This is a genomic window from Streptomyces sp. SID12501, assembly GCF_010550245.1.
Classification (GTDB): domain Bacteria; phylum Actinomycetota; class Actinomycetes; order Streptomycetales; family Streptomycetaceae; genus Streptomyces.
Window position 1 is genome coordinate 1 of the sequence record NZ_JAAGLU010000035.1, and the last position, 57,024, is coordinate 57,024.

53 protein-coding genes and 1 riboswitch (1 of these 54 only partly in view) are annotated in these 57,024 nt (G+C 70.0%); of the genes, 41 read left to right on the top strand and 12 right to left on the bottom strand.

The window, feature by feature from the left end:
* Positions 1-2,375: AAA family ATPase (locus tag G3I71_RS34080; protein ID WP_164320806.1), on the top strand; the 2,375-nt coding region annotated here is incomplete at its 5' end.
* A 240-nt stretch (positions 2,376-2,615) separates the two neighbouring features.
* Positions 2,616-4,034, top strand: coding sequence for a sugar porter family MFS transporter (locus tag G3I71_RS34085; RefSeq protein WP_164320808.1), 1,419 nt, complete (start codon positions 2,616-2,618; stop codon positions 4,032-4,034).
* A gap of 121 nt (positions 4,035-4,155) precedes the next feature.
* Here the strand turns inward: G3I71_RS34085 and G3I71_RS34090 are convergent, their stop codons facing one another.
* Complete coding sequence (locus tag G3I71_RS34090) at positions 4,156-5,127, bottom strand: LLM class flavin-dependent oxidoreductase (protein ID WP_164320810.1); 972 nt, start codon at positions 5,125-5,127, stop codon at positions 4,156-4,158.
* Positions 5,128-5,261: 134 nt separating this feature from the next.
* Here G3I71_RS34090 and ftsY point away from each other — a divergent pair, with 134 nt between their 5' ends.
* Positions 5,262-6,461 carry a signal recognition particle-docking protein FtsY gene (gene ftsY, locus G3I71_RS34095; protein ID WP_164320812.1) on the top strand — a complete coding sequence of 400 codons (1,200 nt, stop codon included), beginning with the start codon at positions 5,262-5,264 and terminating at the stop codon, positions 6,459-6,461.
* 128 nt (positions 6,462-6,589) lie between these two features.
* Here the strand turns inward: ftsY and G3I71_RS34100 are convergent, their stop codons facing one another.
* Positions 6,590-7,252, bottom strand: coding sequence for a bifunctional DNA primase/polymerase (locus G3I71_RS34100; protein WP_164320814.1), 663 nt, complete (start codon positions 7,250-7,252; stop codon positions 6,590-6,592).
* Positions 7,253-7,710: 458 nt separating this feature from the next.
* On the opposite strand from G3I71_RS34100, the gene G3I71_RS34105 reads away from it, so the two are divergent.
* The 5 genes from G3I71_RS34105 (at position 7,711) to ffh (ending at position 15,360) form a co-directional block, all read left to right on the top strand.
* A complete protein-coding gene (locus G3I71_RS34105; RefSeq protein WP_164320816.1) occupies positions 7,711-9,195 on the top strand; it encodes a hypothetical protein in 1,485 nt (494 codons plus the stop codon).
* Between the two features lie 309 nt (positions 9,196-9,504).
* Positions 9,505-10,845, top strand: a complete 1,341-nt coding sequence (locus tag G3I71_RS34110; RefSeq protein ID WP_164320818.1) for an ammonium transporter — start codon at positions 9,505-9,507, stop codon at positions 10,843-10,845.
* Positions 10,842-11,180, top strand: coding sequence for a P-II family nitrogen regulator (locus tag G3I71_RS34115; protein WP_053739772.1), 339 nt, complete (start codon positions 10,842-10,844; stop codon positions 11,178-11,180). The genes G3I71_RS34110 and G3I71_RS34115 overlap by 4 nt, the downstream gene beginning before the upstream one ends.
* A gap of 28 nt (positions 11,181-11,208) precedes the next feature.
* Complete coding sequence (locus tag G3I71_RS34120) at positions 11,209-13,680, top strand: [protein-PII] uridylyltransferase (protein ID WP_164320820.1); 2,472 nt, start codon at positions 11,209-11,211, stop codon at positions 13,678-13,680.
* Between the two features lie 120 nt (positions 13,681-13,800).
* Positions 13,801-15,360, top strand: coding sequence for a signal recognition particle protein (gene ffh, locus G3I71_RS34125; protein WP_164320822.1), 1,560 nt, complete (start codon positions 13,801-13,803; stop codon positions 15,358-15,360).
* Positions 15,361-15,477: 117 nt separating this feature from the next.
* On the opposite strand, the gene G3I71_RS34130 is transcribed toward ffh, so the two are convergent.
* Positions 15,478-16,326, bottom strand: coding sequence for a class I SAM-dependent methyltransferase (locus G3I71_RS34130; protein ID WP_164320824.1), 849 nt, complete (start codon positions 16,324-16,326; stop codon positions 15,478-15,480).
* Positions 16,327-16,526: 200 nt separating this feature from the next.
* On the opposite strand from G3I71_RS34130, the gene proS reads away from it, so the two are divergent.
* From proS to G3I71_RS34220, 18 genes are all read left to right on the top strand, one after another.
* Positions 16,527-17,942, top strand: a complete 1,416-nt coding sequence (proS, locus tag G3I71_RS34135) for a proline--tRNA ligase (RefSeq protein WP_164320825.1) — start codon at positions 16,527-16,529, stop codon at positions 17,940-17,942.
* Between the two features lie 251 nt (positions 17,943-18,193).
* Positions 18,194-18,796, top strand: a complete 603-nt coding sequence (locus G3I71_RS34140) for a hypothetical protein (RefSeq protein ID WP_164320827.1) — start codon at positions 18,194-18,196, stop codon at positions 18,794-18,796.
* Between the two features lie 309 nt (positions 18,797-19,105).
* On the top strand, positions 19,106-19,534 hold the full coding sequence (gene rpsP, locus G3I71_RS34145) for a 30S ribosomal protein S16 (protein WP_164320829.1): 429 nt from the start codon (positions 19,106-19,108) through the stop codon (positions 19,532-19,534).
* Positions 19,535-19,536: 2 nt separating this feature from the next.
* Complete coding sequence (locus tag G3I71_RS34150) at positions 19,537-19,776, top strand: RNA-binding protein (RefSeq protein ID WP_055524122.1); 240 nt, start codon at positions 19,537-19,539, stop codon at positions 19,774-19,776.
* Between the two features lie 106 nt (positions 19,777-19,882).
* Complete coding sequence (gene rimM, locus G3I71_RS34155) at positions 19,883-20,446, top strand: ribosome maturation factor RimM (protein WP_164320831.1); 564 nt, start codon at positions 19,883-19,885, stop codon at positions 20,444-20,446.
* A complete protein-coding gene (trmD, locus tag G3I71_RS34160; protein WP_164320833.1) occupies positions 20,446-21,267 on the top strand; it encodes a tRNA (guanosine(37)-N1)-methyltransferase TrmD in 822 nt (273 codons plus the stop codon). The genes rimM and trmD overlap by 1 nt, the downstream gene beginning before the upstream one ends.
* Before the next feature lie 133 nt (positions 21,268-21,400).
* The gene (gene rplS, locus G3I71_RS34165; RefSeq protein ID WP_164320835.1) at positions 21,401-21,751 is read left to right on the top strand and encodes a 50S ribosomal protein L19; all 351 of its coding nucleotides are present in this window, start codon (positions 21,401-21,403) and stop codon (positions 21,749-21,751) included.
* A 60-nt stretch (positions 21,752-21,811) separates the two neighbouring features.
* The gene (gene lepB, locus G3I71_RS34170) at positions 21,812-22,528 is read left to right on the top strand and encodes a signal peptidase I (RefSeq protein ID WP_164320837.1); all 717 of its coding nucleotides are present in this window, start codon (positions 21,812-21,814) and stop codon (positions 22,526-22,528) included.
* Entirely contained in the window at positions 22,521-23,603 is a 1,083-nt protein-coding gene (gene lepB / locus G3I71_RS34175; protein ID WP_164320839.1) for a signal peptidase I, read from the top strand. Before lepB (G3I71_RS34170) ends, lepB (G3I71_RS34175) begins: the two co-directional genes overlap by 8 nt.
* On the top strand, positions 23,494-24,522 hold the full coding sequence (lepB, locus tag G3I71_RS34180) for a signal peptidase I (RefSeq protein WP_164320841.1): 1,029 nt from the start codon (positions 23,494-23,496) through the stop codon (positions 24,520-24,522). Before lepB (G3I71_RS34175) ends, lepB (G3I71_RS34180) begins: the two co-directional genes overlap by 110 nt.
* A gap of 90 nt (positions 24,523-24,612) precedes the next feature.
* Positions 24,613-25,362: a signal peptidase I gene (lepB, locus tag G3I71_RS34185; RefSeq protein ID WP_164320843.1), complete on the top strand. Its 750-nt coding sequence runs from the start codon at positions 24,613-24,615 to the stop codon at positions 25,360-25,362.
* 37 nt (positions 25,363-25,399) lie between these two features.
* Positions 25,400-25,876, top strand: a complete 477-nt coding sequence (locus G3I71_RS34190; protein WP_164320984.1) for an NUDIX hydrolase — start codon at positions 25,400-25,402, stop codon at positions 25,874-25,876.
* Between the two features lie 55 nt (positions 25,877-25,931).
* Entirely contained in the window at positions 25,932-26,240 is a 309-nt protein-coding gene (locus tag G3I71_RS34195) for a DUF2469 domain-containing protein (RefSeq protein ID WP_003965949.1), read from the top strand.
* 107 nt (positions 26,241-26,347) lie between these two features.
* Positions 26,348-26,770: a YraN family protein gene (locus G3I71_RS34200; protein WP_164320845.1), complete on the top strand. Its 423-nt coding sequence runs from the start codon at positions 26,348-26,350 to the stop codon at positions 26,768-26,770.
* On the top strand, positions 26,770-28,395 hold the full coding sequence (locus G3I71_RS34205) for a YifB family Mg chelatase-like AAA ATPase (protein WP_164320847.1): 1,626 nt from the start codon (positions 26,770-26,772) through the stop codon (positions 28,393-28,395). Before G3I71_RS34200 ends, G3I71_RS34205 begins: the two co-directional genes overlap by 1 nt.
* Complete coding sequence (gene dprA / locus G3I71_RS34210) at positions 28,392-29,594, top strand: DNA-processing protein DprA (RefSeq protein WP_164320849.1); 1,203 nt, start codon at positions 28,392-28,394, stop codon at positions 29,592-29,594. Before G3I71_RS34205 ends, dprA begins: the two co-directional genes overlap by 4 nt.
* A 322-nt stretch (positions 29,595-29,916) precedes the next feature.
* A complete protein-coding gene (gene whiG / locus G3I71_RS34215) occupies positions 29,917-30,759 on the top strand; it encodes an RNA polymerase sigma factor WhiG (RefSeq protein WP_164320850.1) in 843 nt (280 codons plus the stop codon).
* A 96-nt stretch (positions 30,760-30,855) separates the two neighbouring features.
* Positions 30,856-31,413 carry a TetR/AcrR family transcriptional regulator gene (locus G3I71_RS34220; RefSeq protein ID WP_164320986.1) on the top strand — a complete coding sequence of 186 codons (558 nt, stop codon included), beginning with the start codon at positions 30,856-30,858 and terminating at the stop codon, positions 31,411-31,413.
* A 149-nt stretch (positions 31,414-31,562) separates the two neighbouring features.
* Here G3I71_RS34220 and G3I71_RS34225 read toward each other — a convergent pair whose 3' ends face one another.
* The gene (locus G3I71_RS34225; protein ID WP_164320852.1) at positions 31,563-32,168 is read right to left on the bottom strand and encodes a M23 family metallopeptidase; all 606 of its coding nucleotides are present in this window, start codon (positions 32,166-32,168) and stop codon (positions 31,563-31,565) included.
* A 270-nt stretch (positions 32,169-32,438) separates the two neighbouring features.
* Between G3I71_RS34225 and rpsB the strand changes: the two genes are divergently transcribed.
* The 11 genes from rpsB to G3I71_RS34280 all read left to right on the top strand — a co-directional run bounded on the left by rpsB (position 32,439) and on the right by G3I71_RS34280 (position 44,082).
* Positions 32,439-33,404, top strand: coding sequence for a 30S ribosomal protein S2 (gene rpsB / locus G3I71_RS34230; protein ID WP_164320854.1), 966 nt, complete (start codon positions 32,439-32,441; stop codon positions 33,402-33,404).
* A gap of 99 nt (positions 33,405-33,503) precedes the next feature.
* Positions 33,504-34,349: a translation elongation factor Ts gene (gene tsf, locus G3I71_RS34235; protein ID WP_164320856.1), complete on the top strand. Its 846-nt coding sequence runs from the start codon at positions 33,504-33,506 to the stop codon at positions 34,347-34,349.
* A gap of 203 nt (positions 34,350-34,552) precedes the next feature.
* Complete coding sequence (pyrH, locus tag G3I71_RS34240) at positions 34,553-35,311, top strand: UMP kinase (protein ID WP_164320859.1); 759 nt, start codon at positions 34,553-34,555, stop codon at positions 35,309-35,311.
* A gap of 149 nt (positions 35,312-35,460) precedes the next feature.
* Positions 35,461-36,018, top strand: a complete 558-nt coding sequence (gene frr, locus G3I71_RS34245; protein ID WP_164320861.1) for a ribosome recycling factor — start codon at positions 35,461-35,463, stop codon at positions 36,016-36,018.
* A complete protein-coding gene (locus tag G3I71_RS34250; protein WP_164320862.1) occupies positions 36,018-37,145 on the top strand; it encodes a phosphatidate cytidylyltransferase in 1,128 nt (375 codons plus the stop codon). The genes frr and G3I71_RS34250 overlap by 1 nt, the downstream gene beginning before the upstream one ends.
* Positions 37,146-37,270: 125 nt before the next feature.
* Entirely contained in the window at positions 37,271-37,942 is a 672-nt protein-coding gene (locus G3I71_RS34255) for a hypothetical protein (RefSeq protein WP_164320864.1), read from the top strand.
* 100 nt (positions 37,943-38,042) lie between these two features.
* Complete coding sequence (gene rlmN, locus G3I71_RS34260; RefSeq protein ID WP_164320866.1) at positions 38,043-39,149, top strand: 23S rRNA (adenine(2503)-C(2))-methyltransferase RlmN; 1,107 nt, start codon at positions 38,043-38,045, stop codon at positions 39,147-39,149.
* A 25-nt stretch (positions 39,150-39,174) separates the two neighbouring features.
* A riboswitch (TPP riboswitch) is annotated at positions 39,175-39,280 on the top strand.
* A gap of 117 nt (positions 39,281-39,397) precedes the next feature.
* On the top strand, positions 39,398-40,480 hold the full coding sequence (locus G3I71_RS34265) for a thiamine ABC transporter substrate binding subunit (RefSeq protein WP_164320988.1): 1,083 nt from the start codon (positions 39,398-39,400) through the stop codon (positions 40,478-40,480).
* Positions 40,481-40,575: 95 nt separating this feature from the next.
* Positions 40,576-42,201, top strand: coding sequence for an iron ABC transporter permease (locus G3I71_RS34270; RefSeq protein WP_164320990.1), 1,626 nt, complete (start codon positions 40,576-40,578; stop codon positions 42,199-42,201).
* Between the two features lie 2 nt (positions 42,202-42,203).
* Positions 42,204-43,220 (top strand): ABC transporter ATP-binding protein, encoded by a 1,017-nt coding sequence (locus tag G3I71_RS34275; protein ID WP_164320868.1) that lies wholly within the window; start codon positions 42,204-42,206, stop codon positions 43,218-43,220.
* A 25-nt stretch (positions 43,221-43,245) separates the two neighbouring features.
* Entirely contained in the window at positions 43,246-44,082 is an 837-nt protein-coding gene (locus tag G3I71_RS34280) for a maleylpyruvate isomerase N-terminal domain-containing protein (protein WP_164320870.1), read from the top strand.
* A gap of 118 nt (positions 44,083-44,200) precedes the next feature.
* Here G3I71_RS34280 and G3I71_RS34285 read toward each other — a convergent pair whose 3' ends face one another.
* The 7 genes from G3I71_RS34285 to G3I71_RS34315 all read right to left on the bottom strand — a co-directional run bounded on the left by G3I71_RS34285 (position 44,201) and on the right by G3I71_RS34315 (position 50,839).
* Entirely contained in the window at positions 44,201-44,887 is a 687-nt protein-coding gene (locus G3I71_RS34285; RefSeq protein WP_164320872.1) for an LAETG motif-containing sortase-dependent surface protein, read from the bottom strand.
* Between the two features lie 152 nt (positions 44,888-45,039).
* Complete coding sequence (locus G3I71_RS34290) at positions 45,040-46,161, bottom strand: LOG family protein (RefSeq protein WP_164320874.1); 1,122 nt, start codon at positions 46,159-46,161, stop codon at positions 45,040-45,042.
* Between the two features lie 24 nt (positions 46,162-46,185).
* Complete coding sequence (locus G3I71_RS34295; protein ID WP_164320876.1) at positions 46,186-46,599, bottom strand: VOC family protein; 414 nt, start codon at positions 46,597-46,599, stop codon at positions 46,186-46,188.
* A gap of 143 nt (positions 46,600-46,742) precedes the next feature.
* Positions 46,743-47,981 carry a hypothetical protein gene (locus tag G3I71_RS34300; protein WP_164320878.1) on the bottom strand — a complete coding sequence of 413 codons (1,239 nt, stop codon included), beginning with the start codon at positions 47,979-47,981 and terminating at the stop codon, positions 46,743-46,745.
* Positions 47,963-48,733, bottom strand: a complete 771-nt coding sequence (locus G3I71_RS34305; protein WP_164320880.1) for an ABC transporter ATP-binding protein — start codon at positions 48,731-48,733, stop codon at positions 47,963-47,965. The genes G3I71_RS34300 and G3I71_RS34305 overlap by 19 nt, the downstream gene beginning before the upstream one ends.
* A 199-nt stretch (positions 48,734-48,932) precedes the next feature.
* Positions 48,933-50,339, bottom strand: coding sequence for an aspartate aminotransferase family protein (locus tag G3I71_RS34310; RefSeq protein WP_164320882.1), 1,407 nt, complete (start codon positions 50,337-50,339; stop codon positions 48,933-48,935).
* Entirely contained in the window at positions 50,324-50,839 is a 516-nt protein-coding gene (locus tag G3I71_RS34315; protein WP_164320883.1) for an Lrp/AsnC family transcriptional regulator, read from the bottom strand. The genes G3I71_RS34310 and G3I71_RS34315 overlap by 16 nt, the downstream gene beginning before the upstream one ends.
* 204 nt (positions 50,840-51,043) lie before the next feature.
* On the opposite strand from G3I71_RS34315, the gene G3I71_RS34320 reads away from it, so the two are divergent.
* The 3 genes from G3I71_RS34320 to G3I71_RS34330 all read left to right on the top strand — a co-directional run bounded on the left by G3I71_RS34320 (position 51,044) and on the right by G3I71_RS34330 (position 54,442).
* On the top strand, positions 51,044-52,492 hold the full coding sequence (locus G3I71_RS34320) for a gamma-aminobutyraldehyde dehydrogenase (protein WP_164320885.1): 1,449 nt from the start codon (positions 51,044-51,046) through the stop codon (positions 52,490-52,492).
* A 179-nt stretch (positions 52,493-52,671) separates the two neighbouring features.
* Positions 52,672-53,862: a spermidine/putrescine ABC transporter substrate-binding protein gene (locus G3I71_RS34325; RefSeq protein WP_164320888.1), complete on the top strand. Its 1,191-nt coding sequence runs from the start codon at positions 52,672-52,674 to the stop codon at positions 53,860-53,862.
* Between the two features lie 52 nt (positions 53,863-53,914).
* Entirely contained in the window at positions 53,915-54,442 is a 528-nt protein-coding gene (locus tag G3I71_RS34330) for a hypothetical protein (protein ID WP_164320890.1), read from the top strand.
* On the opposite strand, the gene G3I71_RS34335 is transcribed toward G3I71_RS34330, so the two are convergent.
* On the bottom strand, positions 54,432-55,598 hold the full coding sequence (locus tag G3I71_RS34335) for a serine hydrolase (protein ID WP_164320892.1): 1,167 nt from the start codon (positions 55,596-55,598) through the stop codon (positions 54,432-54,434). The two genes, G3I71_RS34330 and G3I71_RS34335, sit on opposite strands and share 11 nt — an antisense overlap.
* A gap of 294 nt (positions 55,599-55,892) precedes the next feature.
* Between G3I71_RS34335 and G3I71_RS34340 the strand changes: the two genes are divergently transcribed.
* Positions 55,893-57,024, top strand: partial view of a sigma-70 family RNA polymerase sigma factor gene (locus G3I71_RS34340; RefSeq protein WP_164320894.1) — the 5' portion only. It continues 563 nt past the right edge of the window; the window shows 1,132 of its 1,695 coding nt (coding positions 1-1,132); the start codon lies at positions 55,893-55,895; the stop codon falls past the right edge of the window.

Below are 57,024 nucleotides of genomic sequence, written 5' to 3' on the forward strand. Positions count from 1 at the left end.
ACCGCCTCACCGGCCTGCTCGGGCCGGCGGCGGAACTGCTGACGGTCACCCCGGGTCACGAGGTCGCCGTGGCCGCCGCCTTCGGCGCGGCGGCGGACGCGATCGCGGTGACGACCCCGGCCGCCGCGGCAGCAGCGATCCGACTGCTGCGCAAGCAGGACGCGGGGCGCGCTTCACTGTTGCTGGCGGGGGCGCCGGAGGACGCGCAGACACCGGCAGCGCCGGGGGGCGGGCCGCAGCCGGATGGCCCGGTGGGGGAGTGGGACGAGGACGTGCGTGGCTCGGTGGGTTCCGGCTCGGGGGAGCAGGGCGGTCCCGCGAGCGACGGCCGGGCGGGCGCTTCCGGTGCGGGGCAGTGGCCGTCAGCGCCCGCGCACCCCGGTGCTGTGGGCGTGCCCGGTGCCGATGCGCTGGAGGAAGCGGGCCCGGGGCCCGGCGGTCCGGGCGGGGGAGCGGCTCGGGGCGACGGATCCGGCCCGGCAGAGGGTTCCGCCTCCGGCGGTGCCGGTGCTGTCGACGGGCAGGGCTCCGCGCCCGGCGATCGTCCGGGAGCCCGGGGTCGCGGGCCGAGCGGGCCGTCCCCTGTCGCCGACCTGGTCCGGGGACCCGCCGAACTCATGCCCGCCGTACGTCGGTTGCTGCGCGGGATCGTGCTCGTCGGGACGCTCGAAGACGCCGAGGAACTGGTGTATTCGCGGCCGGAGTTGACCGCCGTGACCGCCGAAGGGGATCTGCTGGGCGCTCACTTCGCGCACGGTGGGTCCGCCGGGGCGCCGAGCCTGCTGGAGGTGCAGGCCTCCGTCGACGAGGCCGCCGCCGAGCTGGAGGAACTGGCCGTGCGGTGCGAGGAGTTGGCCGGGGCCCAGCGGTTCGCCGGGGAGCGGCGCAAGGAGAGTGCGGCGTTCGTCGAGGAGCTGGGGGAGCGGCGCCGGGCCGCCGACCGGGAGAAGTCGGCCGTCGCCCAGCAGCTCGGGCGGCTCGCCGGGCAGGCCAGGGGTGCCGCCGGAGAGGCCGAGAGGTCCACCGCGGCTGCGGCGCGTGCGCAGGAAGCGCTCGACAGGGCCGTACAGGATGCCGAGGAGCTCGCCGAGCGGCTGGCCGTCGCCGAGGAGATGCCCGTCGAGGAGGAGCCCGACACAGGAGTACGGGATCGGCTCGCCGCCGACGGCGCCAACGCGCGGCAGACCGAGATGGAGGCCCGGCTCCAGGTCCGTACCCACGAGGAGCGGGTCAAGGGGCTGGCCGGACGGGCCGACTCGCTCGACCGGGCCGCGCGTGCCGAACGGGAGGCACGCGCGCGTGCCGAGGAGCGGCGGGCGCGGCTCAGACACGAGGCGGCCGTCGCCGAAGCCGTCGCCTCCGGGGCGCGGCAGCTGCTCGCGCACGTCGAGGTCTCCCTGTCCCGGGCCGACGAGGAACGCACCGCGGCCGACGCTGCCAAGGCCCGGCGCGAGCAGGAGCTGACCGCCGCTCGGGCAGCAGGCCGTGATCTCAAGGCCGAACTCGACAAGTTGACGGATTCAATGCACCGCGGTGAGGTACTCGGCGCCGAGAAGCGGCTGCGGATCGAGCAGCTGGAGACCAAGGCGCTGGAGGAACTCGGTGTGGAACCAGAGGGGTTGGTGTCCGAGTACGGCCCGCACCAGCTGGTGCCGGCCTCGCCCCCCGCCGACGGCGAGGAACTGCCCGAGGACCCGGAGCACCCGCGCAACCAGCCGAAGCAGTTCCACCGAGCCGAGCAGGAGAAGCGGCTCAGGGCGACCGAGCGGGCCTACCAGCAGCTCGGCAAGGTCAATCCGCTGGCCCTGGAGGAGTTCGCGGCACTGGAGGAACGCCACAAGTTCCTCAGCGAGCAACTCGAGGACCTGAAGAAGACGCGGATCGATCTGCTTCAGGTGGTGAAGGAGGTCGACGAGCGCGTCGAGCAGGTCTTCACCGAGGCGTTCCGGGACACGGCGGTGCAGTTCGAGGGTGTCTTTAGCCGACTGTTCCCCGGTGGCGAGGGACGGCTGATCCTGACCGACCCCGACAACATGCTCACCACAGGTGTGGATGTGGAGGCCCGGCCGCCGGGCAAGAAGGTCAAGCGACTGTCGCTACTCTCCGGTGGCGAGCGCTCGCTCACCGCCGTAGCGTTGCTGGTGTCGATCTTCAAGGCCAGGCCGAGTCCCTTCTACGTGATGGACGAAGTGGAGGCGGCCCTCGACGACACCAACCTGCAGCGGCTGATCCGCCTCATGCAGGAGCTCCAGGAAGCCTCGCAGCTCATCGTGATCACGCACCAGAAGCGGACGATGGAGGTCGCCGACGCGCTGTACGGCGTCTCCATGCAGGGTGACGGCGTGTCGAAGGTGATTTCACAGCGGCTCCGTTAGTCCCCCTCTGGTCCCCCCTCGGCTCCGCCGACCGTCCTCCAGCCTTCCCTCCTTCCCCCTTTTCCTTGTTCAATACTTGAACGCAAGTTGGCCGTTCATGCCTTCTGTCTCACATCAATCACGCTCTTGACTTGGAAACTTGAAGGCATAGTCTCGGCAATGTCGTTTTTACCTTCAGGTACCACCTACCTGGGAGGGTCCCCCACCCGGCGGCGTTGCCGGTGGCCCGAGGAGTTGTACGTGACCAGCGCTGAGCAGACACTCAAGTCAGGAGCCGGAGCGGCTCATCCCGAGCATCTCGGGCATGTCATCTTCATCGCGGCGGCGGCCGCGATGGGTGGTTTCCTCTTCGGTTACGACAGTGCCGTGATCAACGGCGCCGTCGAGGCGATCCGGACCCGCTACGACGTCGGCTCAGCCGCTCTGGCGCAGGTCATCGCCATCGCGCTGATCGGCTGCGCCATCGGTGCGGCCACCGCGGGGCGCATGGCCGACCGTATCGGCCGTATCCGCTGCATGCAGATCTCCGCCGTGCTCTTCACGATCAGCGCCGTCGGCTCCGCGCTGCCCTTCGCGCTGTACGACCTCGCCTTCTGGCGGATCATCGGTGGCTTCGCCATCGGTATGGCCTCCGTCATCGGGCCCGCCTACATCGCCGAGGTCGCTCCGGCCGCTTACCGGGGACGGCTCGGTTCGTTCCAGCAGGCCGCGATCGTCATCGGCATCGCCATCTCGCAGCTGGTCAACTGGGGCATCCTGAACGCGGCGGGCGGCGACCAGCGCGGCAAGCTGCTGGGCGTCGAGGCCTGGCAGGTCATGCTCGGTGTGATGGTCGTACCGGCGATGCTGTACGGGCTGCTGTCCTTCGCGATCCCCGAGTCACCGCGCTTCCTGATCTCCGTCGGCCGGGACGAGCGCGCCCGTGAGGTGCTGCGCGAGGTCGAGGGCGACGGGATCGACATGGACGCCCGGGTCGCCGAGATCGAGGGCGCCATGAAGAGCGAGCACAAGTCGACCTTCCGGGACCTGCTCGGCGGCACCTTCTTCTTCAAGCCGATCGTCTGGATCGGTATCGGCCTCTCGGTCTTCCAGCAGTTCGTCGGCATCAACGTCGCGTTCTACTACTCCTCGACGCTGTGGCAGTCGGTCGGCGTCGACCCGACGGAGTCGTTCCTCTACTCGTTCACCACGTCGATCATCAACATCATCGGCACCGTGATCGCCATGATCTTCGTCGACCGGATCGGCCGCCGGCCGCTGGCGCTCATCGGCTCCGTCGGCATGGTCGTCGGGCTCGCCCTGGAGGCCTGGGCCTTCTCCTACGACCTCGTCGACGGCAAGCTGCCCGCCACCCAGGGCTGGGTCGCCCTGGTCGCCGCCCATGTGTTCGTCCTCTTCTTCGCGCTCTCCTGGGGTGTCGTCGTCTGGGTCTTCCTCGGGGAGATGTTCCCGAACAGGATCCGCGCCGCCGCCCTGGGCGTGGCCGCCGCCGCCCAGTGGATCGCCAACTGGGCCATCACCGCGAGCTTCCCGTCGCTGGCCGACTGGAACCTCTCCGCGACCTATGTGATCTACACGATCTTCGCCGCGCTCTCGATCCCGTTCGTGCTCAGGTTCGTCAAGGAGACGAAGGGCAAGACGCTGGAGGAGATGGGCTAGCCCCATCACCTTCCCCACGACTCGGGGAGGAGGGCCAGGTCCCCGCCGCCCTTCTCCCCGTATCCACCGCCGCTTCCGGCTCGGCCACTGCCCGAGCCGGGAGCGGCTTTCGGCAGGTGCGTCAGGCCGCCAGTGCCGGCACCACGCGCTCCCCGAACAGCCGCAGACTCCGCCAGCCCTCCTCCACGGGCATCCCGCCCGACAGTGGATGCAGCACGTGGTTGTCCAGCCCCTGCGCGACGCACTCCTCGGGCGTCAGCATCCGGTAGACACCCTCGGTACGCAGTTCCTCGACCGTCGTGGCCGCCGACTTCACGGCGGACCGGATGTCGCCGGACTGCCAGGAGGCGTACGTCCGTGCCTCGTGCAGGAAGTGGTGGCCGTACTCGGCCCACGCCCGGTCCGGGTCCTCGGTGATGTGCAGCAGCGGGGTCTCGGCGGCCGGCATCATCGTCCAGCCCTCCGTGCCGTACTCGACGAGCCGTTCCTTGTAGTAGGCCTCCAGCTCGGGCAGGTGCGCGCTGGGAAAGAGGGGGAGCCCCAGGCGGGCCGCCCGTCTGGCCGCCGCCTTCGACGAGCCGCCGACGAGGAGGAGGGGATGCGGGTCGGTGCACGGGCGCGGAGTGACCCGTACCGTACGGCCCTGGTACGTGAACTCCTCCCCGGTCCAGGCCTTCAGGAGCGTCTCCAGCAACTCGTCCTGGAGCTTGCCTCGCCGCTTCCAGTCGGCGCCGAAATGGGCGTACTCCTCGGGCCGGTATCCGATCCCGGCGACCGTGACCAACCGTCCGCCGCTCAGCAGGTCGAGTACGGCGATGTCCTCGGCGAGCCTCAAAGGGTCGTGCAACGGGCCGATCACCGCCGACACGGTCACCGCGATCCGCCGCGTCGCCCCGAACACGGCTCCCGCGAAGGTGAAAGGCGAGGGCAGCCAGTTGTTGGCGACGCCGTGGTGCTCCTCGGTCTGGACGGTGGTGATTCCGTGGGTGTCGGCGTACGTGGCCATCTCGATCGCGGCCTGGTAGCGGGCGCGGAGATCGGCGGGGGTGGCATCGGGGGCGACCAGATTGAAACGTACGACGGTGACGGGCATGGGGGTCCCTTCCGGCGGGTGTGCCGGGGGAGATTAGCTGACGGAGTGTCAGATCGCTAGAGGCGCGGAGAGGGGGCCGGGCGGCCTACCGGGACCGGACAGGCCGGAGGGAGGTCACGCATACTGGTGCGGCTATGGAAACCATCATCCTTGCTGTAGTCATCGCCGTGGTCGTGCTCGGTGTGCTCGGTGGGCTCGTCGTCGGCAGCCGCAGGAAGAAGCCGCTGCCCCCGGCGCCCCCGACGGCACCCGACCTCACCGCCCCTCCGGCCGAGCCGCACATCGGCGACGAGGCCGAGACGCCGCGCGACGAACCGCGCCGCACGATAGAGGAAGTGGATCTCCCGAAGGGTGCGGACGGCTCGTCCGTCGCCGTCGAGGAACCTCCCGTCCCCGTCATCGAGGTGCCGGAGCCCACCGCCGGGCGGCTGGTCCGGCTGCGTGCCCGGCTCTCCCGGTCGCAGAACGCGCTCGGCAAGGGGCTGCTCACGCTCCTCGCGCGCGAGCATCTCGACGACGACACCTGGGAGGAGGTCGAGGACACCCTCCTCACCGCCGACGTGGGCGTCCGGCCCACCCAGGAACTGGTCGAACGGCTGCGCGAGCGCGTGAAGGTGCTCGGTACCCGTACGCCCGCCGACCTGCGCGCGCTGCTGCGCGAGGAACTGCTCCAGATCCTCGAACCCGGGTTCGATAGGACCGTGAAGACCGACTCGAACCTCGACACCCCGGGCATCGTGATGGTCGTCGGCGTCAACGGCACCGGCAAGACCACCACCACGGGCAAGCTCGCGCGTGTGCTCGTCGCCGACGGGAAAAACGTTGTTCTCGGCGCCGCCGACACCTTCCGGGCCGCCGCGGCCGACCAGCTCCAGACCTGGGGTGACCGCGTCGGGGCCCGTACCGTGCGCGGTCCCGAGGGCGGTGACCCCGCGTCGGTCGCCTTCGACGCCGTCAAGGAGGGCATCGAGGCCGGTGCCGATGTCGTACTGATCGACACCGCCGGGCGGTTGCACACCAAGACCGGGCTCATGGACGAGCTCGGCAAGGTCAAGCGCGTCGTCGAGAAGCACGCCCCGCTGGACGAGGTGCTGCTCGTGCTGGACGCCACGACCGGGCAGAACGGGCTCGTCCAGGCCCGCGTCTTCGCCGAGGTCGTCGAGGTCACCGGCATCGTGCTCACCAAGCTCGACGGCACCGCCAAGGGCGGCATCGTCATCGCCGTACAGCGCGAGCTGGGTGTGCCGGTGAAGCTGATCGGGCTCGGCGAAGGGGCCGACGATCTGGCGCCGTTCGAGCCGGAGGCGTTCGTTGACGCTCTTATCGGAGAGTGATCACCGTCTTGATCACCGCCTCCGGAAATCCGTAGGCCCGACAAGGGGCCCACGGAGAGGCGCCCGCCCCCAAGGTGCAGTTGGGGACGGGCGCCTTGCTGTGTGGCCCCGCGCCGTGAACCCGGGCGCTACGCCCGCGACCGGTGCGCCACGTACGCCAGCGTCCCCAGCAGCAGCCTGGCCGCCGGAGGCCTGGTCGCCGTGTCCAGGGCGGGTGGGCGCAGCCAGGTGACCGGGCCGAGGCCGCCCCGGTCGGAGGGGGGCGCCGTGAGATACGTACCGGCGCCCAGGCCGTGCAGGTCGAGCGTCGCGTCGTCCCAGCCCGTGCGGTAGAGGAGTTCGGGGAGTTCGGCGGCGGCGCCGGGGGCGACGAAGAACTGGGCGCGGCCCTCGGGGGTGGCGGTGACCGGGCCGAGGGGGAGGCCCATCCGTTCCAGCCGGACCAGGGCGCGGCGGCCGGCCGGTTCGGCGACCTCGATCACGTCGAACGCGCGGCCCACGGGGAGCATGACCGCGGCGCCGGGGAACTGGCCCCAGGTGTCCGTGACTTCGTCGAGCGTGGCGCCGGCCGCGACCCGGGGCGCGAAGCCCAGCGGGTGGGCGCCCGGCGTGGGGCAGCCGGTCAGGCCGCAGGAGCAGGCACCGCCCGCCGCGCGGGCACCGGCGACCACGTCCCAGCCCCAGAGGCCGGTGTACTCGGCCACGGCGGTGCACTCGGACGACCGGCCGCGGCGGCGCGTGCCTGGCCGGATCTCGCGGATACCCCGGCTGCTGCCGATCGTGAAGCCCATGCCCCCTCCAACGGGTCCGACGCACCGGTGGTTACGAGCTGCGACCAGAACGTAACCCTGCGTTTCCGACTGCCCGTCACTCCCGCCCGCCCTCACCCGCTCCGGTCGGCGCCCGGAAGTGCCTCGGGTAGTGCGCTCGGCGGTGTGCGCCCTCGAGTGCATCGCTCCGCTCACTCCCGGCCGTCCACTGTCAAGTGAATCCTGTGTAGTCGCCCGTGAGTTCATTCGAAGGGGTGGCGAATGGTGGCGTTTCCTGGATCCCCATGGCCGGAGCCGTGATCGTAGGATTACTTTGAGTGCACGAGGCCTGGGGGCACATGCGCTTGTGGGTATGCCGGAGGCAAGTCGGCTTCCCGTTCGAAGGGTGAGAACTGTCGGACACGGAGCCTATTTACCGGCATTCTGATAGGGCTTGGCGCACTCGGCGACAAGTGGTCTCAGGGAATGGGGGCGTTCCAGTGGGCGGCAACGGCGGAAGCGCGATGACCTCGGCTAGCGCTGACAAGCGCCCGAACGAGCTGCTCGGCTCGTGGTTCGTGCGCAGCGGCTGGTCCAAGGGCGAGCTGGCGCGCCAAGTAAACCGCCGGGCACGTCAGTTGGGTGCCAACCACATCTCGACGGACACCTCGCGGGTCCGGCGCTGGCTCGACGGCGAGAACCCGCGCGAGCCGATCCCGCGCATCCTGTCCGAGCTGTTCTCCGAGCGGTTCGGGTGTGTCGTCTCCGTCGAGGACCTGGGGCTGCGTGCCGCCCGCCAGTCGCCGTCCGCATCCGGTGTCGACCTGCCGTGGACGGCCCCGCAGACCGTGGCCCTGCTCAGTGAGTTCTCCCGCAGCGACCTGATGCTGGCGCGGCGCGGCTTCCTCGGGACCGCGCTGTCCCTCGCGGCCGGCCCCACCCTCATCGAGCCCATGCAGCGCTGGCTCGTCCCGGTGCCCCCCGCCCCGCCGGAGGAGCCGGAGCACCCGTCCGCCGCGCGCCGGGCCGGCCGCCTCTCCAAGCCCGAGCTGGAGCTGCTGGAGTCCACCACCGCGATGTTCCGGCAGTGGGACGCGCAGTGCGGCGGCGGCCTGCGCCGCAAGGCGGTGGTCGGACAACTGCACGAGGTGACGGACCTCCTCCAGGAGCCCCAGCCCGAGTCCACCAGCCGCAAGCTGTTCAAGGTCGCCGCCGAGCTGGCCGAACTCGCCGGCTGGATGTCGTACGACGTGGGACTCCAGCCGACCGCCCAGAAGTACTTCGTCCTGGCCCTGCACGCGGCCAAGGAGGCCGGGGACAAGCCCCTGGGCTCGTACGTCCTGTCGTCCATGAGCCGCCAGATGATCCACCTCGGGCGGCCCGACGACGCTCTCGAACTGATCCATCTCGCGCAGTACGGCAGCCGCGACTGCGCGAGCCCCCGCACCCAGGCCATGCTGTATGCGATGGAGGCGCGCGCATACGCCAATATGGGACAGCCCGGAAAGTGCAAGCGGGCCGTGCGGATGGCCGAGGACACGTTCGCGGACGTACACGATTGGGACGAGCCCGATCCCGACTGGATCCGCTTCTTCTCCCAGGCCGAGCTGTACGGCGAGAACTCCCACTCGTTCCGTGACCTGGCCTACGTCGCGGGCCGCAGCCCCACCTACGCCTCCCTGGCCGAGCCCCTGATGCGGAATGCCGTCGACCTGTTCGCGAAGGACACCGATCACCAGCGGTCGTACGCACTGAATCTGATCGGCATGGCCACGGTCCACCTCCTCCAGCGGGAGCCCGAGCGGGCCACGGTGCCGGCCATGGAAGCCATGGAAATCGCCAAGAAGGTGCGCTCGGAGCGCGTCAACACTCGTATCCGAAAAACGGTCGACACGGCTGTACGCGATTTCGGGGATCTCGCCGAGGTCGTGGACCTGACCGACCAGCTCGCGATCGATCTGCCAGAGACCGCCGAGGCGGTCTGAACCCCCGGAACCCCGGCCGCGGCAGGCCTTCCCGACAGCCCGACTCGGCTCCCCCGCCAGGTCATCGGAAGGTCAGCCGCGGTCGGTCCACCGCCACGGACGAAGGTTGCGCCACGATAACGATCGGCGCGTCCAACATCCGGCAGTTCATCGATCCGTAACACACAAGGCACCTTCGTCACTGCGGCGAAACATCGAGGGGCGTCGACCGAAACGGCGCTGCGTCAATGTCTGGCGCATAACCGGCCCACCCCTCAATCCGCTCAGGCTTCGCCCGCATGGGGCCGTACCAATGACGAGGAGACGCCGATGGCATCAGCCGCCATCACGCTGGCCGCAGAGGCTCCCAAGCTTTCTGCCGCGAACACCGGGTTCATGCTGATCTGTTCGGCCCTGGTGTTGCTCATGACCCCCGGACTCGCCTTCTTCTACGGAGGCATGGTCCGCGTCAAGAGCACCCTGAACATGTTGATGATGAGCTTTATCAGCATCGGCATCGTCACCCTCCTGTGGGTGCTGTACGGCTTCTCCCTCGCGTTCGGCACCGACAAGGGCGGCCTCATCGGCTGGACCTCGGGTTGGGTCGGTCTCAGTGACATCGGCACGACCGATCTGTGGGACGGCTACAACATCCCGATCCTGACCTTCATGGTCTTCCAGATGATGTTCGCGGTCATCACCCCCGCCCTGATCAGCGGTGCCCTCGCGGACCGCGTCAAGTTCTCGGCATGGGCGCTGTTCGTCGCCCTGTGGGCCACCGTCGTGTACTTCCCCGTCGCCCACTGGGTATGGGGCGCGGGCGGCTGGGCCTTCGAGCTCGGTGTCATCGACTTCGCCGGTGGTACGGCGGTCCACATCAACGCGGGTGCCGCGGCGCTCGGCGTGATCCTGGTCATCGGCAAGCGCGTCGGATTCAAGAAGGACCCGATGCGCCCGCACAGCCTCCCGCTGGTCATGCTCGGTGCCGGTCTCCTGTGGTTCGGCTGGTTCGGCTTCAACGCCGGCTCGTGGCTGGGCAACGACGACGGCGTCGGCACGCTGATGTTCGTCAACACGCAGGTCGCCACCGCCGCCGCCATGCTCGCCTGGCTGGTCTACGAGAAGATCCGCCACGGAGCGTTCACCACGCTGGGCGCCGCCTCCGGCGCGGTCGCCGGTCTGGTCGCCATCACCCCCTCGGGCGGTGCGGTCTCCCCGATCGGCGCCATCGCGGTCGGCGCCATCGCCGGTCTGCTGTGCGCCATGGCTGTCGGCCTCAAGTACAAGTTCGGTTACGACGACTCGCTCGACGTCGTCGGTGTCCACCTCGTCGGCGGTGTCGTCGGCTCCCTGCTCATCGGCCTCTTCGCCAGCGGCAAGGGCCAGTCGGAGGTCGAGGGCCTCTTCTACGGCGGCGGCCTCGACCAGTTCTGGAAGCAGTGCGCCGGCGTCTTCGCCGTCCTCGGCTACTCCCTGGTCGCCTCCGCGGTCCTCGCCTTCCTCATCGACAAGACGATCGGTATGCGCGTCTCCGAGGACGACGAGATCGCCGGCATCGACCAGGCCGAGCACGCCGAGACCGCATACGACTTCAGTGGCGCCGGCGGCGGCGCGGCCCGTACGTCCGTCACCGCGGCCGTCGGTGGCGAGAGCAAGAAGGTGGACGCATGAAGCTCATCACCGCCGTTGTGAAGCCCCACCGGCTCGACGAGATCAAGGAGGCCCTCCAGGCCTTCGGGGTCCACGGTCTGACGGTCACCGAGGCGAGCGGCTACGGTCGTCAGCGGGGCCACACCGAGGTCTACCGCGGTGCCGAGTACACGGTCGACCTGGTTCCCAAGATCCGTATCGAGGTCCTCGCCGAGGACGACGACGCCGAGGGTCTCATCGACGTCATCGTCAAGGCGGCCCGGACCGGCAAGATCGGTGACGGCAAGGTCTGGTCCGTCCCGGTCGAGACCGCCGTCCGGGTCCGGACCGGCGAGCGCGGTCCGGACGCGCTCTGAGGCAGTAAAGACGAACAGGAGTCGCTGGGTGACGAGTACGGACGTGCGTAAGGATGCAGAGGACTCGGGACCCAGCGGCTATGCGGCGGCCCGGCTGCGCCTCCTCACCGAGGGGGCGCGGTCCGGGCCGCCGCGCCGTGCGGCCCTGGCAGAACTGACCGACGAGTGGCTGACCGGCCTGTTCACTGCGGCGACCGAAGGACCGCAAGGACTGCGCGGAGTCTCCCTGGTCGCCGTCGGCGGCTACGGCAGAGGTGAACTCTCCCCACGCAGCGACCTGGACCTGCTCCTCCTGCACGACGGCAGCGACTCCGCCGGTGTCGCGGCCCTCGCCGACCGCCTCTGGTACCCCGTCTGGGACCTGGGCCTCGCCCTGGACCACTCCGTCCGGACACAGTCCGAGGCCCGGAAGGTGTCGGGCGAGGACCTCAAGGTGCAGCTGGGCCTGCTGGACGCCCGCCACCTGGCCGGTGACCTCGGCCTCACCGCCGGCCTGCGCACCGCCGTTCTCGCCGACTGGCGCAACCAGGCCCCCAAGCGCCTCCCCGAACTCCAGGAACTCTGCGCCGAACGCGCCGAGCGCCAGGGCGAGCTGCAGTACCTCCTCGAACCCGACCTCAAGGAGGCCCGCGGCGGCCTGCGCGACGCCACCGCCCTGCGCGCGGTCGCGGCCTCCTGGCTGGCCGACGCCCCCCGCGAGGGCCTCACGGATGCGCGCCGCCGCCTGCTGGACGTCCGCGACGCCCTCCACCTCACCACCGGCCGCGCCACCGACCGCCTCGCCCTCCAGGAACAGGACCAGGTCGCCGGCGAACTCGGCCTCCTCGACGCCGACACCCTCCTGCGACAGGTCTACGAGGCGGCACGCGTCGTGTCGTACGCGAGTGACGTGACCTGGCGCGAGGTGGGGCGCGTGCTCCGATCGCGCGCCGTACGCCCGCGCCTGCGCGCCATGCTGGGCGGCGGTAAACCGGCGCCGGAACGTTCCCCCTTGGCCGAGGGCGTCGTGGAGCAGGACGGCGAGGTGGGCCTTGCCCGTGCCGCGCGCCCCGACCGCGACCCCGTACTCCTGCTGCGCGCCGCCGCGGCAGCCGCCCAGGCGGGCCTTCCGCTGTCCCTGCACGCGGTCCGCCGCATGGCGGCGGCGGCACGGCCGCTGCCGACCCCGTGGCCGGCCGAGGCGAGAGAGCAACTGGTGACGTTGCTGGGCTCGGGCCGCCCGACCATCGAGGTCTGGGAAGCCCTGGAGGCCGAGGGCCTGATCACCCACTTCCTCCCCGACTGGGAGCGGGTCCGCTGCCGCCCGCAGCGCAACGCCGTCCACATCTGGACGGTCGACCGCCACCTGATCGAAACCGCCGTCCGGGCCTCGGAGTTCACCCGCCGGGTCAGCCGCCCCGACCTCCTCCTCGTCTCCGCGCTGCTCCACGACATCGGCAAGGGCTGGCCCGGCGACCACTCCGTCGCGGGCGAGATCATCGCCAAGGACGTAGCCGCCCGCATCGGCTTCGACCGCGCGGACGTGGCGGTACTGGCCACTCTCGTACGTCACCATCTGCTGCTCGTCGACACCGCCACCCGGCGTGACCTGGAGGACCCGGCCACCGTGCGCTCGGTCGCCGAGGCGGTCGGCACCCAGAGCACGCTGGAACTCCTCCACGCGCTCACCGAGTCCGACGCGCAGGCGACGGGCCCGGCCGCCTGGTCGACCTGGCGCGGTTCGCTCGTCGCCGACCTGGTGAAACGGGTCGCCGCCGTCCTCGCCGGGGACGCCCCCGAGGAGCCCGAGGCCGTCGCGCCCACCGCCGAACAGGAACGGCTCGCCATCGAGGCGTTCCGCACGGGCGGCCCGGTGCTGTCGCTGCGCGCCCAGACGGAGTCCCCGGCGGAGGCGTCGGTGGAGGAGGAGCCCTCCGGGGATCCCGAGCCGCTGGGCGTCGAGCTGCTGATCGCCGTACCCGACCAGCCGGGCGTCCTGCCCGCCGTGGCCGGTGTCCTCGCCATGCACCGTCTGACGGTCCGCACGGCGGAACTGCGCTCACTGGACCTCCCCGACGGCGTCGAGGGCGCGGTCCTGCTCCTCGACTGGCGCGTCGCCGCCGAGTACGGCTCCCTGCCCCAGGCGGCCCGCCTGCGCGCCGACCTCGTACGGGCGCTCGACGGCTCCCTGGACATCGCGGGCCGCCTGGCCGAGCGCGACGCGGCGTACCCGCGCCGACGGGGTGTCGTGGCGCCGCCGGCCCGGGTGACCGTCCATCCGGCCGCGTCCCGGCTGGCCACGGTGATCGAGGTGCGCGCGCAGGACGCCCCGGGGCTGCTGCACCGGATCGGGCGGGCCCTGGAGGACGCGGGGGTGCGGGTGCGGAGCATGCACGTCAGCACACTGGGGTCCAACGCGGTGGACGCCTTCTACGTGACCAGCCGCAAGGGCGCGCCGCTGCCGGTGGACGAGGCGTCGACGGTGGCACGGAAGCTGGAGGAGATGATGCGGGCGTCCTGACCGCCCGCGCGAGATCGCGTCCCCGTCTGCCGAATTCGCAGGCGGGGACGAATTGCTTGCGAGGCCGGATACCCTGGAGGGCAACCCACTGCCCCCGACCCCTGAGGACCGACGAGCGCCGTGTTCGATACTCTCTCCGATCGCCTCTCAGCGACTTTCAAGAACCTGCGCGGCAAGGGGCGGCTTTCCGAAGCCGATATCGACGCCACGGCCCGCGAGATCCGTATCGCGCTCCTCGAAGCCGACGTGGCCCTGCCGGTCGTGCGGACGTTCATCAAGAACGTCAAGGAGCGCGCCCTCGGGTCCGACGTCTCCAAGGCCCTGAACCCCGCCCAGCAGGTCCTCAAGATCGTCAACGACGAGCTCGTCACGATCCTGGGCGGCGAGACCCGGCGCCTGCGCTTCGCCAAGCAGCCGCCGACCGTCATCATGCTGGCCGGTCTCCAGGGTGCCGGTAAGACCACCCTCGCGGGCAAGCTGGGCAAGTGGCTCAAGGACCAGGGGCACTCGCCCCTCCTCGTCGCCGCCGACCTCCAGCGCCCCAACGCCGTCAACCAGCTCAGCGTCGTCGCCGAGCGCGCCGGGGTCGCGGTCTACGCGCCCGAGCCGGGCAACGGGGTCGGTGACCCGGTCAAGGTCGCCAGGGACTCCATGGAGTTCGCGAAGACCAAGGTCCACGACATCGTGATCGTGGACACCGCAGGCCGCCTAGGCATCGACGCCGAGTTGATGCAGCAGGCCGCGGACATCCGCGACGCGGTCTCGCCCGACGAGATCCTCTTCGTCGTCGACGCGATGATCGGCCAGGACGCCGTCAACACGGCCGAGGCCTTCCGGGACGGCGTCGGCTTCGACGGTGTCGTCCTGTCGAAGCTCGACGGTGACGCGCGTGGTGGTGCCGCGCTCTCCATCGCGTCGGTGACCGGCAAGCCGATCATGTTCGCGTCGAACGGCGAGAAGCTCGACGACTTCGACGCGTTCCACCCTGACCGGATGGCCTCCCGCATCCTCGACATGGGTGACCTGCTCACCCTGATCGAGCAGGCGGAGAAGACGTTCAGCCAGGAAGAAGCCGAGGCGATGGCCTCGAAGCTGGCGTCCAAGAAGGGCCAGGACTTCACCCTGGACGACTTCCTGGCCCAGATGGAGCAGGTCAGGAAGATGGGCAGCATCTCCAAGCTGCTCGGCTTGCTGCCCGGCATGGGTCAGATCAAGGACCAGATCAACAACCTCGACGAACGCGATGTGGACCGTACGGCGGCCATCATCAAGTCGATGACCCCGGCCGAGCGCCAGGACGCGACGATCATCAACGGCTCGCGCCGCGCCCGTATCGCCAAGGGCTCCGGTGTCGAGGTCAGCGCCGTGAAGGGCCTGGTCGAGCGGTTCTTCGAGGCTCGCAAGATGATGTCCCGCATGGCCCAGGGCGGCGGCATGCCGGGGATGCCCGGGATGCCGGGCATGGGTGGCGGCCCCGGCCGCTCCAAGAAGCAGCCCAAGCAGGCCAAGGGCAAGCAGCGCTCCGGCAACCCGATGAAGCGCAGGCAGCAGGAGCAGGAGGACGCCGCCCGCAAGGCCGCCGGCGCCCAGGGTGCTCCGGGCGGCGCGTTCGGTCTGCCGGGCCAGCAGGGCGCGCAGGACTTCGAGCTGCCGGACGAGTTCAAGAAGTTCATGGGCTGAGAAGCCGATCGGCCGGGAAGTCGATCAGCCGACTCCAGACGTCGGTACGGCGTGCAGGGCGCCTCTCCCCGGAGGGGCGCCCTCACGCGTTCCGCGCAACGGCTGCCGCAGGTCACCTCAAGCGGTACGGGCGATGAGGTAACGGAAGACGTTCGGCATCCAGATCGTCCCGTCCCGCCGCTGATGCGGATGCAGTGCCTCCGCCAGCTCCTTGTCCACCTGCTCCTGGCCGGCCGCCGCGATCGCCGCGTCGAACACTCCCGTCGACAGCAGCCCTCGTACGGCGCTTCGCATGTTCGCGTACCCGAACGGGCATGCCACCCGCCCGGAGCCGTCCGGGCGCAGGCCCGCCCACTGGGCCACCTCCTCCAGGTCGTCGCGGAGCGCGGGGCGCCAACTGCCCGTGACGCGCGGCGGATCGGCGAGCCGGGCCGCGACCCGCAGTACCGCCGACGTGGCGCAGCGCTCCGGCGGGCCCCAGCCCACCAGCACCACCGGCGAGCCCCGACGGACCGACGGCACCGCCGCCGCGAGCGTCCGGCTGAGCCCCTCGGAGTCGCCCGCGAGACAGCCGATCGGCTCGAACGCGGTCACCAGGGTGTACGCGGGAGAGTCCGCCTCCTCAGGGAGTCTCGTCATGAGCCGGGTGTCGCCGCGCGCGCGTGTGAGCGCCGGTTCGGGCAGTAAACGCTCCCTCGCGAGGCTCAGCCGCTGCGCTGAGGATGCCTCGACGCCGGTGACGGCGGCGCCTCTTGAGGCCGCCATCAACAGAGCCAGGCCCGAGCCGCAGCCGAGGCCGAGCAGTCGGGTGCCGGTGCCCACTTCCAGCCGCTCGTAGACGGACTCGTAGAGCGGTACGAACATCCGCTCCTGGATCTCCGACCAGTCACGCGCGCGTGCGCACAGGTCCACGCGGGTCGCCGGACCCGCGTGAGGCAGGTGCTGCCGCACGAGTGTAGGTGTCATCGAAAGCGCCCCAATCCGCCGAGAGTTGCCCTTGTTTCCGATGTGGTGGCCCCCGTGCAGTGCGCGCTCGCACTTCCCCCGTATGCCAGGTAACTCCGCACCCGAGCCGCCGTCCAGGGGTTGTGGGGCCGAGGTTGTGTGCTCGCTGTGCTCACGAAAAGAATTCACATGCCGGCAACGTGAGCCCGTAGCATCCCGTCATGGCAAAGGCACCCGTACTCACGCCGCAGGCAATTGACTTCCCCCGCTGGTACCAGGATCTGGTCGCCAAGGCGGAGTTGGCCGACAACGGTCCGGTGCGGGGCACCATGGTCATCCGGCCGTACGGGTACGGGCTGTGGGAGCGGATGCAGGCAGAGATGGACGCACGGATCAAGGAGACGGGCGCGCAGAACGCCTACTTCCCCCTGCTGATCCCGGAGTCGTACTTCGCCAAGGAAGCCGAGCACGTCGAGGGGTTCGCGCCGGAGCTGGCCGTGGTCACGCACGGCGGAGGCAAGGAACTCGAAGAGCCCGCGGTGGTGCGCCCCACCTCCGAGATGATCATCAACGACTACTTCTCGAAGTGGGTGCAGAGCTACCGGGACCTGCCCCTGCTGATCAACCAGTGGGCGAACGTGGTGCGTTGGGAACTGCGCCCCAGGATCTTCCTCCGCACGTCGGAGTTCCTGTGGCAGGAGGGCCACACCGCGCACGCAACCTACGAGGACGCCCGCGACTTCGCCGCGCACATCCACCGTGACGTCTATGAGGACTTCATGGTGAACGTCCTGGCGATGGACACCGTTCCCGGCCGCAAGACGGTCAAGGAGCGCTTCGCGGGCGCGATCAACACCCTCACCCTCGAAGGGATGATGGGCGACGGCAAGGCCATCCAGATGGCCACCAGCCATGAGCTGGGCCAGAACTTCGCCAAGGCGTTCAACACCCGCTACCTGTCGAAGGAAGGCAGGCAGGAACTCGTCTGGCAGACGTCATGGGGCTCGACGACCCGCATGATCGGCGCCCTGGTGATGGCACACGGCGACGACAACGGCCTGCGGGTCCCGCCGCGTCTCGCCGCGATCCAGGCCGTGGTCCTCGCGATCAAGGGCGACGAGGCGGTTCTGGCCAAGGTCCGCGAGATCGGCGACCGGCTGAAGGCGGCGGGCGTACGCGTGCGCGTGGACGACCGCACGGACGTGCCCTTCGGCCGCCGCGCCGTCGACTGGGAGCTCAAGGGCGTACCCGTACGCATCGAGGTCGGCCCCCGTGACCTGGAGAGCGGTACGGCGATGCTCGTCCGCCGTATCCCGGGCGGCAAGGAACCGGTGGCCTTCGACGCGCTCGTACGGCTGCTGCCCACCATCCTCGAAGAGGACCAGGCGCTGCTGCTGGCCCAGTCGCGCGAGCGCCGGGAGTCCCGTACGTCGGACGTGTCGACGTTCGAGGAGGCCGTCGAGGCAGCGACCGCCGGCGGCTGGGCGCGCGTCCCCTGGGTGGTGCTCGGCGAAAAGGGCGAGGCCAGGCTCGGTGAGCACGCGGTGACCGTACGGTGTCTGGTCGCCGCGGACGGGTCGGTTCCCGACGCCGACGACGCACCCGGTAACGTCGCCATCGTCGCCCGCGCCTACTGAGGTACGGCCGAGAGCGACCGAAATGCCTCTTGCGCACCGGACGACCACAGGTGCCCCGGCGTGCGGACAGCGTCTACGCGCCGGGTCGTACGTGGGACTACGCACCGGCTTGCTATGAGCTGTGAGGCTTCTCCGCAGATCAGCGCACCCGCCCTCGTCCGGACGCATCAGCGGCAACTGACGGGTACGTGCAAATTATTTGGGATGGCCCGGAATCGGAACACAGCGGCACTCAGGCTCGTTGTCATTACGTGAGCACGACACAGACACCACCTGTACTCGCCGCAGAACTGGCGCAGGCGTGGGCCGACATTCAGCGGTACCACCCCGAGCTGCCCGATCTTGCCGCGCCCGAGTCCCTGATCGGAGAGTCGTCGTCCGCCTGCGGGCACGCGCTCTCCTTCGAGCGACTGCTTCATGAGGCAGTCCATGGCATCGCCGCCGCCCGAGGAGTCCGCGACACCTCCCGGGCCGGCCGCTACCACAACCGCAGATTCCTCGCGATCGCCGAGGAGCTGGGCCTGGACCACCCCGAGGAACCGCACCCCAGCAGCGGCTTCTCGCTGGTCACGCTCAATCCCGAGGCCAAGCGGCGCTACCGCCCCACCATGGAGCGGCTGCAGCGGGCCCTGAAGGCGCACACGGTGGCCACCACCTCCGACACGACCCGCACCTTCCGCGGTCCGGCCGCCCGCCACGGCTCCTCCGGGGGAGGGGTGCGCGTGAAGGCCGTCTGCGACTGCGGTCGCAACGTGCGCGTCGTCCCGTCGGTGCTGGCGCAGGCCCCGATCGTGTGCGGCGGCTGCGGCAAGCCGTTCCGCATCCCCGAGATCGTCGGCGCGGGCGTCGCCTGACCCTCTGCTCCGATGCGTGATCGAGCCCGGCATCTCGTGGGTGCCGGATGAACACGTGGGGGAGTGCGCGGTCCGCGGGCGGTCGCCTGTATGGGCACCCGGAGCGCCGGGTGCCCATACAGGCTTGACCAAGTGATGCCCGGGTTCGGTGCGACCCGCCGGGTATGGCAGAATGGCCAGCTGTACTCGACAGCCGCACAGGAACCCTCTCGCCTCCGGCTGACGCGTCCATCGGGCACTCGGGTACCGCAACCCCACGCGGCAATCTCGCCGTGCCCAACCACGTCAATTCCAGGAGAATCCACTCCCGTGGCAGTCAAGATCAAGCTGAAGCGTCTGGGCAAGATCCGTTCGCCTCACTACCGCATCGTCGTCGCCGACTCCCGTACCCGCCGTGATGGCCGGGCCATCGAGGAGATCGGCCTGTACCACCCGGTGCAGAACCCCTCGCGCATCGAGGTCGACACCGACCGCGCGCAGTACTGGCTGGGTGTCGGCGCGCAGCCGACCGAGCCGGTTCTCGCCATCCTCAAGCTGACCGGCGACTGGCAGAAGTTCAAGGGCCTGCCCGCCCCGGCTCCGCTGCTCGTGGCCGCTCCGAAGCCCCCGCGTCCGTTGTTCGAGGCCCTGGGCGGCGACAACGAGGGCAAGGGTGAGGCCATCACCCAGAAGAAGAAGGCCGAGAAGAAGGACGAGGCTCCGGCTGAGTCCTCTGCGGCTGCGCCGACCGAGGCCTGAGCATGCTCGAGGAGGCTCTCGAGCACCTCGTGAAGGGCATCGTCGACAACCCCGACGAAGTGCAGGTCGCCTCGCGCGAGCTGCGCCGCGGGCGCGTTCTGGAGGTCAGGGTTCACCCCGACGACCTCGGTAAGGTGATCGGCCGTAACGGCCGCACCGCACGTGCCCTGCGAACCGTCGTGGGTGCCATCGGCGGACGCGGAGTCCGTGTCGACCTCGTCGACGTGGACCAGGTTCGCTGATCACCACGTAGCACCGGCTCGGGCCGGGGAGGGCCACTTGGGCCGTCCCCGGCCCGTAGTCGTCTACGGAGTAATGCCGTAGGCACACGACAGGAGATTCCAGACAGTGCAGCTCGTAGTCGCGCGTGTGGGCCGCGCCCACGGCATCAAGGGCGAGGTAACCGTCGAGGTACGTACCGACGAGCCGGAACTCCGGCTCCCGCCCGGTGCCGTCCTGGCCACCGACCCCGCCTCGGCGGGACCGCTGACCATCGAGACCGGCCGTGTCCACAGCGGCCGGCTCCTGCTGCGCTTCGAGGGCGTACACGACCGGACCGGTGCCGAGGCCCTGCGCAACATCCTGCTGATCGCCGACATCGACCCCGAGGAACTGCCCGAGGGCGAGGACGAGTACTACGACCACCAGCTGATGGACCTGGACGTGGTCCTGGTCGACGGCACCGAGGTCGGGCGCATCACCGAGATCTCGCACCTGCCCTCCCAGGACCTGTTCGTCGTGGAGCGCCCCGACGGCAGCGAGGTGTACGTCCCGTTCGTCCAGGAGATCGTCGTGGAGATCGACCTGGAGGAGCAGCGGGCGGTCATCGATCCGCCGCCGGGTCTGATCGACGACCAGGCCGAGGCCGCCTCTTCCAGGGACGGCGAAGACTCCCCGGGAGCCGGCGTCTGATGCGTCTCGACGTCGTCACGATCTTCCCCGAGTACCTCGAACCCCTGAACGTCTCGCTCGTCGGCAAGGCACGCGCGCGTGGACAGCTGAACGTGCACGTGCACGATCTTCGGGACTGGACGTACGACCGCCACAACAAGGTCGACGACACTCCCTACGGCGGCGGCCCGGGAATGGTCATGAAGACCGACCCCTGGGGCGACGCGCTGGACGACGTACTGGCCGACGGCTACGAGACCGGCTCCCGGACACCCGCGCTCGTCGTGCCCACGCCCAGTGGCCGCCCCTTCACCCAGGCGCTCGCCGTCGAGCTGTCCGAGCGGCCGTGGCTGGTCTTCACACCCGCCCGTTACGAGGGCATCGACCGGCGTGTCATCGACGAGTACGCCACGCGGATGCCCGTGTACGAGGTGTCCATCGGCGACTACGTGCTCGCCGGCGGCGAGGCGGCCGTACTGGTGATCACGGAGGCCGTGGCGCGGCTGCTGCCCGGGGTCCTCGGCAACGCCGAGTCGCACCAGGACGACTCCTTCGCACCGGGTGCCATGGCCAACCTCCTGGAGGGGCCCGTCTACACCAAGCCGCCCCAGTGGCGCGGCCGGGGGATCCCGGACGTGCTGCTCAGCGGCCACCACGGAAAGATCGCGCGCTGGCGCCGGGACGAGGCGCTGGGTCGTACGGCGGTCAACCGGCCCGACCTGATCGAACAGACCGACGCGTCCGTCTTCGACAAGAAGGACCGCGAGACGCTCTCCATCATGGGGTGGCGGCCTTCCACCGACGGCCGATTTTGGCGCAGGCCAGAGGGCGTGGAAGAATAGGTCGCTGTTGTGCGTCGTCCGGCGTGCGCCCCTGCCACGGGGGGACACGACGCCCGCCCCGGCACGGACAGCATCCTTCCGAGATTCAAGCTCCCGTTGATGACCTGTGGCATCAGCGAAGAAAGCAGACAAAATGTCCAACCTGCTCGACTCCGTCGACTCGGCGTCGCTGCGCGACGACATCCCGGCCTTCCGCCCGGGTGACACCGTCAACGTCCACGTCCGCGTCATCGAGGGCAACCGCTCCCGTGTGCAGCAGTTCAAGGGCGTAGTCATCCGCCGCCAGGGCGCCGGTGTCCGCGAGACCTTCACGGTCCGCAAGATCTCGTTCTCCGTCGGCGTGGAGCGCACCTTCCCGGTGCACACCCCGATCGTCGAGAAGATCGAGCTGGTCATGCGTGGTGACGTGCGTCGCGCGAAGCTGTACTACCTCCGTGACCTGCGCGGCAAGGCCGCGAAGATCAAGGAGAAGCGCGACAGGTGAGCTTTCGGTGAGCCCGATATAAAGGAGGCTCACATCGGGGCCGGATAACATCCTGCCCCGATGAACACCGAAGCACAGCCGACGGAGCGCGACCGCTCCTCCCGCCCTGTTCGATCCGAGGAGAACTCGGACACCGAGGGGCCGGAGGACCGGTCGCGTTTTGCGTTGGTGTCCCGGGCGGCCGAGTGGCTCCCGGGCGGACGGATCACCCTGACCGTGCTGGTCTTCCTGGTATTTCTGCTCCTCTTCAGCAGGTTTGTCATCCAGCCGTTCGAAATTCCCAGCAGCTCGATGGAGCGCGGATTGAGGATCGGGGACCGCGTTCTCGTAAATAAGTTCGCGTACCGTTTCGGTGCCGAGCCGCAGCGCGGTGACGTCGTCGTCTTCGACGGAACCGGCTACTTCGGGCACGCCGACTACATCAAGCGCGTTGTGGGTGTGGGGAGAGACCACGTGCTCTGCTGCGACAAGGAGGGGAGAATCGAGGTGAACGGCCGGTCGGTCGACGAGTCGACGTTCCTTTACCCCGGTGACAGCCCGTCCACGGTGTCCTTCGACGTCGTGGTGCCCGAGGACGGACTCTTCGTCCTGGGGGACCACCGCAGTGACTCCAGCGACTCCCGGGACCATCTGGGTTCGCCCGGCGGCGGCATGGTCCCTGTGGGCAGGGTGATCGGCCGGGCCGACTGGATCGGCTGGCCCAGTGGGCACTGGACCCGTCTGGACCGACCCGGCGCGTACGCGCGTGTGCCCGCCGCGGACGGTGTCCATGGGTAACCGCGGCAAGCCGCGCGGGGCGCCCAGCACCGTCGCCGACCAGCTGCTGCCCACCGGCTCGCGCCGGGCCTCCGGTGCCGCCGCCAGGCCGGGGCGGGCCGAGCGCCGCAAGCTCCAGCGCAAGGTCAAGCGGCGCAGAAGGCGTTCGGCCGTCAAGGAGATACCCCTTCTGGTGGGCGTCGCGGTCCTCATCGCACTGGTCCTGAAGACGTTCCTCGTGCAGGCGTTCGTTATCCCGTCGGGCTCGATGGAGAACACGATCCAGATCGGCGACCGGGTCCTCGTGGACAAGTTCACCCCCTGGTTCGGCTCCGAGCCCCAGCGCGGTGACGTGGTCGTCTTCAAGGACCCCGGCGGCTGGCTCGACGACGAGCCGACCACTGCGAAGGGCGAGGACCCCATCGTCGTCAAGCAGGTCAAGCAGGGGCTCACCTTCATCGGCCTGCTGCCCTCGGACAACGAGAAGGACCTCATCAAGCGGGTCGTCGCGGTCGGCGGCGACACCGTCAAGTGCTGCGACTCCGAGGGCCGCGTGACCGTCAACGGCATGCCGCTCAACGAGACGACCTACATCCACCCCGGCAACAAGCCGTCGTCGTTCACATTCGAGGTGAAGGTTCCCGAGGGACGCCTGTTCGTGATGGGCGACCACCGGGCCAACTCCGCCGACTCCCGCTACCACCGCACCGAGGCGTACAGCGGCACCGTGTCCGAGAGCTCCATCGTGGGCCGGGCCATGGTCATCGCCTGGCCGTTCGGCCACTGGACCCAGCTGGAGGAGCCGGACACGTTCTCCTCGGTGCCGGGTGGGTCGGCCACCGCCCTCGGCGCGTCGCATAGGGTGGCTTCCGCGGATCGGTATGGATCGATCCCGCTCCCGACCCCTGCGGAACTCCCGCTCGTTATGGGAGTGGTGGGCCTGCGTCGCATCCGGCGCAGGCGGCGGTTCGGAGTGAGGAGTGGACGTGGGGGATTTGGCGGTCGGCGCACGGTCCGGACAGGACGGTCCCGAGGAACAGCGCCCCGCGGAGCCGGTTTCACCGGCCGCAGAGGACGCGGTCCCCGCCGAGAGTGACCCCGGGGCCCAGGGGCTCGCCGGGAGTGGCCCAGGGTTCTCAGGGACGGGCGGGGGGGACTCCGGGAACTCCGGGGACGACACCGCTCAGGACCTCGACGAGTCCGGCCACAAGCCCAGGAAGCAGCGCTCCTTCTGGAAGGAGTTGCCGCTGCTCATCGGCATCGCGCTGGTGCTCGCGCTGCTGATCAAGACCTTCCTGGTCCAGGCGTTCTCCATCCCTTCGGACTCCATGCAGCACACGCTGGAGCAGGGCGACCGGGTCCTCGTCGACAAACTGACCCCCTGGTTCGGCTCCGAGCCCGAGCGCGGTGAGGTCGTCGTCTTCCATGACCCCGCCGACTGGCTGGCCGGCGAGCCGACCGTCGAACCGAACCCCGCGCAGCGGGTCCTCGGCTGGATCGGCCTGATGCCGTCCGCCAATGAGAAGGACCTCATCAAGCGCGTCATCGGAGTCGGCGGCGACACCATCGAGTGCAACGGCACCGGCCCGCTGAAGGTCAACGGCCAGCCGCTCAACGAGCCGTACGTGTACTCGGGGAACACCCCGTGCAGCGTCGACGACCAGGGCGGCCAGTTCAAGGTCACGGTACCCAAGGGCAAAATCTGGGTCATGGGTGACCACCGTCAGAACTCGCTGGACTCCCGGTACCACCAGGAGGACAAGAACCAGGGCTTCGTCCCCGTGGACAACGTCGTCGGCCGCGCGATCGTGGTCGCCTGGCCGCCCACCCGCTGGGACACGCTGCCGATTCCCGACACGTTCGACCAGAACCTGAGCGCCGCAGCTCCGGGCGCGCTGGGCCTCGCGGGCGCCGTCCCGCTGGTCCTGTGGCGCAGGCGCCGCGCGGTCGGTCGTACGACTGCTCCCGTTACCGTCGGAAACTCCGGTGTTCCCGGGCCGGGTACCGCCGGGTAGGGTGCCGTCCCAGGCAGCCGATCTTCCGTGGCCCGGCCAGTTGGCGCAGGGGCCACGGGGATCGCCTCTCCGAGCTGGGAGAACACTGGGATGAGCGGCACGACGACACGTACGGACGAGGGCCACGGGCGGCTCGGCAGCAAGCTGTCGGGACTGGTCATGGCCCTCGGCTGTGTGCTCTTCCTGGGCGGCTTCGTCTGGGGCGCGATCCTCTACCGGCCGTACACCGTGCCGACCGACTCCATGTCGCCCACCATCGTGGCCGGTGACCATGTGCTGGCCCAGCGCGTCGACGGCGGCGAGATCGAGCGCGGTGACGTCGTGGTCTTCAGGCAGGAGAGCTGGGGCGACATGCCCCTGGTCAAACGGGTCGTGGCCGTGGGCGGCGACACGGTCTCCTGCTGCACGGACGGCAAGCTGGTCGTCAACGGCAAGCAGATCCAGGAGTCCTACCTGCGCAAGGGCCAGCTCGCCGAACTGACCAGCATCCCGTCGATCACGGTCCCCGAGGGGCGCCTGTTCCTGCTCGGTGACGAGCGCACCGGCTCCCTGGACTCCACGGCCCACCTCACGGAGGCCTTCAACGGCACTGTGCCGCGGAGTTCGGTGGACGCCCGCGTCGACGCCGTGGTGTGGCCCATGAACGGCATGCTGGCCCGTCCCACGGGCTTCGAACCCCTGGGGGGCCTCTCCACGCCGGGCCCGCTGCGGCTGCTCACCGTCGCGATCGTGGTGGGCGGGGTGCTCGTCCTGGGCGGCGGCGCCTACGGGCCGATCGCCGCGCGGGCGGCGAAGCGGCGCGGTGCCGCCGCGGTGGCGGAGCCGGCCGGTGCCCGCTGAGGTGGTGGGCGCTGCGGACGACTCGTACGACGGCGGTATGCGCAAGGTGTCCCGGCTGGTGCTCCTCGATCCCCGGGAACGGATCCTGCTCCTGCACGGGCACGAGCCGGACGATCCGGCCGACGCCTGGTGGTTCACTCCCGGCGGCGGTCTCGAGGGCGACGAGACCCACGAGGAGGCGGCGTTGCGGGAACTCGCGGAGGAGACCGGCATCACCGAGGTCGAACTCGGTCCGGTGCTGTGGCGGCGCAGGTGTTCCTTCCCGTTCGCGGGGCGCCGCTGGGACCAGGACGAGTGGTACTACCTGGCCCGTACGGAGCGAACGGAGACCCGGGCCACGGGTCTCACGGAGCTGGAACGGCGCAGTGTCGCCGGAGCGCGCTGGTGGACGTGCCAGGAACTGACCCAGGCACATGAGACGGTGTATCCGACCAGACTCGCCGAGCTCCTGCGCAAGGTGCTCGACGAAGGTCCCCCGGCCATGCCCGAGGTCCTCGAGACGGAAATCGTCTAGGGGCTCGCGGCACTGGCGCACAATGGGGGGACGCACGGCTGAAGGGGAACATGCCATGAGCGCCGAGGACCTCGAGAAGTACGAGACCGAGATGGAGCTGAAGCTCTACCGGGAGTACCGCGACGTCGTCGGTCTGTTCAAATATGTGATCGAGACCGAACGGCGCTTCTACCTCACCAACGACTACGAGATGCAGGTGCACTCGGTCCAGGGCGAGGTGTTCTTCGAGGTGTCCATGGCGGACGCCTGGGTGTGGGACATGTACCGGCCGGCCCGGTTCGTGAAGCAGGTGCGAGTACTCACGTTCAAGGACGTGAACATCGAGGAGCTGAACAAGAGCGATCTGGAGCTCCCCGGCGGCTGACCGTCACCCGTGAGGGTGGCGGAGTTATCCACAATGCCGAGGTTGTCCACCAAGATCCAATAGCTCGCTGAACTGACCGCATTGTTGGCGCCGGAGGTGGTGCCGACATGAACACACGCCATGCACAAGGCGGCGGACAGAGCAGCGCGCGGGGCAACGCACAGCGCGGAGCACTGGGCAGGTACGGCGAGGAACTGGCCGCGCGGCGGCTGACCGAGGCCGGGATGACGATCCTGGACCGCAACTGGCGCGCCGGCCGGACCGGCGAGATCGACATCGTGGCCCGGGACGGCGACGCGCTCGTCGTCTGCGAGGTCAAGACCCGCCGCGCGGCCGGACCGGCGGGGGCCTTCCAGCACCCGATGGCGGCCGTCACGCCGGTCAAGGCCGAGCGGCTGAGGGGCCTCGCCGAGCGCTGGGTCCAGGAACACGGGGGAGCGCCACCCGGCGGCGTCCGCATCGACCTGGTCGGTGTGCTGCTGCCAGAGCGCGGTGCGCCCGTGGTGGAACACGCGCGGGGGGTGGCGTGATGGGATTCGCCCGTACGTGTTCGGTGGCCCTGGTGGGTGTCGAGGGCGTGGTCGTCGAGGTCCAGGCGGATCTCGAACCCGGCGTCGCCGCGTTCACCCTGGTGGGCCTGCCCGACAAGAGCCTGACGGAGAGCCGGGACCGGGTCCGGGCCGCGGTCGTCAACTCGGGAGCCGCCTGGCCGCAGAAGAAACTCACGGTGGGGCTCAGCCCGGCGTCCGTGCCCAAGAGCGGCAGCGGGTTCGATCTCGCCGTCGCGGCGGCCGTCCTCGGGGCCGCCGAGCGGATCGATCCCCGGGTCCTCGCCGACATCGTGATGATCGGAGAACTGGGCCTCGACGGCAGGGTGCGACCGGTCCGGGGCATTCTGCCGGCGGTGCTGGCGGCGGCCGACTCGGGATACGAACAGGTGGTCGTACCGGAGTGCTCCGCCGCCGAGGCCGCGCTGGTCCCCGGGGTGTCGGTGCTCGGCGTGCGCAGCCTGCGCCAGCTGATCGCCGTCCTCACGGACGAGCCCGTACCCGAGGAGGAACCGGACGAGCACGGCCGCCCCGACCCGCTCATGGCGGGCCTGCGGATGCCGGGCACCGGGGCGGCCACGGGCATGCACAGCATGGGCGCCGCGCAGTACGACAACGGCCACGACCTGGCCGACGTCGTGGGCCAGCACTCGGCGCGCACGGCGATGGAGGTGGCCGCGGCCGGCGGCCACCACCTGTTCCTGGAAGGGCCACCGGGGGCCGGCAAGACGATGCTCGCCGAGCGGATGCCCGCAGTCCTGCCCCGGCTCACCCGGGAGGAGTCGCTGGAGGTCACCGCCGTGCACTCGGTCGCGGGCCTGCTGCCGCCGGGCAAACCCCTGATCGACACGGCGCCCTACTGCGCCCCGCACCACTCGGCCACCATGCAGGCGCTCGTCGGCGGCGGACAGGGCGTGGCGCGGCCCGGAGCCGTCTCGCTGGCTCACCGCGGAATTCTCTTTCTGGACGAGACCCCGGAGTTCGGCAGCCAGACGCTGGACGCCCTGCGCCAGCCCCTGGAGGCCGGGCATGTGGTGATCGCGCGGAGCGCGGGGGTCGTGCGGTTCCCGGCCAGGTTCCTGATGGTCCTGGCGGCCAATCCGTGCCCGTGCGGCCGTTTCTCGCAGCGGGACACCCTCTGCGAGTGCCCGCCCTCCGTGATCCGGCGCTATCAGGCCCGGCTGTCGGGGCCACTGCTCGACCGGGTCGACCTGCGGGTCGAGGTGGACCGGGTCACGCGCTCCCAACTCATCGAGCGCGGGGCGCGGGGCGAGTCCACGGCGACGGTCGCCGAGCGGGTGCGGGCGGCCCGGGAGCGGGCGGCGGCGCGGCTGGTGGGAACCCCGTGGCGGACCAACAGCGAGGTGCCGGGACGGGAGCTGCGCAGCCGGTGGCATGCCGTGCCCGGCGCGATGGAGGAGGCCGAGCGCAATCTGGAACGGGGCGTGCTCACCGCGCGCGGGATCGACCGCGTCCTGCGGGTCGCCTGGACGGTAGCGGACCTGGTCGGCCACGACCGGCCCGACGCGGTGGACGTCGCCCTGGCGCTGCAACTGCGTACGGGGGTGCCGCGAGGGGTGCCGATGGCCATCGGGGCGCTGACATGACGGGGGATGCGGCCGGGGACGCCGACGGCGCGGTGAGTGGAGAGTCGGCCGGCCAGTTGGGCGTGGAAGGGCTTGCCCGGGTCTTCCTCACCCGGGTCGTCGAGCCGGGGGACGAGGTCGCCGGGCGGTGGGTCCGGGAGTACGGGGCCGCGGAGGTGGTACGGCGGCTGCGGGACGGCGGGCCGATGCCGACCGGGGTCACCGCGACCCGGTGGGCGGGGCTGTGCGCGCGGGCGGCACAGGCCGAGCCCGAGCGGGATCTCGCCGTCGCGCGGGCGGCGGGGGTGCGGTTCGTGTGGCCGGGCCGACCGGAATGGCCGGCCCAGCTCGACGACCTCGGGGACGCGCGGCCCACGGGACTGTGGGTGCGTGGGCGGCCCAGCCTGCGGATGTGGGCGCTGCGGTCCGTCGCCGTGGTGGGCGCCCCCGCCTGCACCGAGTACGGCGCCCACATGGCTGCCACGCTCGCCGCCGGGCTCGCGGAGCGCGGGTGGGTGGTGGTGTCGGGTGGCGCCTACGGGGTCGACGGGGCCGCGCACCGGGGTGCGCTCGGTGCGGGCGGGGCCACCGTCGCCGTACTCGCCTGCGGGGTCGACCGGCCCTACCCGCGCGGACACACCCAGTTGATCACCAGAATCGCCGAACAGGGCCTGGTGGTGGGTGAGTTGCCGCCCGGTGACCATCCGACGCAGAGCCGGTTCGTGATGCGGAACCGGGTGATCGCGGCCCTCACTCGTGGGACCGTCGTCGTCGAGGCCGCGTACCGCAGCGGTTCGCTCGTCACGGCGCGGGCGGCGCAGCGGCTGGGGCGGTTCACGATGGGGGTGCCGGGACCTGCGACCAGTGGACTCTCCGCCGGTGTGCACGAACTCCTGCGTGGCGAGGCGATGCTGGTCACCGACGCCGCGGAAGTCACCGAGCTGGTCGGGGACATGGGTGACCTGGCGCCGGACCGGCGGGGGCCGGTGCTCCCGCGTGATCTGCTGGAACCGGCGGCGGTACGAGTCCTGGCCGCGCTGCCCGCGCGCGGGACGGCGACGGTGGACGACATCGCTCGGGGCGCGTCGACGGTGAAGGACGACGCGGTCGCCAGACTGTACGAGCTCCGATCACTTGGTTACGTCGAACGACACGACGACGGCTGGAAGTTGACACGCCAGGCGATGATCTCCGTCCGGTCCGGCCGGGACCGGTGCTGACCGAGCGTGTTCGGCCGTCCGGGGGATGCCCGACGCCCTTGGTAATTCCCGCAGTTGGTCCGCACCGATGGTCACACAGGGCAACGGGCATGACCCTGGAGGGCGTCAAGCGGAACGTATCTGCGTACGCCCTGTCCCCCAGACCTCGCACACTGCGACACCCCAGTCACGCTACGCTCACGTGGATTCCGGCGCAGACCGCCAGTCGGGCAGGCAATTCGGCCAGACGGGTAATTCGACATCAGACCGCAACAGACCGACTGCCCACCCGGGCACTCCTCCAGACACCACCGGTTCACGGCAGAACGGCACAAGGCGACGTATGCCCCAGCACACCTCCGGGTCCGACCGGGCGGCGGCCCCACCGGCAGCCCGCGACGGCGGTAACGGGCGCCCGCCCGCTCCCTCGACGCTCGACGAGCTGTGGCGTTCGTACAAGACGACGGGCGACGAGCATCTGCGCGAGCAGCTGATCCTGCACTACTCGCCGCTCGTGAAGTACGTCGCCGGCCGGGTGAGCGTCGGGCTGCCGCCCAACGTCGAACAGGCGGACTTCGTCTCCTCCGGAGTGTTCGGGCTGATCGACGCGATCGAGAAGTTCGACATCGAGCGGGAGATCAAGTTCGAGACGTACGCGATCACTCGCATCCGGGGCGCGATGATCGACGAACTGCGGGCGCTGGACTGGATTCCGCGGTCGGTGCGGCAGAAGGCGCGGAACGTGGAGCGGGCGTACACGACGCTGGAGGCGCGGCTGCGGCGCACGCCGACGGAGGGCGAGGTGGCCGCCGAGATGGGCATCGCGGTCGACGACCTCCACGCGGTGTTCAGCCAGTTGTCGCTGGCGAACGTGGTGGCGCTGGAGGAACTGCTGCACGCGGGGGGCGAGGGCGGGGACCGGCTGAGCCTCATGGACACGCTGGAGGACACCGCCGCCGACAACCCGGTCGAGGTGGCCGAGGGCCGGGAGCTGCGGCGGTTTCTGGCGCGGGCGATCAACACGCTGCCCGACCGGGAGAAGACCGTGGTGACGCTGTACTACTACGAGGGCCTCACCCTCGCGGAGATCGGCAACGTGCTGGGCGTGACCGAGAGCCGGGTCAGCCAGATCCACACCAAGTCGGTCCTGCAACTGCGCGCGAAGCTGGCGAGCTTCGGTCGCTGACCTGGACGGTCGGGCGACCCGGGTGAGCGGAGTCTCTCCCCTCCGGGGCGCTCCGTCCGTACAGTGGTTGACGTGCCAAGGATTCGAGCGGCCTCCGTGGCCGAGCACCGGTCGATGCAGCGAGCCGCCCTGCTGGACGCGGCGAGATCCCTGTTGTCCGAGGGCGGGACGGAGGCGCTGACGTTCCCGGCCCTGGCCGAGCGGACCGGGCTCGCGCGGTCGTCCGTCTATGAGTACTTCCGGTCGCGGGCGTCCGTCGTCGAGGAACTGTGCGAGGTCGACTTCCCGGTCTGGGCGGCCGAGGTCGAGGCGGCGATGGCCGCGGCGGACGAGCCCGAGGGCAAGGTCGAGGCATATGTGCGCCGACAACTCGCCCTGGTGGGCGACCGGCGGCACCGGGCCGTCGTGGCGATCTCGGCGAGTGAGCTGGACGCGGGCGCCCGGGAGAAGATCCGGGCGGCGCACGGCGGGCTCGTCGCGATGGTGGTCGAGGCGCTGCGGGACATCGGGCATGCGCAGCCCCGGATGGCCGCGATGCTGTTGCAGGGGATCGTCGATGCGGCTGTGCGGCGGATCGAGTTCGGGGTTGCCGAGGATCCCGCGGTGATCACGGATGCGGCTGTGGGGATGGCTCTGCGGGGTGTACAGGGCTGAGTCGGCCCCGTGATCCGGGGCTGGCGTCGGGGGCTTTCGCTTGCCCGCGCTCGCGGGGTGCCGCCCTCTGCGGGACGGGCGCCGCCCCGCGCCGCCCCTGTCGGCATGTATGCCCGGAGGCCGCACGGGTGGGCGCACGCCGACGGCGGCTAGGTGGGCAGGGGCACGCCCAATACCGGTAGTAGGCGGGACGGGCCCCGGTGCAGCAGCCAGGGGGGCAGTAGCGTCAGGGGGTCCAGGTACGTGTCGCCTCTGAGCAGGCCCCAGTGGACGCATGTCGTTGTGCAGTGCCCGGCACCGATCTCCACCGCGCCCACAACCTCGCCCGCCGTCACCTCCGCGCCCTTCTCGACCGCGGCCGTCACCGGTTCGTACGTCGTTCGCAGGGGCGGGGTGCCCGTGCCCGAGAGTTCCACGGAGACGACTCCCCGTCCCGCCACCCTGCCCGCGAAGTGCACCCGGCCGGCGGCCACCGCGCGAACCGGGGCGCCGGGAGCCGCCGCCAGGTCCACGCCCCGGTGGCCCCTGGCGTAGGGCGTCGGGGGCGGTTCCCAGGCGCGCAGGGCCAGGGGGCGGGTTCCCACCGGCCAGTTACGGGCGATCGTGGGGGTGGGAGAGGCGTCCGTGGTCGGTGATGGCTCTGTCGGCGGGGCCGCACCGGTACCGGTTCCCCGTGCCGTCGATGACGTCGTCAGTGACAGCGTCAGGGTCAGCAACAGGCCCAGGCCCGCACGCACTCCTCGTTTCGCTCGCATGGGCGGAGCCTGGCGTGATTCGGGACGGTCCGGGTGGGCCTGTGGAGTACTGACCGGTTGTGGATATCGGCGTCACCCGAGGCCTCGCGGGTCCCGTACACTTCCTTTGGCGATCCGGGTGACCGGGTCGACTTCGCACGCCCCGACATCCGGCCCCTACACGGTGGGTGTCAACGCCTCTCGGTCCCTCGCGGCAAGGCGTATGTGGGCGTCAGGCGCGGGTGCCGTCCGGTACCCGCGGCACAACCGAGAAACACAAGGAGAACGGCCATGGCCGTCGTCACGATGCGGGAGCTGCTGGAAAGCGGCGTCCACTTCGGTCACCAGACCCGTCGTTGGAACCCGAAGATGAAGCGCTTCATCTTCACGGAGCGCAACGGCATCTACATCATCGACCTGCTCCAGTCGCTGTCGTACATCGACCGCGCCTACGAGTTCGTCAAGGAGACCGTCGCCCACGGCGGCACGGTCATGTTCGTCGGCACGAAGAAGCAGGCGCAGGAGGCGATCGCCGAGCAGGCGACCCGCGTCGGCATGCCCTACGTCAACCAGCGCTGGCTGGGCGGCATGCTCACCAACTTCTCGACCGTCTACAAGCGTCTGCAGCGCCTCAAGGAGCTTGAGCAGATCGACTTCGAGGACGTCGCCGCGTCCGGTCTCACCAAGAAGGAGCTTCTCGTGCTCTCGCGCGAGAAGGCCAAGCTGGAGAAGACCCTCGGTGGTATCCGCGAGATGTCCAAGGTGCCCAGCGCCGTCTGGATCGTGGACACCAAGAAGGAGCACATCGCGGTCGGTGAGGCCCGGAAGCTCCACATTCCGGTCGTCGCCATCCTCGACACCAACTGCGACCCCGACGAGGTCGACTACAAGATCCCGGGCAACGACGACGCGATCCGCTCCGTCACCCTGCTCACCCGCGTGATCGCCGACGCTGTCGCCGAGGGCCTCATCTCCCGTTCCGGCGTCAACACCGGTGACAAGGGCGAGAAGGCTGTCGTCGAGCCCCTCGCGGCCTGGGAGCGCGACCTCCTCGAGGGCGAGAAGAAGGCCGACGACGCCGAGGCGCCCGCCGCCGAGACCGCTGCTGCTGAGGCCCCCGCCGCTGAGGCCGCTGCCGAGGAGGCTCCGGTCGAGGAGGCTCCCGTCGAGGCCGCCGCCGAGGCCGAGGTTGCCGCTGAGGCCCCCGTCGAGGCTCCCGTCGCCGAGGCTCCGGCCGCGGACGACGAGCAGGCCTGACCCTCACCCCTTCGGGTTGTCGACGGCGGGGGCACCTCCATCGGGCCCCCGCCGTTCGATCCGCAGATCTTTCAGACTTCGAGAGAGACTCCCAGAATCATGGCGAACTACACCGCCGCCGACGTCAAGAAGCTCCGTGAGCTCACCGGCGCCGGCATGATGGACTGTAAGAAGGCGCTGGACGAGGCCGAGGGCGATGTCGACAAGGCCGTAGAGGCCCTGCGCATCAAGGGCCAGAAGGGCGTCGCCAAGCGCGAGGGCCGTTCCGCCGAGAACGGCGCTGTCGTCTCGATCATCGCCGACGACAACACCTCCGGTGTCCTCGTCGAGCTGAAGTGCGAGACGGACTTCGTCGCCAAGGGCGAGAAGTTCCAGGCCGCCGCCAACGCGCTCGCCGAGCACGTCGCCAAGACCTCCCCGGCCGACCTGGAGGCGCTGCTCGCCTCCGAGATCGAAGCCGGCAAGACGGTTCAGGCGTACGTCGACGAGGCCAACGCCAACCTGGGCGAGAAGATCGTCCTGGACCGCTTCGCGCAGTTCGCGGACGGTTTCGTGCTGGCGTACATGCACCGCACGATGCCCGACCTGCCCCCGCAGATCGGTGTCCTCGTCGAGCTGGACAAGCAGACCGACGAGGCCGCTGCCGTGGCCAAGGGCATCGCCCAGCACATCGCCGCCTTCGCGCCGAAGTACCTCTCCAAGGAGGACGTGCCGGCCGAGGTCGTCGAGACCGAGCGCCGTGTCGCCGAGGAGACCACCCGCGCCGAGGGCAAGCCCGAGGCCGCCCTGCCGAAGATCGTCGAGGGTCGCCTCAACGGCTTCTTCAAGGACGCCACGCTGCTCGGCCAGCCGTACGCGCTGGACAACAAGAAGTCCGTCCAGAAGGTCCTGGACGAGGCCGGTGTCAGCCTGAAGCGCTTCACGCGCATCAAGGTCGGCATCTGAGTCCGTACCGCGATCGACGCGCGGCCCACGTAGGGATACCTATAGGGTCGACGGCAGTCGCGCGCGTACGCCGTCACGCACGCGCGCGTGGCGGACGACAGCAGATCTGACGAGGAGGCCATTGCCGAGCATGGGATGCGATCGACACCCCATCGGCAGTGGCCTTCTTCGTATGTGTGACACGTGAAGAGGCGAGATTCTCCATGACCACCAAGGCCCAGAAGAGCGACGACGGCAAAGTGCGCGGGCGGTACATGCTGAAGCTGTCCGGAGAGGCCTTCTCCGGTGGCGGGGGCCTGGGCGTCGACCCCGACGTGGTGCACAAGATTGCCCGTGAGATCGCGGCCGTCGTGCGCGACGGCTCCCAGATCGCCGTCGTCCTCGGCGGCGGCAACTTCTTTCGCGGAGCGGAACTCCAGCAGCGCGGCATGGACCGGGCCCGCTCGGACTACATGGGCATGCTCGGCACCGTCATGAACTGCCTCGCGCTCCAGGACTTCCTGGAGAAGGAGGGCATCGACAGCAGGGTCCAGACCGCCATCACCATGGGCCAGGTCGCCGAACCGTACATCCCGCTGCGTGCCGTACGACACCTGGAGAAGGGCCGTGTGGTCATCTTCGGTGCCGGTATGGGCATGCCGTACTTCTCCACCGACACGACCGCCGCACAGCGCGCCCTGGAGATCGACGCCGAGGCGCTGCTGATGGGCAAGAACGGCGTGGACGGGGTCTACGACTCCGACCCGAAGACCAACCCCGAGGCCGTCAAGTTCGACTCGCTCGGCTACGGCGAGGTCATCACCCGGGACCTCAAGGTCGCCGACATGACCGCGATCACGCTGTGCCGTGACAACAAGCTCCCGATCCTCGTCTTCGAGCTTCTGACCGAGGGCAATATCGCGCGGGCCGTCAGGGGTGAGAAGATCGGCACACTCGTCGGTGAACAGGGCAGCCGGGACTGACCGGGGATCAGCCCTGCCCGGGGACGGACCCTGAGCGGGGGATGGACAATGTCCTGCCGGTCGGGAACCGTGCAGGAAGAAGACGCGACGCAGCCGGCCGCGGACCGCGAAGAGCAGCCGGGCCTACTCAAGACACGCAGGAGCAAGTGGTGATCGAAGAGACCCTCCTCGAGGCCGAGGAGAAGATGGAGAAGGCCGTCGTGGTCGCCAAGGAGGACTTCGCCGCGATCCGAACAGGTCGTGCGCACCCGGCGATGTTCAACAAGATCGTGGCCGACTACTACGGCGCGCTGACGCCGATCAACCAGCTGGCCTCGTTCTCCGTACCCGAACCGCGGATGGCCGTGGTGACCCCGTTCGACAAGAGCGCGCTGCGCAACATCGAGCAGGCGATCCGCGACTCCGACCTCGGCGTCAACCCGAGCAACGACGGAAACATCATCCGCGTGGTGTTCCCCGAGCTCACCCAGGAACGCCGCAAGGACTACATCAAGGTGGCCCGGACCAAGGCCGAGGACTCCAAGATCTCGATCAGGGCCATCCGCCGCAAGGCCAAGGACTCCATCGACAAGTTCGTCAAGGACGGCGATGTCGGCGAGGACGAGGGCCGTCGCGCGGAGAAGGAGCTCGACGACACCACCGCGAAGTACGTCGCGCAGGTGGACGAGCTTCTCAAGCACAAGGAAGCGGAGCTTCTCGAAGTCTGATGAACGACTCTTCCTGGGGGTCGCCGCCCCACGCCGGGTACTGGGGGCCGTCCGACGGAGGGCCTGTCCAGGGGGCTGCCCCGGCGGGTCCCGCGTACGATGCGCACCGCGCGCAGCAGACTCGCCCCATGCCCATCGTGCCCGACGTACCCGCACATGGCGGACACCAGGATGACGACCGGGGGGCCGCTCGGCCGGGCGGCCCCTTGTTCCGCGACGAGATGCCGCAGGCGCAGCCCTACGGGACGGTGCCGCAGAAGCCGGATTCCATGCCCACGCCCGACGACGCCCAACAGCCCGCCCCCGTCCCGCAGAAGAAGACCGCGGGCCGGGATCTCGGCGCGGCCATAGGGGTCGGTGTCGGGCTCGGTGCGGTGATCATCGCGTCGTTGTTCGTCGTCAAGGCCGCCTTCGTCGGCGTGATAGCGGTCGCCGTCGTGGTCGGCCTGTGGGAACTGACGTCCCGGCTCCAGGAACGCAAGGGCATCAGGGCACCGCTGGTGCCGCTCGCGCTCGGCGGGGCCGCGATGGTCGTCTCCGGATACGTCCGGGGTCCCGAGGGCGCGTGGGTCGCGATGGCGCTCACCGCGCTGGCGGTCCTGGTCTGGCGTATGACGGAACCCCCGGAGGGTTACCTCAAGGACGTCACGGCAGGCGTCTTCGCGGCCTTCTACGTCCCGTTCCTGGCCACGTTCGTCGCGATGATGCTCACCGCCGACGACGGTGCGCAGCGCGTCATGACGTTCCTGCTCCTGACCGTCGTCAGCGACACCGGCGCGTACGCGATCGGCTGGCGCTTCGGCAAGCACAAGCTCGCCCCGCGCATCAGCCCCGGCAAGACCCGTGAGGGCCTGTTCGGCGCTGTCGGGTTCGCGATGGTGGCGGGCGCGCTGCTGATGGAGTTCGCGATCGACGACGGCACCTGGTGGCAGGGACTGGTGCTGGGCCTGGCGGTCGCGGTCAGCGCCACGCTCGGTGATCTCGGCGAGTCCATGATCAAGCGCGACCTGGGCATCAAGGACATGGGCACGCTGCTGCCGGGGCACGGCGGCATCATGGACCGGCTGGACTCGCTGCTTCCCACGGCTCCTGTGGTGTGGTTGCTGTTCGTTGCCTTCGTAGGCTGAGGGCGGTCGGAATGTTCCAGTACGGTCCGGGTTTCCTTTGAAACACCTACGTCAGCCTGAAACCACCCCTTTCGAACCTAAGATCGACTTCAGTGCGGTCGATCTGTCCGGAAGGGGTGGCGTGCATGTGGGGACGTAGTCGTGCCAGACGCCAGCGGCAGGCCGAGGGGCTGGCAGCTGTCGCCGGTCCCGTCGAGGCGGCCGACGCGGCTCATCAGGCCCTGCTGGAGCTGCGACGGGCGGTAAGGGGCGAGCTGGCGCGGATCGAAGCGCTGCTCGATCAGGGCGACGGACTGCCCTCGGACACCATCCGCGAGCAGACGAACGGGGCGGTGAGTGTCTTCGCCGACCTGGACGGCGTGTCCCAGTACTACGACGAGATCCGTACCGGAGCCGTCGAGGCCGCCGAGCACGGCGTCGAGGCGGCCGAGCCCTGGCTGGCGGCGCTCGGCGAGCAGGTCAGGTCGATGACCGAGCTGGGGGAGACCTTCTCCGGAGTCGGCGAGTCCCTGGCTTATCTCCGCGAGCGCACCGAACGGCTGCGCGCCGGCCTGGTCCCGCTGCGCCAGGGGGCCCACGCGGCCCTGCGCGCCGCCCAGGACGAGCTGGCCGCCGCCCAGGGCGCCGACGGCTGGCACGCCTGGCGGACGGACCTCACCGCCCTGGGCGACCAGCTGACCGCACTGGACGAGGGCCGCGTCACACCGACGGCCCGCCGCAAGGTCAGCGACCACTACCGTGAGCTGGAGCGGGAGGTGACGCAGCTCCGGGGGGTGATGGCTGCGGCGCCTCGGTGAGTACGTACAGCACGCGCTGAGCTGGGGTTTTCCATCTGTTCCGGATGTTGTCCACAGGGCGGCGAGGGGCTGTCCGGATGTCTGCGACACTGGTATGGCCATGCCTAAGCCCGGAGAACTCACATTCGTCGCCCCGCGCGGAGCTCAGAAGCCGCCGCGGCATCTTGCCGATCTCACGCCCGCCGAGCGTAAAGAGGCCGTTGCCGCGGTCGGTGAGAAGCCGTTTCGTGCCAAGCAGCTCTCGCAGCACTACTTCGCGCGGTTCGCGCACGACCCTGCCGAGTGGACGGACATCCCGGCCGCCTCGCGCGGCAAGCTCCAGGAAGCGCTGCTTCCCGAGCTGATGACGGTCGTCCGCCATCTGTCGACCGACCAGGACACCACCCGTAAGACACTCTGGCGGATGGTCGACGGGACGCTCGTCGAGTCGGTGCTCATGCGGTACCCGGACCGGGTCACCATGTGCATCAGTTCGCAGGCGGGGTGCGGGATGAACTGCCCGTTCTGCGCGACCGGGCAGGCCGGGCTGGACCGGAATCTGTCCACCGCAGAGATCGTGCACCAGATCGTGGACGGGATGCGCGCTCTTCGGGACGGGGAGATCCCCGGTGGTCCCGCGCGGCTCTCCAACATCGTCTTCATGGGGATGGGTGAGCCGCTCGCCAACTACAAGCGTGTCGTCGGTGCCATCCGTGCCCTGACCGACCCCGCGCCGGACGGCATGGGGCTGTCGCAGCGCGGGATCACCGTCTCGACCGTCGGGCTGGTGCCGGCCATCAACCGGTTCTCCGACGAGGGTTTCAAGTGCCGGCTCGCCATCTCCCTGCACGCCCCCGACGACGAGCTGCGCGACACTCTCGTCCCCGTCAACACGCGGTGGAGGGTCCGGGAGGTCCTCGACGCCGGGTGGGAGTACGCGGCCAAGTCGGGACGTCGGCTGTCCATCGAGTACGCGCTGATCCGGGACATCAACGACCAGGCCTGGCGCGGTGACCGCCTCGGGCGGCTGCTCAGGGGCAAGCCTGTGCACGTCAACCTGATCCCGCTGAACCCGACTCCGGGGTCCAAGTGGACCGCCTCGCGGCCCGAGGACGAGAAGGTGTTCGTCGAGGCCATCGCCGCGCACGGAGTGCCCGTCACCGTTCGGGACACCCGGGGGCAGGAGATCGACGGGGCGTGCGGGCAGCTGGCGGCCACCGAGCGGTAGGCTTACGCCGTACCTACATATCTTCATATTCCGACAGGGGAGCGCCACAGCGCTGAGAGTGCGGGACAGACCGCAGACCCTCTGAACCTCGCCCAGGTCATTCTGGGTAGGAAGTTCGGTCATCACTCAAGCTGTTGCGCCCTGCCCGGAACCCTTCACGGGGTCCCGGGCAGGGCCGCGTCTCTTCCTGGTCATCCCAGGAGGAAGCATTCGTGAGCAGTACCAGGAAGTTGAGCAGTACCGGGAAGTTGAGCGGTACCAGGAAGTCGCTGGCACTCGCCGTCGGGCTCGGGCTTGTCACGTTGTCCGCGTGCGGGTCGGAGGACGGCGGCAGCGGTTCGGCGGCCGGCTCCAAGACCGTCACCCTCGTCAGCCATGACTCGTGGGCCGTGTCGAAGAGCGTCCTCGCCGCCTTCGAGAAGCAGTCCGGGTACACCGTCAGGGTCCTCAAGGACGGCGACGCCGGCCAGGCCGTCAACAAGGCGATCCTCACCAAGGACAACCCGCAGGGCGATGTCTTCTTCGGCGTCGACAACACCCTGCTCTCCCGCGCGCTCGACAACGGGCTCTTCCAGCCGTACGAGGTGAAGGACGCCGCCGCGATCCTGCCCGCGTACCGGACCGACGAGGCCGAGCACCGGGTCACTCCGATCGACACCGGCGACATCTGCGTCAACTACGACAAGGCCTGGTTCAGCGAGCACAAGCTGACCCCGCCCGAGTCCTTCGACGACCTGATCAAGCCCGCCTACAAGGATCTCCTCGTCACGGAGAACGCCTCCACCTCCTCGCCCGGACTCGGGTTCCTGCTCGGGAGCGCCGCCAAGTACGGCGACGACGGGTGGGCCGCGTACTGGACGAAGCTCAAGTCGAACGGCGTGAAGGTCGTCGACGGCTGGGAGCAGGCGTACAACGAGGAGTTCTCCGGGTCGGCCGGCGGCAAGAAGGCCAAGGCGGACCGGCCGCTCGTCGTCTCGTACGCCTCCTCGCCGCCCGCCGAGGTGATCTTCGCCGACCCGAAGCCGACCACCGCTCCCACCGGCGTCGCGACCGGCACCTGCTTCCGGCAGATCGAGTACGCCGGGCTGCTCAGCAACGCCGGCAACAGCGAGGGCGGCAAGGCGCTGCTCGACTTCCTCGTCGGCAAGTCCTTCCAGGAGGACATGCCGCTCAACATGTTCGTGTATCCCGTGCGGGAGGGTGCCAAGGTGCCCGCCGAGTTCACGGAGTTCGGGCCGCAGGCCAAGGACCCCGAGACCATGGACCCCGCGAAGATCGCCGAACACCGTGACCAGTGGGTCAAGTCGTGGACATCGCTCGTACTGAAGTAGCCGAAGTAGCCGAAGTAGCCGAAGTAGCCGAAGTAGCCGAAGTAGCCGACGTAGTCGAAACGGCCCGTGCGGTCGCTCGTGGGAAGGGTGCCGTCCTGCGCGGGGCCCTGCTCGCGCTGCCTGTCGCCTTCTTCGCGCTCTTCTTCGCCTATCCCGTCGCCGCGATCGTCGCGCGCGGCCTGCATACCGACGGGGTCTGGCGGCTGGGGCAGGTGGGGGACGTGCTGGGGGACTCCGGCATCCGGCACGTCCTCTGGTTCACCACCTGGCAGGCGCTCGCCTCCACCGTGCTCACGCTGCTGATCGCGCTCCCCGGCGCGTATGTCTTCGCGCGCTTCGATTTCAGGGGCAAGCAGATTCTGCGGGCCGTGGTGACCGTGCCGTTCGTGCTGCCGACCGTCGTCGTCGGTACGGCGTTCCTGGCGCTGGTCGGACGCGGAGGGCTGCTCGACGAGTTGTGGGGCGTACGGCTGGACACGACGGTGTGGGCGATCCTGCTCGCGCACGTCTTCTTCAACTATGCCGTCGTAGTGCGGACCGTCGGCGGGCTCTGGGCGCAGCTCGACCCGCGCCAGGAGGAGGCGGCGCGGGTGCTCGGCGCCTCGCGGTTCGCGGCCTGGCGGCAGGTCACCCTGCCCGCTCTCGCACCCGCCGTCGCCGCCGCCGCGCTCATGGTCTTCCTCTTCACCTTCACCTCGTTCGGCGTGGTGCAGATCCTCGGCGGACCGACCTTCGCCACCCTCGAAGTGGAGATCTACCGGCAGACCTCGGAGATCTTCGACCTCGGTACGGCCGCCGTGCTGACCATCGTCCAGTTCGTGGCGGTGGGCGCGGTCCTCGCCGTGCACGCGGGTACGGTACGGCGACGGGAGAGCGCGCTGCGGCTGGTGGCGCCGGAGACGACCGCACGTCGGCCGCGCGGCCGGGGTCAGTGGGCGCTGCTCGGCGGGGTGCTGGTGAGCATCGCAGTCCTGCTGGTGCTGCCGCTGGCCGTGCTCGTACAGCGATCGTTCGCCACACCTGGTGGTGCCGGCCTCGGCTACTACAGGGCGCTCACCCGCGACGACTCGGGCATCTTCCTGGTGGCGCCGATCGCCGCCATCGGGAACTCGCTCCAGTACGCCGTCGCCGCCACCGGCATCGCCGTCGTCGTCGGCTCGCTTGCCGCCGTGGCGCTCACCCGGCGCGATGCCGGACGGATCGTACGGGGATTCGACGCGCTGTTGATGCTGCCGCTCGGGGTGTCGGCGGTGACCGTGGGGTTCGGGTTCCTCATCGCGCTCGACGAGCCGCCGCTGGATCTGCGCGGCAGCTGGATCCTCGTACCGCTCGCGCAGGCGCTGGTCGGGGTGCCGTTCGTCGTGCGGACCATGCTGCCGGTGCTGCGGGCCGTGGACGGGCGGTTGCGGGAGGCGGCGGCCGTGCTCGGTGCCTCGCCCTGGCGGGTCTGGCGCGAGGTCGATCTGCCGATCGTGCGGCGGGCGTTGCTGGTCGCGGCCGGGTTCGCGTTCGCCGTGTCGCTGGGTGAGTTCGGGGCGACCGTGTTCATCGCCCGGCCCGACAATCCGACCCTGCCGGTCGCTGTGGCCCGCCTGCTGGGCCGCCCGGGTGACCTCAACTACGGCCAGGCGATGGCCCTTTCGACGATCTTGATGCTGGTGTGCGCGGTGGCCCTGCTCGTGCTGGAGCGGCTGCGGACCGACCGGACGGGGGAGTTCTGACCATGCTCAGTCTCGACGGGGCGACCGTACGGTTCGGGACGCGGGCCGTGCTCGACGGCGTCGGCCTCGATGTCGCCGAGCACGAGATCGTGTGCGTGCTCGGACCCAGCGGCAGCGGGAAATCGACGCTGCTGCGGGCTGTCGCCGGACTCCAGCCCCTCGACGCGGGGCGGGTGTTGCTCGACGGCCGTGACCTCGCCGGGGTGCCCGCACACAAGCGGGAGGTGGGCCTGATGTTCCAGGACCACCAGCTGTTCCCGCAGCGGGATGTTGGCGGCAACGTTGGATTCGGGTTGCGTATGCATCACGTGTCCAAGGAGCAACAAAGCTTGCGTGTACGGGAGTTGCTGGACCTGGTCGGGCTGCCGGGCGCCGCCGGACGTGCCGTGGCCGCGCTCTCCGGCGGGGAGCAGCAGCGTGTCGCCCTCGCCCGTGCTCTCGCGCCCCGCCCCCGGCTGCTGATGCTCGACGAACCGCTCGGCCAGTTGGACCGCTCGCTGCGCGAGCGGCTCGTCGTCGAACTCCGGGAGCTCTTCGGCCGGTTGGGCACCACGGTGCTCGCCGTCACCCACGACCAGGGCGAGGCCTTCGCCCTCGCCGACCGTGTGATCGTGATGCGCGACGGCCGAATCGCCCAGTCCGGTACGCCGCTTGAGGTCTGGCAGCGCCCCGCCGACGAGTTCGTCGCACGCTTCCTCGGCTTCGACAACGTCGTCGAGGCAACGGTGAGCGGGCAGGTCGCGGACACCCCCTGGGGCAAGACGCCGGTCCCCGAGGGCACCGGACAGGGGGTGCGCACGCTGCTCGTACGGCCCGCCGGTGTGCTTCTGGTGCCCGCTGCCGAGGGCCTGCGCTGCACGGTGGCCGCGCGTACCTTCCGGGGTACGCATGTCGCCGTACAGCTCCAGCCCGAGGACGCGCCCCGGCTGGAGGCCGCGTGCGCGCTGCGTGAGGCGCCGGAGCCGGGGGACGAGGTCGGAGTGGCCTTCGACGCGGCCGAAATTGTCGTGCTCGGGTGACGGGACCACCCATAGTGTGCGGGGCATGACGACACTTGCACATGATCGCTATTGCGATGAAATCGCCCACCAGGTCGGACAGTTGAGGGCGGTGGTGACCTCCGGCGCCGATCTGTCCGCGACCGTGCCCACCTGCCCGGACTGGTCGCTGGAGCAGCTCGTACGGCATACCGGGGGTGCCCTGCGCTGGGTGGAACTGCTGGTACGCACGCGGGCCGAGGCGGATGTCGAGGAGGACCAGGTACCGCTGAGCGGCGGCCCGGAGCAGACGGGCGACCCGGCCGCGCTGGACGCCTGGCTCGCCGAGACCGGTGAGCTTCTGGTCGGCACCCTGCGTGAGGCCGGGCCCGACGCCAAGGTGTGGTCGTGGGCCGAGATCCACGACTCTGGGTTCTGGGCGCGCCGGATGGCTCATGAGGTCACCGTCCACCGCGCGGACGCGACGCTGACCGCCGGGCTGCCGTACGAGGTCGCGGCCGACATCGCCGCCGACGCGATCGACGAGTGGCTGCAGATCGTCGAGTTCGCGCAGCGGGCCGATCCGGCCGACCCGGCGAACGAACTGCGCGGGCCGGGCCGCAGCATCCATCTTCACGCCACGGACAGCGCCGCGGAGTTGAACGCCGAGCGAAGCGAGATGGGGGTCCCCCCGCCCGAAGGGTGGGGGAGGCTGATCGAGCTCGCCGAGGAGGGCCTCGTCTGGCGGCGTGGCCATGAGAAGGCGACGGTGGCCCTGCGCGGCCCGCTCACCGACGTCATGCTCGCCTTCTACCGCCGACTGCCGCTGGACAGCCCGCGGTTGGAGATCCTCGGGGACCGGGAGCTGCTGGAGTTCTGGCTGGCGCGGGCCACCTTCGGGTGACGCACGGCACGTGACCGGTGACCGGTGTCCGGTGACAGCGGAGTGGCCCGCCCCCTGATCCGGGGACGGGCCACAACGTACAGCCGGGTGCGGTACTGCGGGTACGGCGAGCCGAACGTCAGCTGTTGCTGGACGTCCCACGGCGACGCATGCCGAAGAAGACGGCGCCGCCGCCGACGGCGACCAGGGCAGCCGCGATACCGGCGATCACGCCGGTGTTCGAGCTGGCGCCGGTCTCGGCGAGGTTGGAGCTGCCGCCCGCAGGCGTCGGAACGCTGCTCGCAGGAGCGCCCGGGGTGCTCTCGGAGGCCGACGGAGTCGGGGTGGCGGACTCCTCGGGCTCCGAAGCCGACGGAGTCGGGGTGGCGGACTCCTCCGGCTGCGAAGCGGACGGGGTCGGCGTCGGAGTCGGGGTCGACTCCGGCGTGCAGGCCTCGTCCGGAGTGTTCACGCCCGACGCGATGTCCTCGTCGACCTGCTTGCCGGCCTTGACGTGAACGCGGTACGTCGTGTTCGGCGCCCAGTCCTCCGCGAAGTCGACGGTGACGCCCTCGCGGCTGCCCACGACCTCCTGGGTGCCGATGAGCTTTTCGCCCAGGAAGACGGTGACCGTGGCGGGGGTGCCCGACGGGTCCTTGTCGGTGACGCTGATGACGCCCTTTTCGCCGTCGCACTTGGCGACGGCGGAGAACTCACTGATGTTGCAGGCGAACGCGGTGCCCGCGACGCCCAGCGCGAGCGCGGCCGAGGCGGAGGCAACACCGAGAATGCGCACGGAACGCGCGGTACGGAGAGATATGGACACGGTTGCCCTTCACGGGGTGCACAACTGAGGGGGGTGGTGGGGGCGAAGAGACCTCATCACCTCATCACCCCCTGGAGTCTCACAGGTTTATAAGCGCAGCATAAGAACTGTCAATGTGTATGCAGGCTCCAGGCATTTGTTTTGCCTACCCGTTAACCAGCGAGGCGTTTCAAAGCCTCCGGAGCGTCCTCAATCCGGTCGACCAGGGCGATTCTGTCCTCCATCGCCCGCGCCCGCGCCAGCGACTGGAGCAACGGCCAGGCGGGCAGCCGCTCGGTCCAGTGGGCGCGGTCCACCAGCACCATGGGTGTTGGCTCGCCACGCGACTCGTAGTAGTTCGGGGTCGCGTTGTCGAAGATCTCCTGTACGGTCCCGGCGGCGCCCGGCAGGAAGACGATCCCCGAGTTCGAGCGGGCCAGCAGCCCGTCCTCGCGGGTGGCGTTGGCGAAGTACTTGGCGATGTGCGAGGCGAAGGCGTTCGGCGGCTCGTGCCCGTAGAACCAGGTCGGGATGCCCACCGAGCCGGCCCCTTCGGGCCAGCGGGCGCGGACCTCGAAGGCGGCGCGCGCCCAGTCGGTGATCGAGGGCGTGAACGAGGGTGCCCCGGCTAGGAGTTCGCATGCCTCGTCGAGCATGGTGTCGTCGAACGGGGCCGCGTACGCGCCGAGGTTCGCCGCCTCCATCGCGCCCGGACCGCCGCCCGTCGCCACCGTGAACCCGGCGCGGGTCAGCTCGCGCCCCAGGCGTGCGGCACCGGCGTACGCCTGCGTACCGCGTGCCATCGCGTGACCCCCCATCACTCCTACGACCTGTGTCGCGCGCAGGAGTTCGTCGAGGGCGTCGGAGACGGCGTCGTCGTGGACGGAGCGCAGCATCGAGGCGAAGATGTCGCCGTCGGCCTTCGTACGCTGGAACCAGGCGTACCCGAGGGCGTCGGGTGTCCCCTCGTAGCCCTTGTCGAGCCCGGCGAACAACTCGTCCGGCGCGTAGAGATGGCCGCGGTACGGGTTGACGGGCAGGTCCGGGAGGGGCGGGAAGACCAGGGCGCCGTCCGCGCGGACCTTCGCCGTCGCGTCCGGGCGCATCGGGCAGCCGAGGAAGACGGCGCCCGCGGTGTCGCTGGTCAGCAACTCCTTCGTACGGTCCGTCAGATCGACGGCCTGGACGCGGAATCCGGCGAGGGTGCCGCGAGCCGAGACGGTCGCGTCGAACTCCTGGAGGGTCTCGATCTCACGGTCGTCGTGGTGGGCCGCATGGGCGGGGCTCGTCTGCACCCGCCCATGTAAGCACGGTCCGTGTCAGCTCTGGACGGCCGCCGGGTCCATCCACATGACCTCCCAGGTGTGCCCGTCGAGGTCGTCGAACGCGCGGCCGTACATCTGGCCGAAGTCCTGCGCCTCACGCGGCTCGGTGCCGCCGGCGGCGAGCGCACCGTCGACCAGTTCGTCGACCTTCGCGCGGCTCTCGGCGCTCAGACAGATGAGGACCTCGCTGGTCTTCGTCGAGTCCGCGATCTCCTTCTTCGTGAAGTCGGAGTAGCGCGGCTTGCTCAGCAGCATCGCGATGATGGTCTCGCTGATCACGACACAGGCGCAGTCGTCGGTCGTGAACTGCGGGTTGATCGTGTACCCGAGCTCGGTGAAGAACTTCTTCGAGGCGTCGACATCGTTGACGGCCAGGTTCACGAAGATCATCTGCTGGTACTCGCTCATGAGGGTCTCTCCCGTCGGTGTGGTGCTGTTCGGTGGGGTAGACCCGGAGGCCGGGCGGAACTCATCGGTGGATGCGGAACTTGTTCGTACGGGTTTCCGGACGGGCTTTCCCAGGGGTTCTGATCCGGGATTCTGTCCGGGGTTCAGGCGGTCAGCGGCAGCGCCGCCAGCTCCGCGACCAGGAAGGTCAGCGGGGCGAACAGGGCGAGGAGGGCGGCAGCGCGGAGGCCGGCGGCGGTCCGCAGTGTCGTGGCCGGTGCGCCCAGCCGGACCAGGGCCGCGGTGGTGTCCGCGCGGGCGCGGCGGGCCTCGGCGGCGGCCGTGAGCAGCGTGGCGACGGCGCAGCCCACCACGACCAGGGCGCCCAGGGTGGTGAGGGGGCCGAGGGACGGGTCGTCGGCGTCGTACAGCACGATCATGGCGTACGCGCCCGACGCCACCGCGCAGACGACGCCCAGCGGGCGGCCGATACGGGTCGCCTCCTGCATGAGGACGCGGCCGGCGAGGAGGCGGAGGGCGCCGGGGCGGACGGCCTGGAGCAGGCGTCCGCAGAGGTGGGTGAGGCCGGGTCCGGCCAGGGCGAGGCCCAGTGCGGTGAGGGCCCAGCCGACGAGTACGGCGGCGGGGCTGCCGGTGGCTCCGCCGGGCATGGCGAGGCGGGTGTGGGGGGCGCGGGCGGCGTAGGCCTCCACGGCGAGGCCGGCTGCCAGCACGGCGATGCCCCAGGGGAGATCCCGGGGAGGCAGGTGGAGGGAGGGGAGGCCGGGTTCCTGGACGGGGGTTTCAGAGGGGCCCGGGGTTGGTTCCGCGGGCTGGGACGCGCTGCCCGGCGCTGACGGGGTGCCGCCTGCGCCCGCGGTTCGGCGACGGGTGTCCCGGGGCCGCAGGACCAGGGCGGCCGCGATCGACGCCGCCACCGGTACCAGGGTCAGCAGGGTCAGGGCGGCCGGGAGGGGGAGGGGGTGGTCGGCGGCCAGGAAGTCCGCCGCGTCGCCGTCGAACGGCATGCCCGTCAGGTCGCCCCGCAGATGGAGGAAGAACAGCAGGGCCAGCATCGAACCCAGGGTGCAGGACAGGGCCGTTGTCGTGGCCGAGACGGCCATCAGGCGGCCCGGGCCCAGGCCGATCGCCGACAGGCCGGGGCGCGGTTTCGTGCCGGGGTCCGTGCGGGCCACCGTCACCGCGAAATAGACCGTGGCCGCCAGGGGAGCCACGCACCAGGCCAGGCGCAGGGCCGAGCCGCCGGGGGTGTCCTGGTGGGCGAGGGCGTGTCCCAGGGTGCCCAGGAGGAGGAACCCCGTGGCCGCCGACGCCGCCGCGACCAGCAGCCGGCGAAGCTGGACGCCCGGGTGGGCGCCGCGGGCTAGACGGAGAGCGAGCACGCGGCCCGGCCTTCCGCGTCGGTCCCGGTCCCAGTCCCGGACCCGGTCTCGGCGACCTGGGGCAGGTGGACGGTGTTCACGCGCCGTCCGTCGAGCAGTGAGACCGTGCGGTCCGCCAGCGCCGCCGTGTCCGCGTCATGCGTTGCGAGGACCACCGTGATGCCGTGCGAGCGGGCCGCTGTCGTCAGCGTCCGCAGTACCTGGGCCCGGTCCGCCCGGTAGAGGGGTGCCGTCGGTTCGTCCGCGAAGAGGACCGTGGGCGCCGGGGCCAGTGCCCGTGCGATCGAGACGCGCTGACGTTCGGACTGACGCAGTTCGTACGGGCGTTTGCGGGCCAGGCCGCCGATGTCCAGGCGCTCCAGCCACTCCAGGGCCGCCGTCTTGGCGCGCCGGCGGCTGGTGCCGCGCAGCATGAGGGGCAGGGCCGCGTTCTCCCAGACGTTCAGTTCCGGTACGAGGACGGGCGCCGGGTCGATCCAGCCGAACCGGTCGCGGCGCAGCCGTTCACGGGCGAGCGGGCCCATCGTGTGCACGGGCACGCTGTTGAACCAGACCTCGCCGCGCAGTGGACGTACCAGGCCCGAGAGGCAGCGCAGCAAGGTCGTCTTGCCGCTGCCGCGCGGGCCGCTGACGGCGAGGATCTCGCCCTCCCGGACACCGAGCGAGACGCCGCTCAGCGCGGGCGAGCCGTCGTTGTGCTGGAAGTGCAGGGCGCGTGCCCAGAGCACGTCGTTGTCCGGCGGGGCCACCATCGCGTACACCTCGTTCTGGTCCGTTGTGCCTTGCAGTCCCCCGTGCGGGGGAACGAGAGCAGGGCCGATCGGTTACCAGGCACGCTAAAGATCCTGGGCGTGCACCCCGGACAGCACGCGGCCCGGGGTGCACCCTTCTCACTTGTATGGGTGCAACACCGGGCCGTGACGAGCGGCTGAACCGCGCAGCCGCCGGAGGCTACAGCTTCGTCCACGCCTCCGTCAGGGTCGCGCGCAGGATCTGCTCGATCTCGTCGAACGTCTCCTGGGTCGAGATCAGCGGCGGGGCGAGCTGGACGACCGGGTCGCCGCGGTCGTCGGCACGGCAGTACAGGCCGTTCTCGAAGAGGGCCTTGGAGAGGAAGCCGTAGAGGATACGTTCCGTCTCCTCCGCGTCGAAGGACTCCTTGGTCGCCTTGTCCTTGACCAGCTCGATGCCGTAGAAGAAGCCGTTTCCGCGGACGTCACCGACGATCGGCAGGTCGTGCAGCTTCTCCAGGGTCGAGCGGAACGCGCCCTCGTTGTCCAGCACATGTTGGTTGAGGCCCTCGCGCTCGAACAGGTCGAGGTTGGCCAGGCCGACCGCCGCCGACACCGGGTGACCGCCGAAGGTGTAGCCGTGCAGGAAGGTGTTGTCGCCCTTGTAGAACGGCTCGGCCAGCCGGTCCGAGATGATGCACGCGCCGATCGGGGAGTAGCCCGAGGTCATGCCCTTGGCGCAGGTGATCATGTCCGGCACGTAGTCGAACTTGTCGCAGGCGAACATCGTGCCGAGGCGACCGAAGGCGCAGATGACCTCGTCCGAGACGAGCAGGACGTCGTGGCGGTCGCAGATCTCGCGGACCCGCTGGAAGTAGCCCGGCGGGGGCGGGAAGCAGCCGCCCGCGTTCTGGACCGGCTCCAGGAAGACGGCGGCGACCGTGTCCGCGCCCTCGAAGAGGATCTCCTGCTCGATCTGGTCGGCGGCCCAGCGGCCGTAGGCCTCCGGGTCGTCGCCGAAGAGCGGGGCGCGGTAGATGTTGGTGTTCGGGACCTTGTGGGCGCCCGGGACCAGCGGCTCGAAGGGGGCCTTCAGGGCCGGCAGGCCGGTGATGGACAGGGCGCCCTGCGGGGTGCCGTGGTAGGCGACCGCGCGTGAGATGACCTTGTACTTGGTGGGCTTGCCAACCAGCTTGAAGTACTGCTTGGCGAGCTTCCAGGCGGTCTCGACGGCCTCGCCGCCGCCGGTGGTGAAGAAGACCTTGTTGAGGTCACCGGGCGCGTAGTTCGCCAGACGTTCCGCCAGCTCCACCGCCTTCGGGTGGGCGTACGACCACACCGGGAAGAACGCCAGCTCCTGCGCCTGCTTGAAGGCGGCCTCGGCGAGCTCGACGCGGCCGTGACCGGCCTGGACCACGAACAGCCCCGCCAGACCGTCGAGGTAGCGCCGGCCCTTGTCGTCGTAGATGTAGGTGCCCTCACCCCGGACGATCGTCGGGACGGGCGCGTTCTCGTACGAGGACATGCGGGTGAAGTGCATCCACAGGTGGTCGTACGCGGTGCGGCTGAGGTCCTTGGGGCTGGAGCTGGGGCTGTCGGTGGTCGTCACGGTTATCGGGTTCCCCACATGTAGGTCTGCTTCTTGAGCTTGAGGTAGACGAAGCTTTCGGTGGAGCGCACGCCGGGCAGGGCCCGTATGCGTTTGTTGATGACGTCCAGCAGGTGGTCGTCGTCCTCGCAGACGATCTCGGCGAGGATGTCGAAGGAGCCCGCGGTCATCACCACGTACTCGACTTCTTGCATGGCGCTCAGCCCGTCGGCCACGGGGTCCAGGTCGCCGTCGACGTTGACGCCGACCATCGCCTGTCTGCGGAAACCCACGGTGAGCGGGTCCGTGACGGCGACGATCTGCATCACGCCCTGGTCGAGCAGCTTCTGGACGCGCTGGCGGACGGCCGCCTCGGAGAGGCCCACCGCCTTGCCGATCGCCGCGTAGGGCCGGCGGCCGTCCTCCTGGAGCTGTTCGATGATGGCGAGGGAGACGGCGTCCAGCTGGGGAGTGCCGTTCCTGGACTCGCGGGAGTCCCTGTGCTCTGCGCTTCGACTTGCCACGCGCTCACTGTGCACGAGGAGTCGACGGTTTCGCAAGGCTCGATCGATGAAATTCGTTGTTCATGGACGCCTGTCTTGCGGATTTCGCAGCTTGAGGGGGATCGGGGGTGTTGAAAACGTCGGACTGCGGAATAGGGTGGGTGTCTCAGTCAATGGACACCGAGTCGATCGACACCTCAGTCACCTGAGTCAACCGACACCGAATCTGGAGGGCCGGCAGTGAGCACCGAGCTGCGTCGTCTGCGCAACTACATCGATGGTGAGTTCCGGGACGCCGCCGACGGGCGGACCACCGAGGTGGTCAACCCCGTGACGGGCGAGGCGTACGCGACCGCGCCGCTGTCCGGGCAGCCGGACGTCGACGACGCCATGGCCGCCGCGGCCGCCGCCTTCCCCGCCTGGCGCGACAGGACCCCGGCCGAGCGGCAGAGGCACCTCCTGAAGATCGCGGACGCGTTCGAGGAGCGCGCCGAGGAACTCATCGCGGCCGAGGTGGAGAACACCGGCAAGCCGATCGGGCTCACCCGGTCCGAGGAGATCCCGCCGATGGTGGACCAGATCCGCTTCTTCGCGGGTGCGGCCCGGATGCTGGAGGGGCGCAGCGCCGGTGAGTACATGGACGGGATGACGTCGATCGTCCGGCGCGAGCCGATCGGTGTCTGCGCGCAGGTCGCGCCCTGGAACTACCCGATGATGATGGCCGTCTGGAAGTTCGCCCCGGCGATCGCCGCCGGCAACACCGTGGTGCTCAAGCCGTCGGACACGACGCCCGCGTCCACGGTCCTGATGGCGGAGATCATCGGTTCGATCCTGCCCACGGGCGTCTTCAACGTCATCACGGGGGACCGTGACACCGGCCGGCTCATGGTCGAGCACCCGACTCCGGCGATGGCGTCGATCACCGGTTCGGTGCGAGCCGGTATGCAGGTCGCCGAGTCCGCGGCGAAGGACCTCAAGCGTGTCCACCTGGAGCTGGGCGGCAAGGCGCCGGTCGTCGTCTTCGAGGACCTCGACAGTGCGGCCATCGCCAAGGCCGTCGAGGACATCTCGGTCGCGGGCTTCTTCAACGCGGGCCAGGACTGTACGGCGGCCACGCGCGTCCTCGTCCAGGAGTCCATCCACGACGAGTTCGTCGCGGCGCTCGCCAAGGCCGCCGCCGAGACGAAGACCGGGCAGCCGGACGACGAGGACGTGCTGTACGGGCCGCTCAACAACCCGAACCAGCTGAAGCAGGTCTCCGGCTTCATCGAGCGGCTGCCCGCCCACGCCAAGGTCGAGGCGGGCGGTCACCGGGTCGGAGAGAAGGGCTACTTCTACGCCGCGACCGTCGTGTCGGGGCTGAAGCAGGACGACGAGATCATCCAGAACGAGGTCTTCGGCCCGGTCATCACCGTCCAGTCCTTCACGGACGAGGCGCAGGCCGTGGAGTGGGCCAACGGCGTGGACTACGCCCTCGCGTCGTCCGTCTGGACGAAGGACCACTCGCGCGCGATGCGGATGTCGAAGGCCCTGGACTTCGGCTGCGTGTGGATCAACGCCCACATCCCGCTGGTCGCGGAGATGCCCCACGGCGGCTTCAAGAAGTCCGGCTACGGCAAGGACCTCTCGGGGTACGGGTTCGACGACTACACGCGGATCAAGCATGTGATGACGTCGCTCGGCGGCTGAGAGTGGCTTGAGGGCTGTCGGTGGCGCGCGCGGCCCCGGGCGGGAGTTCTCCGTCCGGGGCCGCGCGGCTGCGGTGGTTCGGCCGGCTCGCCTGTCGTCGACAGGATGTCGCGTCGGCGCCGTACTGCTCGACACGGCGTCGATTGCCCGGGCCCGCGTACGGCGGGCATGCTGCCCGGATGCCAGTGTCACGCGTCTCCACGGCTCTCGACCGTCGGTCCCTGCTGCGCGCGTTGGGAGCGGTCGGCGGGGGTGCGGCGCTCACCGGATGCGGGGTGCCCGCCGCCTATGTGGCCCCGGGGGAGCGGGCCGGGGTCGATCTCTCTGCCCGGGACAAGCGGCTGACCTGGGCGAACTGGCCCCTCTACATCGACACCGACGACGAGGACACGACGCGGCGGCCCACGCTGGACGGGTTCGAGAAGCGCACGGGCATAGCCGTCGACTACGTCGAGGAGATCAACGACAACGACGAGTTCTTCGGGAAGATCAGCCCGGCGCTGATGAACCACCAGCGGACCGGCCGCGATCTCGTCGTCGTCAGCGACTGGATGTGCGCGCGGTTCGTCCGGCTGGGCTGGGTCCAGGAGATGGACCGTGCCCGGCAGCCGAACGTCGCCAGGTACCTTGACCCGCAGCTCCGTTCACCCGCCTTCGACCCCGGCCGCCGGTTCGCGGTGCCGTGGCAGTCGGGGATCACCGGTATCGCGTACAACCGACGCGGGGTCGGCCGGGAGATCCGGCATGTCTCCGACCTGTGGGCGGACGACCTCAAAGGCCGCGTCACCCTTCTCTCCGGGCTGGACGAGGCGTTCGCGCTGCTCATGCAGGGCAACGGGGTCGACGTCACCCGGTGGACGGCGGACGACTTCGAGCTGGTCTGCGAGCAGGTCGCCGCGCGGGTGCGCAGCGGGCACATCCGCCGTTTCACCGGCAACGACTACATCAAGGATCTCGCGAGCGGTGACGTACTCGCCTGCCAGGCCTACTCGGGTGACGTGATCCAGCTCCAGGCGGACGACCCGGACATCCGCTTCGTCGTCCCGGAGGAGGGCGCCGAACTGTGGGCGGAGTCGCTGATGATCCCGAACCTCGCCCGGCACAAGGCGAACGCGGAAGCGCTCGTCGACTACTACTACCAGCCCGAGGTCGCCGCCGAACTGGCCGCGTGGGTCAACTACGTCTGCCCGGTACCGGCCGCGCAGGACGTCCTGGCGTCCGCCAAGGACGAGGAGACCGCGGCCCTCGCCGAGGACCCGCTGATCTTCCCCGACACCGCCATGCGCAGACGGCTCGCCATCGCCCGGGACATCACCGGGAAGGAGCGGGTGGGGTTCGCCAAGAGGTGGAACGCGATCGTGGGGCTGTGACCAAGGGTTTCTGATGTTTTGAACGTGTTCAATTCAAGCGTATGCTGCCTCCATGAGTGACAGAGCCGCCCTGCTCAAGGGCATCCGTGCCTGGTTGGCCCTCTTCGTCGTGTGCCTGGTGCTCAGTGGCGCCACCGCATTCCCCCTCGTGCACGAACTGCGCTGGACCGAGAGCCTGTTGAGGGCTCTGTCCGTGCCCGAGCACCTGCCCGGGCTGATGGACTGGGTCGAGCGGGTGCGGGCCGGCCTCGACGCCACCGACGAGCGCTATCCCTTCGTCCTCTACGGCACGGACTGGCTCGCCTTCGCCCACCTCGTGATCGCGGTCGCCTTCTACGGGCCCTACCGCGACCCCGTACGCAACATCTGGGTCGTCGAGTTCGGGATGATCGCCTGCGCCGGGATCATCCCGCTCGCGCTGATCTGCGGGCCGATCCGCGGGATTCCCTTCTGGTGGACGGTGATCGACATGTCGTTCGGGGTGTTCGGGGTGACCCCGCTCTACGTCGTACGGAAGCGGATCAAGCGGCTGGAGGCGCTGACGGCGGCACCTCCAGCCATGGCCCAGGTCACCGCATGAAGGCCGCCTGCGCGATGCGTGCGGCGACGGGATTCATGCCCTGGCCCTTCGCGTCGGTCGAGTTGACGCTGTAGACGAGGGTGCGGGACAGGTCGCGGGTGGCCGCGATGACCGAGTTGTAGCCCCATCGGCCGCCCGACTTCAGCCACACCTCTGTGCCGTCGGGGGCGACATACCGCTGGAGACCCGCGCTCATCGTGGCACCGGGCACGCCGGCCGGGAGCGTGAACATCTCCTCCAACTGCGGCTGCGGCACGACCCGCCCGCGGAACAGGGCGGTCAGGAATCGTTCCAGGTCGGCCGTCGTGGAGATCATGGCGCCCGCCGCCCAGCCGTCCGTGGTGCCCCACACCGTGACGTCACGGAACTCCGTCGTGCCGTCCGCGCGCGTCACGGCCTGGTAGCCGTGGTTGTGCGGCCCCCGGATGTCCGGATCGCTGCCGGGAAAGTACGTGTTCCGCATTCCCAGCGGGGCGAAGATCCGGCGAACCGTCTCCCGCTCGTAGGAGTGGCCGGTGGTCCGCTCGATCAGCAGCCCGAGCACGGTGTAGTTGATGTTGAGGTAGTGCTGGGCGGTGCCCGGCGCGAACTCGGGCTTCTTGGCGGTGGCGTCGGCGACCGTCTCGCGAGGAGAGTGGAGGTCGAAGCGGTGCGTGTACCACTCCTCGAAGGTCGTTCCGACGCCGTCGGCAGCCGGGATGCCGCTGGTGTGGTTCAGGAGTTGGCGCACGGTCACCTGCCCGTACGTGCTGGGGATCAGGTCCGGAAGGTAGTGCCGGGCCGGTCGGCCGAGGTCCACCTTGCCCTCCGCCGCGAGTTGGAGCACGACCGCCGCCGTGACCGCCTTCGTCGTCGAACCGGCGCGGAAACGCGCGTCCGGGTCCGCCGCCCGCCCGCTCACCAGGTCGTGCACACCCGCGCTGCCGCGCCAGAGACCGTCGGTGCCTCCGACCCGTACGAGAGCCGCCGTCGCCTCCGCGTCCGGTAAACCGGCGAGCGCGGCCCGCAGTGCCTCGGCGTTCGGTGCCGTGCCCCTCGCGGTCGCCGGGCCGGAGGCAGCCGACGGGGGAGCGGCAAGGGCGCCGGCCGGCAGGGCGAGGGTGAGCGTAAGGACGGTCGCGAGGGCTGTGGCGCGGGCGGCGGTACGTGTGCGCATCGGCTTCTCCTGCGGGTGGCGGCTGGTGTTGATGCTCACATCCTTGATCTTTACGAGCTGACGTGGATCGTCGCCGAGGAGGACGCCGACCCTGGTCCCGGCGTGAGGGCAACGGGCGTACCGCATCCGGATCTTGTCGGGGATCGCACCTAGGGACCGTGTCGCGGGCGGCCTTGGGCAGAGGAAAAAACTGTTATCGGCGGTGCCTCCGAACCGTCTCCTCGGGCGACCTGGCGGCGAACCGGTGTGCAACAGGGCGACGTAAGGTGCACACACGTACGAGAAAGGGCTTTTGTGGACGGGCGCCAGTGGAGTTCCACCATCGCTGCGGCGCAGGCCGGTGACCGGCGGGCGCTGGACGATCTGGTCGCGGGCTGGCTGCCGTTGGTCTACAACATCGTCGGCCGGGCCCTGAACGGTCACGCGGACGTGGACGACGTCGTGCAGGAGACCATGCTGCGGGCCGTCGACAACCTCGGCTCGCTGCGTGACCCGGACAGCTTCCGGTCGTGGCTCGTCGCGATCGCGATGCGGCAGATCCGGGACCGCGCCCGCCGCCGTACCACCGACGCCCTGCGTGACGAGACGGCCGACCGAGCCGCCGACTTCGCCGAACTCACCGTGCTGAGGCTCCAGTTGGAGGGGCAGCGGCGCGAGGTCGCGGAGGCGGTGCGCTGGCTCGACGACGAGGACCGGCAGTTGCTGTCCCTGTGGTGGCTGGAGGTCGCGGGCGAACTCACCCGGCGGGAGCTGGCGGCTGCCGTGGGCATCAGCCGGCAGCACGCCGCCGTACGCGTCCAGCGGATGAAGGAGCGCCTGGAGGCCTCGCGCGGAATCGTCCGTGCCCTCGACGATGCCTGCCCCGGCCTGCGGGAACTGACCGCCCGCTGGGACGGCGACCCGGACTCCGTGTGGCGCAAGCGGCTGGCCCGGCACATCAGGGGGTGCGCGTACTGCGCGAGCCCCGGGGAGGCGGTCGTCGTACCGGCGGAGCGGCTCCTCGTCGGCATCGCGCTCGTCCCGCTGCCCGTCGGCTTCACCCTGTCGCTGGCCTTCGGCGGCAAGACGGCCGTCGCCGCCACCACCGGCGCCTCCGTCGGCTGGGCGGGCAAGATGCTCGGCGCCCTGACCAAGCCGGCCGTCGCCCTGAGCGCCGGGGCGACGATCGTCGCGGGCGGCGCGTACGTCATGACGTACCCCGCCAAGGACCCGCCACCGGCCGTCGCTGCCCCCACGGCCCGCCCCCAGCCCCGGGCGCCCGTCACCTCCCCGCCCCGGTCCCCGTCGGCGTCCCTCTCTCCCTCCCCTTCGCCCCCGGCCGCCCCCTCTCCCAGCCCGTCGGCGGCGCCGACGAAGTCCGACCCGTACGGCACGGTCGTCGACGCCGTCGACACGGCGCCCGACCCGAACGCGCGGCCCGCCGCCC

What these genes read in the sequence shown, in the direction of transcription:
- G3I71_RS34090 (WP_164320810.1), bottom strand. Translation starts at nt 5,127, where the DNA reads ATGCCCGTCACCGTCGTACGTTTCAATCTGGTCGCCCCCGATGCCACC.
- ftsY (WP_164320812.1), top strand. Translation starts at nt 5,262, where the DNA reads ATGGAAACCATCATCCTTGCTGTAGTCATCGCCGTGGTCGTGCTCGGT.
- G3I71_RS34100 (WP_164320814.1), bottom strand. Translation starts at nt 7,252, where the DNA reads ATGGGCTTCACGATCGGCAGCAGCCGGGGTATCCGCGAGATCCGGCCA.
- G3I71_RS34110 (WP_164320818.1), top strand. Translation starts at nt 9,505, where the DNA reads ATGGCATCAGCCGCCATCACGCTGGCCGCAGAGGCTCCCAAGCTTTCT.
- G3I71_RS34115 (WP_053739772.1), top strand. Translation starts at nt 10,842, where the DNA reads ATGAAGCTCATCACCGCCGTTGTGAAGCCCCACCGGCTCGACGAGATC.
- G3I71_RS34130 (WP_164320824.1), bottom strand. Translation starts at nt 16,326, where the DNA reads ATGACACCTACACTCGTGCGGCAGCACCTGCCTCACGCGGGTCCGGCG.
- proS (WP_164320825.1), top strand. Translation starts at nt 16,527, where the DNA reads ATGGCAAAGGCACCCGTACTCACGCCGCAGGCAATTGACTTCCCCCGC.
- G3I71_RS34150 (WP_055524122.1), top strand. Translation starts at nt 19,537, where the DNA reads ATGCTCGAGGAGGCTCTCGAGCACCTCGTGAAGGGCATCGTCGACAAC.
- trmD (WP_164320833.1), top strand. Translation starts at nt 20,446, where the DNA reads ATGCGTCTCGACGTCGTCACGATCTTCCCCGAGTACCTCGAACCCCTG.
- rplS (WP_164320835.1), top strand. Translation starts at nt 21,401, where the DNA reads ATGTCCAACCTGCTCGACTCCGTCGACTCGGCGTCGCTGCGCGACGAC.
- lepB (WP_164320837.1), top strand. Translation starts at nt 21,812, where the DNA reads ATGAACACCGAAGCACAGCCGACGGAGCGCGACCGCTCCTCCCGCCCT.
- lepB (WP_164320839.1), top strand. Translation starts at nt 22,521, where the DNA reads ATGGGTAACCGCGGCAAGCCGCGCGGGGCGCCCAGCACCGTCGCCGAC.
- lepB (WP_164320843.1), top strand. Translation starts at nt 24,613, where the DNA reads ATGAGCGGCACGACGACACGTACGGACGAGGGCCACGGGCGGCTCGGC.
- G3I71_RS34190 (WP_164320984.1), top strand. Translation starts at nt 25,400, where the DNA reads ATGCGCAAGGTGTCCCGGCTGGTGCTCCTCGATCCCCGGGAACGGATC.
- G3I71_RS34195 (WP_003965949.1), top strand. Translation starts at nt 25,932, where the DNA reads ATGAGCGCCGAGGACCTCGAGAAGTACGAGACCGAGATGGAGCTGAAG.
- G3I71_RS34200 (WP_164320845.1), top strand. Translation starts at nt 26,348, where the DNA reads ATGAACACACGCCATGCACAAGGCGGCGGACAGAGCAGCGCGCGGGGC.
- G3I71_RS34205 (WP_164320847.1), top strand. Translation starts at nt 26,770, where the DNA reads ATGGGATTCGCCCGTACGTGTTCGGTGGCCCTGGTGGGTGTCGAGGGC.
- dprA (WP_164320849.1), top strand. Translation starts at nt 28,392, where the DNA reads ATGACGGGGGATGCGGCCGGGGACGCCGACGGCGCGGTGAGTGGAGAG.
- whiG (WP_164320850.1), top strand. Translation starts at nt 29,917, where the DNA reads ATGCCCCAGCACACCTCCGGGTCCGACCGGGCGGCGGCCCCACCGGCA.
- G3I71_RS34225 (WP_164320852.1), bottom strand. Translation starts at nt 32,168, where the DNA reads ATGCGAGCGAAACGAGGAGTGCGTGCGGGCCTGGGCCTGTTGCTGACC.
- rpsB (WP_164320854.1), top strand. Translation starts at nt 32,439, where the DNA reads ATGGCCGTCGTCACGATGCGGGAGCTGCTGGAAAGCGGCGTCCACTTC.
- tsf (WP_164320856.1), top strand. Translation starts at nt 33,504, where the DNA reads ATGGCGAACTACACCGCCGCCGACGTCAAGAAGCTCCGTGAGCTCACC.
- pyrH (WP_164320859.1), top strand. Translation starts at nt 34,553, where the DNA reads ATGACCACCAAGGCCCAGAAGAGCGACGACGGCAAAGTGCGCGGGCGG.
- G3I71_RS34250 (WP_164320862.1), top strand. Translation starts at nt 36,018, where the DNA reads ATGAACGACTCTTCCTGGGGGTCGCCGCCCCACGCCGGGTACTGGGGG.
- G3I71_RS34255 (WP_164320864.1), top strand. Translation starts at nt 37,271, where the DNA reads ATGTGGGGACGTAGTCGTGCCAGACGCCAGCGGCAGGCCGAGGGGCTG.
- rlmN (WP_164320866.1), top strand. Translation starts at nt 38,043, where the DNA reads ATGCCTAAGCCCGGAGAACTCACATTCGTCGCCCCGCGCGGAGCTCAG.
- G3I71_RS34275 (WP_164320868.1), top strand. Translation starts at nt 42,204, where the DNA reads ATGCTCAGTCTCGACGGGGCGACCGTACGGTTCGGGACGCGGGCCGTG.
- G3I71_RS34280 (WP_164320870.1), top strand. Translation starts at nt 43,246, where the DNA reads ATGACGACACTTGCACATGATCGCTATTGCGATGAAATCGCCCACCAG.
- G3I71_RS34295 (WP_164320876.1), bottom strand. Translation starts at nt 46,599, where the DNA reads ATGAGCGAGTACCAGCAGATGATCTTCGTGAACCTGGCCGTCAACGAT.
- G3I71_RS34305 (WP_164320880.1), bottom strand. Translation starts at nt 48,733, where the DNA reads ATGGTGGCCCCGCCGGACAACGACGTGCTCTGGGCACGCGCCCTGCAC.
- G3I71_RS34325 (WP_164320888.1), top strand. Translation starts at nt 52,672, where the DNA reads ATGCCAGTGTCACGCGTCTCCACGGCTCTCGACCGTCGGTCCCTGCTG.
- G3I71_RS34330 (WP_164320890.1), top strand. Translation starts at nt 53,915, where the DNA reads ATGAGTGACAGAGCCGCCCTGCTCAAGGGCATCCGTGCCTGGTTGGCC.
- G3I71_RS34335 (WP_164320892.1), bottom strand. Translation starts at nt 55,598, where the DNA reads ATGCGCACACGTACCGCCGCCCGCGCCACAGCCCTCGCGACCGTCCTT.